The following is a 57,671-nucleotide window of genomic DNA, read 5'->3' on the forward strand; positions in this document are numbered from 1 at the left end:
TAAAGCCTATTTCAATGCACTTACGTTCTATTTCCGAATGGATTTTTGGCTTATCAAGAATATTGGTATCGTTCATGATGCAGTTTGGATAGAGCTATCGGTTTGAAAACTTAAAATCCCCATTACTTCAATCGAATATCGGATACCGATGCGCCTGATGGTATCATAGGAAACACATTATCTTCCTTTTCCACCCTAACCTCCAAGAAATATGGATTTTTTGAAGCCATCATTTCCTGGACGGCCGCTTTTAAATCCTTACGCTCCGTAACACGTTTGGCTTCTATGTGATATCCTTCCGCAATCTTTACAAAATCCGGATTGGTCATTACGGTAGAAGCATATCTGCTTTCAAAAAATAACTCCTGCCATTGCCGAACCATACCCAAATGGTCATTGTTGAGTACTACGATCTTAACAGGAATGTTATGCTGAAAGATGACTCCTAACTCTTGAATCGTCATTTGATATCCCCCATCACCGATAATGGCTACTACCTCTCTGTCCATGGCACCCATTTTGGCACCTATGGCAGCAGGCAATGCAAAGCCCATAGTTCCTAATCCACCTGAGGTAATATTGCTCTTGCTATGCTTAAATTTAGCATATCTGCAAGCCACCATCTGATGTTGGCCTACATCCGTAACCATTACGGCCTCATGTCCTGAGGCCAAATTGATTTCCTCAATCACCTCTCCCATGGTAAGACCAGGTTTGGTCGGATGTAAATCCTTTTCGATTACCTGAGCGAATTCCTCCTCATATTTCTTATCAAATTCCTTGTGCCATTTCTCGTGGGAGTTCTCATTGATAAGGGGAAGTATGAGTTCCAAGGTTGTCTTGGCATCTCCAAGTACTGCTACATCCACAGGGACATTCTTATTGATTTCAGCGGGATCTATCTCAAAATGGATGATCTTTGCTTGTTTGGCATAGGTATCCAAGCTACCCGTTACCCGATCATCAAACCGCATTCCAATGGCAATGAGAAGGTCGCATTCATTGGTCAATACATTGGGACCATAATTGCCGTGCATTCCAACCATTCCCACATTCAAGGGATGATCGGTGGGTATAGCGGATTCGCCCATAATGGTCCATGCAGCAGGAATCCCAGCTTTTTCAATAAATGCCTTTAAGGCTTTCTCGGCCTTTCCCAAGATTACACCTTGACCCCAAACTATATAAGGTTTTTTTGCCCCATTGACCAATTCTGCTGCCGCCTCAATGGCCTTTGTACTTGGTTGGGGTACGGGTTTATAACTGCGTACTCCCGTGCATTTTTCATACGTAAACTCAAATTCCTCAAATTGGGCATTCTTCGTAATATCGATAAGTACCGGGCCAGGACGACCTGACTTGGCGATATAAAATGCCTTGGCCATCACTTCAGGAATCTCCGCGGCCTTTGTAATCTGATGGTTCCATTTAGTGACAGGTGTTGAAATTCCTATGATATCTGTTTCCTGAAAGGCATCCGATCCCAATAGGTGTCTTGGCACTTGCCCCGTAATACATACTATGGGTGTTGAGTCTATTTGTGCATCGGCCAGGCCGGTAACCAAATTTGTCGCTCCCGGACCGGACGTGGCCATAGCCACCCCTACTTTTCCAGTAACCCTAGCATATCCTTGGGCAGCGTGGGTAGCACCCTGTTCATGCCTCGTTAAAATATGAGTCAACTTGTCCTGAAACTTGTACAACTCATCATAAACGGGCATGATGGCCCCTCCTGGATAACCATAAATCAAATCTACACCTTCGGCCAACAAACAATGGATAATGGCCTCGGCACCGGTAATCTTTATACCCGTTTTTTTCGCGGATCGGTCCTTTTTTAATTTTACTGTTTCCATACAACTATATCTCATCGGTAACACAGCCCTGGGAGGCGGATGATACCGTTTTTGCATATTTATATAAACTACCTCTTTTTACTTTTAGTTCGGGTTGCTTCCAATGGGCACGTCTTTGCTGCAGTTCTTCATCGGATAGGTCTACTGAAATTATGTTCTTCTCGGCATCTATAGTCACCATATCGCCATCTTTCAACAAGGCTATGTTTCCACCCTCCTGTGCCTCAGGGGAAACATGGCCCACCACAAATCCGTGGGTTCCTCCGGAAAAACGCCCATCGGTAATCAAAGCCACTTCTTTTCCTAATCCCGATCCCATAATGGCGGCGGTCGGCTTTAGCATTTCCGGCATTCCAGGACCCCCTTTTGGACCTTCGTACCGAATAACAACAACATCGCCCTTTGTAACGCGACCAGCACCTATACCGGCATTGGCATCGAACTCGCTTTCAAAAACTCTGGCCGGACCCGTAAAGTGCAATCCCTCCTTGCCCGTTATCTTGGCCACGGCACCGTCCTTCGCCAGGTTTCCATATAAAATCCTTAAATGCCCCGTTTCCTTTATAGGACTATCCAAAGGTTTTACGATTTGCTGCCCTTCTGTTAAGCTAGGGACATTGGCCAAGTTTTCGGCCACAGTTTTTCCGGTTATGGTCATACAATCGCCATGTAACATTCCATTTTCCAACATAAACTTCATAACCGCCGGGGTCCCTCCTACACGATGTACGTCTTCCATAAGATAGCGCCCACTGGGTTTTAAATCGGCCAAAAAAGGTGTACTGTCACTGATGCGTTGAAAATCTTCTAGGGTGAAATCTACATTGGCCGCCTTTGCAATTGCCAGAAAATGCAAAACCGCATTTGTAGAACCTCCCAGCACAGTAACCAAACGAATGGCATTTTCGAAAGATTTTTTAGTGATGATATCACTAGGTTTAATATCATTTTCTAATAGGTTCTGTATAGCTCTACCCGATTCAAAACTGTCCTTTTTCTTCATATCTCCCGTGGCAGGGTTCGATGAGTTGTAAGGCATAGCCATACCCAAAGCTTCAATTCCCGATGCCATGGTATTGGCAGTATACATGCCACCGCAAGCACCGGCTCCTGGACAGGCATTTTGGATTACTCCTTTATAATCTTCTTCATTTACCGTGCCCGCCACTTTTTCGCCCCATGCCTCAAAGGCGGATACAATGTCCAGCTTTTTATCTTTAAAACAACCGGATGCAATGGTACCCCCATAAACCAATACGGAAGGTCTATTTAACCTGATCATGGCCATAAGTGCTCCGGGCATATTCTTGTCACAACCCACAACAGTAACCAACCCATCATAGTTCATGGCCTGTACCACGGTTTCCATCGAATCTGCTATGATATCCCTTGAGGGTAGGGAATATCGCATGCCGGAAGTACCCATTGAGATTCCATCACTTACACCAATGGTATTGAAGATAAGGCCTATTGAACCGCCTTCCTGAATACCTTCCTTGGCGTCCTGTGCCAAATCGTTAAGATGCATATTGCATGGATTGCCCTCATATCCCGTACTTGCTACCCCGATAAATGGTTTCTTTAAATCTTCCTCGGTAAGCCCAATGGCATAGAGCATAGCCTGTGCTCCTGGTTGGGTATCATTTTGAGTAATGGTCTTACTGTATTTATTTAATTCCATTGGACTATTGCGATTTATTCGGTTTGGTATTTTTTGACAATCAAAGATAAATCTTTCCTCTGCCGTATTTTTTTAACAAAAAAGAATGATCTAAATCCAATTGCTATAATATTAATTTATAACACTAATAATCAGATGAATAGCTGCTTAATCTATATCATATTCAATAGAAAGAATACGGTTTGCCATCCACAACTAAAAGTTCCTAATCAAAGAAAAAGCCTGTATCAAATTATATTCGATACAGGCTTTCCATTAAACAATGTAAATCCGTATCATCCACCTAAGCAGACGACAAGTAGTACGTTGTTTATATTAGGATTTTTATCCATGCCTCAATATTACATAAAAAATAGATTGTGACAAAACTTGCCTTTAGTTTTCTAGAATAGGAAACAAAACTTTTAAACTAATCTAAATGAGATAATGTCGCCAAATTTCTTTTGGGCCAAAATGGAAATGGCCTTGTCGGAAAGTTGAAATATTCTAGGGTATCCCCCCGTGGTCTGGCCATCTTTCATCAATATCATAATCTTGCCGGACGGAGTAAGCTGAACCGTTCCAGGTAAGGTCGCTGACGTTAACATACTAACCTTATGTCCTACAATATGTTCCACTAGCTGATAGGCCATACGATCATTTTCGTTGGCAATAGTAAAATTTTGAAAAAACAAGACTTCCAATCGCCTATCGTCCAAAAGTCCATACTCAGGGCCCTTGGAAACAGTTAGCACCTTGCTATCTAAAAAGGAATCAACCTTTAATTCATCGATCTTAGGAGAAAACACTTCACAGCTTTCGTAAGCAATGGTCTGGTTATCCTCCAAATGGCTCCTAGGGGTTACTGGTGCATACATAGAACGACTTCCTAATATTACATCCGTCTTAAAACCATTTTTTATGGCCAGATAACTTCGGAAGCCCTTTTCCAATTTACCAAAGGACAAGATGTCGCCAGGAGAAACTTTATATACTTTAAAGTTTTCAATATAATCATTATTCAAGGCAACGGAATGTTTCGCACCACCGATACATATAAAAGTAGGGTTATCAAATTCCAAGATAGGGCCGGTCATTGTAATTTCCATTACGGCGGAATCAATAGTGTTCTCCAAAAGCTGGTTGACCTTATGGGCGGAAGCTGTATCCATAAAACCGGCAACGGGCACCCCCTTGTTCAAGTATCCAAATCGACCCGCATCTTGAATTGTGGTAAACAAACCGGATTTTAATACCTTAAGCATTCCACATGGTTTTTTCCAATTTATAAATGCCCACTTCAGCCTCAATTTTGTGCAAATCGTATTCCGCCCTGGTAATGGAGTAAAACTGTACCTTATCCCCTACGCTGACAAAGCACGGGTCTTCCTTTTTAGGGTCGAACATTGGCACGGAACAACTTCCAATTATGTTCCAACCCCCTGGGGACTCCTGCGGATAAATTCCCGTTTGTTTCCCGGCTAGACCAACCGAACCTTTCCTTACCCTTAATCGAGGTTCTGCCCTTCTGGGCAGCTCCAAAGACGGGGGCAATCCACCTAAATACATAAATCCGGGCAAAAACCCTATTCCATATACCGTGTAGATATGATTTGTGTGCAGGTTTACGACTTCCTCTACGCTCTTTTCCAATCTTTCAGAAACACTTTTTAAATCTATGCCCAATTCCAAATCATAACAGACAGGTAGTCTCCAAATAAACCTTTGAGGCAAGGAAGCTTCTTCCAATTGAGTGTACCAGGCCTTTAGTTGTTCACTAAATTCCGTAAAGTTAATCGGTGCTTTTCTGTAAATTAGGGTCAACGAGTTGTACGCCGGTATCATCTCCCAGTCGTCTTCGCCAAGATGGTTTGTTCTAAGGTAGTTTTCAAATTGTAGGATATTTTCCAGTACGGCCTCGTTCACTTCATTGGGCCATTCGATTAATAGGGCATGTACGCCAAAAGGTCGTATGGAGATTGAGTAGTGGGTCACTTTTTTAGTTGGATATTCTGGTTTGGTAATTCCTCGGAAAGATACGATACTATTTGTAAAGCAAAAGGGTTGTCGCCATGAATACATACGGTATCTGCCAAAATATTGACCGAATTTCCATTAGCGGTTTTTACTTTTTTGTTCTTTACAACTGAAATCACTTGTTGCAGTACCTCTTTGGGATCTTTGATAACGGCTCTGGGTGAATCTCGGGAAACCAAACTTAAGTCTTTATGGTATCTCCGATCTCCAAAAGCTTCATACATTACTGAAAACCCTTGATTTATAGCTTCTTTGGCCATGACTGAAGCATAGGGCACATATATGGGTGTTTTAGATTTGTATATTTCCAATGATGCCAACACGGTTTGGGCCAGGTTGCTATTCTTTGCCACATCATTATATAGTGCACCATGTAGCTTTACATGGTGTAAATCCAATTTTTCCATTTTTAAGATAGCCGTCAAACTTTTTATCTGTTCTTGGATACTTTCAATCAATAGATTATTAGAAATATCCATAGAAATCCTTCCAAAATTCTTTTTATCCGGATAAGAAGGATGCGCTCCGATTTTCACTTCAAACTGCCTAGCCAACCGGACGATTTCTGCCATAGTTTGCCTATTTCCCGCATGTCCGCCACAGGCAATATTGCAAGAGGAGATAAAAGGGAACAATTCTTCCTCGTTTCCCATGCTCTCTCCAACATCACAATTAATATCAATTTTATCCATCTAAAAAATATCAAAGACTTTTAAAATGCTTTTCACTCCTAGAAGAATTGCGAGGAAAATGATGAATACTCCTAAAACGTTCTGTAGTGTTTTGTTCCGGTACCTTCCCATTAGGGCGGACCTGTTCACCGCCCATAACAGGAAAACAGCTGTAAACGGCAATAAAATACCATTGGCTATCTGTGCGAACTTAATGATTTCAATAGGTCTTATGCCAAAAGACATGAACAATACGCCCAGAATCAAAATGATCACCCAAACCGATCTGAATCTATAATCCTTCATTCCGGCCTTCCATCCAAAACAACTATCCGCCACATAAGCAGCTGCCAAAGGAGCAGTCATAGCAGAAGTAATCCCGGCGGCGAATAATCCAACACCCATGCAATACCGCGCTGCATTCCCATACAGGGGCTCCAGACCTTTGGCCAGATCTAAGACCCCGGAAACCGACTTTTCAGGGATAGCCGCAGCGCCAATAATTATAGCCATGGATACAAGTCCACCCAGTACTAGGGAAAAAAAAGTATCCCACCGGGCCCATTTTAGATCTTCCTTTGTTTTCCATTTTTCACCGACCAAGGAAGCATGAAGAAAAAGATTGTAGGGTACCACGGTAGTTCCCACAAGCGCAACAACGGTAAGAATACTATCTTGGGGCAAAGCGGGAATAAAGATTCCCTGCAATATCGCTTTGAAATCGGGCTTGGTAATCAAAGTAGTAATCAGGAAGGAAAAGCTCATGATAAGAACCAATGAAACAAATACTTTCTCCAAAGCCTTGTAATTACCCAGATACAATAAAAGGAATACGAACAACCCAACAATGAAAGGATAATATTCCATGTCTTTGGAGCCAAAAATGGCTTCAAGCCCTAAAGCGCCACCACCTATATTACCCCCTTCGTATGCTGCATTGCCCACAACTATGGCCATAAGTATAATCCCGATAATCAAATTCCGCAAAAAGGGAGACTTGATCTGTGAGCGTATCACTTCAGCAAGGCCCTTTTGGGTTATGATTCCAAGGCGCGCGGACATTTCCTGTAGGATTATAGTAGCTATAATGGATAACACCATAGCCCATAGCAAGGCATAGCCAAATTCCACTCCGGCCAAAGTACTCGCTGTAATTGTGCCTGGCCCTATAAAAGCCGCCGCAATCAAAACCCCGGGACCTACTTTTTTAAACATATTTCAGCAATACCATGGTTTTATAAATATAAGGGGTAATGGTTTAACCCAATTGAGACAAAGGAAAGAATTTCACAACAGTTTTAACATTTTTTAATGCCGTTCATCTAAAAAAACGCAGTTCGTCTAAAAACGAGGTGTCATACATCGATGTTATATACTATTCCCAAAAATAGGCGGTTATTAATATCACAAATCGAATTGTTCCGATTGTTATCGGTACAGAAAATTGACCTACTTAAATGACATGTTTAGAATGTAATAAGGATCTGGGCTATCTGGACCACAGAAATTCCATGGAGTCTTTAGGCGTGGAACTGTGCTCCCAGCACAAGGCTCGTATGGAAGATCTGATGAAAAAGAAAGGAACACCATTGGAGGCCATTCAACTGTATTATGGCCTTAAGAAAGCAGGTGTTGCAGCTATGTTGGAATGGTGGGACGGTAAAAAATCAATAGATATTGCCATTTCAAGGGTCAAGTTGAATATTGAGATAGATGCGGAATACCACATGATGACCCATGAACAGGCCATAAATGATCTGGAAGAAACCATGCACTCCTTTAGAAACGGTTTTACCACAATCCGTATACCTCATGTCCTGGTCCGACATTATTTGAAAGAGACCGTAAACAACATCATTGGAATTATGGAGGGTTTAAAAGCAAATGTTAAAGTAATATAATTTAAAGCCAAATTTCATGTCAGTATCCCACAAAGTTTTGAAAATGCCCATAAGGGTGTCCATTGCCATCCTACTTATAGGTATGTTGGCCCAAGTATTACAGTGGCCCTATGCATCTGAAATTATGCTTATTGCTTTTGGGGCACTCGGTATTTTATATATGATACGTTTTTGGAAAAAAACAGAAAAAAGGTTCATTGATTACGTTAAATTGATATTAGTAGTTTTTTGGACAACTAACGGAATTTTTAGAATATTAGACTTTTCATACACTATAGTATTCCAGGTAATCATAGCGGTTTCCTTTCTTACTTGGTTTGTTATGGAGGGGACTGCCTACTTCCTGGATGAGGATAGAAAAGCGAAAAACAGTTTATCCCAAATCCTGTGGAACTGCGCCATGGTTTTGGGCACCTTGGCCATTATATGCGGTAGCCTATTGAAAATACTGAATTGGGATTATGCTATACCCCTATTTGCGGGTGGCATTGCTATTGTCGGCGCCTATATCCTTAAAGATATATTTCCCTTGAAGTCCTTAAAAAATGAGGACGGGAACCACGAGGAGTTTCAATTGTAAATAGGTATTTTTAATCATATACCTTCTTTCCTTTTCAAAAGGTTTTCCGATCTTGTCGGGCTCTACCTTTGATGCCCAAATCTTCATTTATTATTTGTATCTTATTTCTCATAAGAACAGTTTATGAGAAATCTCGACCGAAGAAACTGGTTGAAAACTATTGGATTATCCGGCGGCTTTGCATTGTTTAGCGGATTGGAAAGCTGGGCCGTTGATTTTCCCAATAGGCCTTTTCCAGTGGATGGTCCAATACGTCTCAATGCCAACGAAAACCCTTATGGGCCATCCAATCGGGTACGTGAAACGATTACCTCGTCACTGGGTGAAGCCTGCCGTTATCCTTTTAGGGCGTTGTCCGGTCTTGTAAATGGTATAGCAAAAAAAGAAGGGGTTACCAGAGACCATGTTGTGGTGACAGGTGGTTCCACAGAAGGTTTAAGGGCGGCTGGGCTTACCTATGGCATTGGTAATGGAGAAATTATAGCGGCCGACCCTACTTTTCATGTTATGATGCAATATGCGGAGACTTTTGGTGCTCGCATACATCGTGTTCCCGTAAATGACAAAATGGTCCATGATCTGGATACCATGGCCGAAAAGGTGAACCAAAAAACCAAATTGATTTTTATCTGCAATCCCAACAATCCAACAGGCACCATTGTCGAAAGAAATAAACTTGTGGATTTTTGTACTTCGTTCGATACGAGGATAACACTGTTCGTAGATGAGGCCTATTACGATTTTATTACCCAAGCCGACTATCCTTCTATGATCGATTTGGTTAAAAAAGGGCGAAATGTAATTGTATCCAAGACTTTTTCCAAGGCCTATGGCCTTGCCGGGCTTAGGGTGGGTTACCTTATTGCCAGACCGGATATTGCCACTAAATTAAAAGCAAGTATAATGGCCAATACCAATATTTTGGCCATAGAAGCTGCCAAGGAGGCGTTAAAGGATGATGATTTTTATAAGTTTAGCTTGCTTAAAACAGAGGAGGCCAAAAGACATATCTATGACACATTGAATGATTTGGAGCTTCGATATATTCCCTCCCATACCAATTTTGTCTTTTTTAGAACGGGTCGTCCAATTCAAAGTCTTATTTCTGCAATGCAAAAAGAAAATGTATTGATCGGCAGGCCATTCCCGCCTTTTCTGGAATGGGCTCGCATAAGTACCGGAACTTTAGCAGAAACGGAGTCCTTTGGTAGGGCCCTAAAAAAGGTTATGATCTAGCAAGCACCTCAATCGTACGCATTTCAACGATGTTTTCCTACCATTTATCCGAATAAGTTTGTTTTGGGTTCGTGGCAAAATAGGTCATTCATCGATATTACGGCCTTTTACCGAATATTCCTTCTTTACATGGAGCTCATTGTGCATTTCACTTTTACTATTGTTTCTTTACTCAAATCCCAAATCCAATGGACAAGAAAACTGCTTCAACGTATTTAGTCTATGCTTTTTGTACTTTCTGCATCCTTTGGGCATTCTTTGTACTTTTCTTAAAGCTATCCTAACCCTGCTTATTCCAGCTTAATTGCATATAGGTTTTCAGAACTACCTAAAGGTTTTCCCATTTCAACTAGTGATTGCTAAAAAACTTCTTACAATTCTGATTTTTTAAGTATCCTTTTGTCAGCAATTGATTTTTTCAAATTCTTGTCGTACTTTTTAGTCCAAATCAAGAAAAATGGAAAAGCAACGACGGGAATTTCTACAAAAAACAGGTATGCTGGCCGCTGCAACGGCACTAGCTCCCAATATACTGGTATCTTCCACAAGGTCACAAAACAAAAAACTAGGTGTAGCCTTGGTAGGTCTAGGGTATTATAGTACCGATATTCTTGCACCTGCACTGCAATTGACCCAACATTGTGAACTTAAAGGGATTGTTACCGGAAGTCCGGAAAAAATTCCGGTATGGCAAGAGAAATATGGCATCCACGATAAAAATGTCTATTCCTATGAGAACTTTGATGACATCGCCAATAATTCGGATATAGATATCATTTATGTAGTACTGCCCCCTTCTATGCACGCGGAATACACGATACGAGCCGCAAATGCCGGTAAACAGGTTTGGTGTGAAAAACCCATGGCACCCTCCGTTGCCGAATGTGAGGCTATGATCAAGGCCTGTAAAGACAATAGAGTAAAGTTATCTATAGGATATAGGTGCCAGCATGATCCGAACATTCAGGCTTATATGAAGGCGGCCAAGGAAAAACCCTTTGGGCCTGTAAAAATGGTTACTTCTGCAGCAGGATACTTTGATGGACGGTCTAATCACTGGAAGCAAAAAAAGGCTATGGGCGGGGGTGTAATGGGTGATATGGGGGTGTACGCTATTCAAGGAGCTCGACTCGCGACGGGAGAAGAACCTGTTTCCGTTCTGGCCCAGACCTTTACCACACGACCCGAAATATACCATGAAGTGGAGGAAACTGCTATGTTCCAGTTGGAGTTTCCCAGTGGGGCGCGAGCTGCGTGTCATACCAGCTACGGTATCCGCATGAATCACTTGAACATTACCTATGACAAAGGGTGGGTTAAAATGGAGCCTCATTCCTCTTATAGTGGAAACAAAGGTTCAATGTCCAACGGAACTCAAATAAATTTTCCTTTGGAAAATCAGCAAGCCAAACAAATGGACGACGATGCCCTTGCCATTAGGAACAATTCGGCCTTGATTGTTCCTGGCGAAGAGGGACTACGTGATATTCGTGTTGTTGAAGCAGTCTATAAATCGGCGGCAAAAGATTGTCTGGTAAAGATGTAAAGATTAGGATTATACTATCATTTAGGGCGATTTTTGAGTTCAAAGCATTGTTTGAACGAATGAATTTTTGGCGTTTTAATGAGATTATTGTCTACAAGCTTTTCGTTTTTACAATACAAAGATTTTTTTTTCGTTAATTCTATAGTAAAAAAACCCAATTTTAAGGAATTGTACTTGTGAATTCTTCCCATAAATACTTCAGCGTTACTTGGAACACATGGACTCTGGTGTTCGGCCTTAGCCTACTACTTATGTTAAACGCCTTTGCAAATGATGGTTTTCCGGCTTCCCATAAACTAGATTGGCCTAATATGGCGAAAACCGCCATAAAAATCACCTATCCCAATAGCAATACGATTTGGACCACAGCGGACACCGTAAAATTGAAATGGAATACAAGGAACATTCCCGGAAATAAAACCATAAAATTCTATTTGTCCAAGGACGACATGGTAGTACAAGAACTTGGTATTTTCGAAAATTTGCAGTACGCCGATGGAATTCCACTGCATAGGGGCTTGCCCGCAGGAGACAACTATCGGGTTATCGGTATTGAACTTTTTCCTGATGACAAATATAGTATCGCCAAATATGCCACGCCATTTTTCACCATTAACAAGGCTTCTCGACCTGCAAAAAAGGTAGCCCAAAAACCAGCTGAAAAACCAGTTGTCCGTAATACTTTTGAGGGTCGAAAGCTTACCTATGTAAAAGAATTGACCGTAAAGGGGAAAGAGATACGAATCAATCTATGGGACCATGGACGAAAGGATGGTGACATTGTTTCCATCTACCTCAACGGGGTTGCGGTAGTTTCTGAATATTATCTGGAATACCGAAAGAAAACCTTTGAGGTGCAATTGGATGCCAGCAAGCCCAACGATCTCTTTCTTTATGCTCATAATTTGGGTAAATTCCCACCTAATACGGTTTCTATTGAAATAGTGGATGGAGCGGATTCCGAAAATATTGTTCTCAATTCGGATTTAAAAAGTTGTGAAGCCGTTTTGATCAATGTGGAAAAGTAGGCCAGTTATTCAAAATATGACTTGATTTTAGGTCCGCATTTTCATAGGTTCTTCAAAATAATAGCACAAATCATTGATAAAGTATTGATTTACAGATATTTTAATCAAAATTAAACGTATTGCCAGTAGAGCATTTAGGGTTCGATTTTAACAAAATAGGGGTTAAAATAGCACAAAACCTATGAATTTTTGTTAAGTAAGGGGTCGAGACAATTTGTGAACTTTGTCGGAGATTATTAACCCTTTATCGATCCACTATGAAAAATTCTACAACCCACAGCCGCATCTTAGGATGCATTTTACTCTTCTTATGTTGTTCATTATCCGCTCAACATTCCAACAAATCCAATTCTAACGTTCTAGACCTTTATAGTACCTATAAGCAGCTGGACAGCTATCTAGAAATGAAAAAAATGGGATATGATGACCAAGCGATTTTTGAAGACTTGGGAAACGCCAATTTTTTGGCCGAGAACTATGAGAATGCCGTTTTTTGGTACACCAAACTAAAGGATGTTAGTAAAAATGGCGCACTTAAAACGAGTTATCAGAAAAGGTACGAGCATGCACTCGTGAAGACCTCTGGAATTGCAACATCAGATCAGTCGGATAATGACGACTGGGTAGCTGATGTTAAGGCAGACTATCAATTGGAGGACGAATCGACCAACAAATATTGGGATTTTGAATTCGGTCCGAACGGAGAGCTTATTACAAGTGCAGAAAAGCCTATGGATCATAGCCTTGAGGCCTTGTTGGACAATGCAACAAGCGATTCAAATACCTACAAAGCGCCCGTGGCCTTAACGGCCAATGGCACCGTCGCTTATTTCACCAAAGCCGTTTTAATAAAGCCGGAGTATGGTATTTTCTCCAAAAAAGAAAGTGTACAGAAAATATTTAAGGCAGAGAAAATAAATGGTCAATGGAAAAACATAAAGGAAGTCGCTTTATGTCCCAAGCATTATTCCGCGACGCATCCCACTATTTCAGAGGATGGCAAACGTTTATTTTTTGCCTCAAATATGCCAGGAACCTATGGGAAATATGATATTTACGTTTCCACCATACGCGAAGACGGCACATTCGGAGTTGCCAAAAACCTAGGGGAAAAAGTAAATTCCAAAAAGAACGACCTGTATCCTAGCTTGGCAGCCGACAACACCTTGTTCTTTGCCTCCGATGGACGAAACGGTTATGGTGGCCTAGATTTACATATGGCCCAAGTAGGTAGCAAAAAAGTCGATTGGTCCGTGAACCTGGGTAGCGATATCAATAGTAAGGAAGATGATTTTTCCCTGGTTCTTCCAACTCGGGACCGACAAGGCTATGTAGTATCCAATCGCGGAAGGGACAAGGACAATGTACAACGAATCGCTTTTACGTTGGATAGTAAAAAATACAGATCGCATCTAAAAAGTGAGAATGATATTCTTGAGGCACTGTATAGCGAAAACAACATCGACTACTCCTCCACTGTTTTTGAAGACGAGTAAGAAACAAATTTTAACCTCTGCTATCCCCTATTGTATATCGCGTTCAACGAGAATACCAATACCAGGACAAATCTATAAGATATATAGGGGATAGTAATTAAGCAATTGGATTTCAAGGGTCCACTACCCAAACTCCAACTGTAGTAATCAAAGAAGGTATATCGGAACCTTATCCGATAGCACAACCATAATATTAGTCAAGATGAGCCGTATAATTAATTTGACAAATAAAATAGGTCTTCTGATTCTATTTTCCACAGTAATACAAATTCAAGCTGCCTACGGCCAGGAGGAAGAATCCACTTTGAGCTCCAGCAGCACTTATCATAACCAATTGTTTTTTAATAGATTTCTAATCAATCCTACATTTTCATTGGTGAGGGAAAACAAATCCTATATAAACTTGTTACATAGAAATCAATACGCCACTTTTGAGGATAACAGCCAAAACTACTTTCTTGGTTTTAGCAACAAGTTGAATGAGAATACCGCTTTGGGCATCAGTGCATATACCCAATGGCTAGGTGTGGTACAAGAGTTCGGTTTTAATGCCAACTATGCTACCTCGGTACGATTGAGCCCTTCGAGTAGACTTAGTTTTGGTACTAATATTACGTATTTTAACAAAGGTCTAGATCAGAATCGCATTGTTGCAACGGAATCGGATGAAAGGATCAACGGGTCCAGAAAAGAGAGTAATCTGGCCATTCAGCCTGGAATCACACTCTCCTTAGGTAAGTTCGATTTTGGTCTGTATGCCACAGATTTATTACGCTACAATCAGACTACCAATACTTTTTTAACTAGTCTTAACGATAAGAGTCTTAAGGCTTCCCTACAATACACACATTCATTTGATGCAACACGTGGACTGTTTGAGGATGCCCGTTTAATGCCACTGGCACAATTGGGCAAAAACCCCGATGGTAGCTTGGCCTACGTGGGTTCCATATTACTTGATCTGCCGAACTATGGCTGGTTGCAGACCAACTATGATAACACCTACGGATTGGCAATGGGGTTCGGGGTAAATCTGAACAAAAAAATGTCCATAGGCTATTTGGTGGAAAAAGATATTACCACGCAAGACACGGATTTGGGCTGGAATCATGAAGTATCCTTGGCTTACACCTTTCAAGATCGTACCACCAGTCTTGGCGGTTTGGTAGATGCTTCCGAAGACCATAAGATAGACGGCATTGTTAGAAACTATGAAGAGCAGATCTTAAAATTGATCGAGGAGAACAAAAAATTGGCTCAAAGGAATACCCAGGATTTAACGAATCAGGTTTCAAAGAGAAATAAGTTAGCCAAGAAAGATAAGATCAAGTCACAAACCAAGGAAGAGGGAAACACAGATTCCGAAGAGGAGTATACGGGCTCCTTGGCCTACGAAAACCGATTGATCTTGGATGAACTCATCCTTAGGCAAGATTCCATTGAGAACGCACGTACCGCGGCATTCGAGAAACGGTTCGAGACTATGGTGCGCTTGTTACGAAATGATGTAAAAAATAGTATAAAGGCCCTTTCACCGGAACCTAACAGTCCAGTACATACACAACTGGCTTCGACAACAAAGACTGAGAATCCGGTCAAGAAGAGTTTGAAAAACAAGGAAATAGTACGTCCTGTTAAAAACAAGATTACAAGAAATTACAATGATCCCATTGCCGTATTGGAAAATACAAAACGTAAGGATTTTGAAGAGCTGCCCATCAAGGTATTGGATCAATCCGATGTAGTAGGCGTAAAATCCGGTTATTATGTAATAGCCAATGTTTATAAGAACAAAAAATACTTAAACGCTTTTATGAAACGTTTAAAAGACCAAGGCTTGGACGCTAGGCATTTTTACAATAAGGAAAATGGACTGCATTATGTGTATTTGGCCGATTTCAATTTCAAGGATGAGGCAAGAACGGCCTTTGTATCCGATCTAGATGGAAAATACCAGGATGAGAAATGGATAATGGAGGTAGCCGATAACAATTCTGCCATAGTTTACAATTCATATTCGGAGTGAAATAAAGAGATTCAAAAAAATTATGATTAGTGGGTCCTAGTTTTTGTGGTTGGAAACTGGGTAAAAAAATAGCGGGGACATGCCCCGCTATTTTCTATTTGGGCCCACCAAATTTTTATCTCCTTTAGCACAATATATAGATCAAACCTACCGTTTGCATTATATAACAATACGTAACCCCCGAATTATGATTTCCTTACCCAATTTTATGATCTTGCCCAGAGGCTGGTCCCAGCCAAATGCAATAGGATCGTTTTTAATGTAACTACTCTACATTTACAAACCAATCGGTCGGTTCCTCGACGAACTGCACGAAAAAGCCCATAAAGTGTGTATTTGAACGAAAATACGCACATCATGTATGTTTTTTTTAATTTTTTTATCTAGGTTTAGAATCAGATAAAAGCATAAAAAACTATTGTCTAACCCAAATCCCACTAAATGAAAACACCACTACATTTTAGGTTCAACCAAAAAAGTAGCGTTGGCCATGACCCAAAATCAAGGGCATATCCTAAAGTCTTTATAAAGGATGGACCGGCGCCGATTTGTAATCCCATTTGGATGTTTTAAGTACAGCTTAACTCACAAAGCACATTGATTCTTTTAGTGCAAAAGGGAAACTATTTCATTTAGGCTTCGTGCCTTAAAAAAGTAAAAGTCCGCACCACAAGGTTCTATAGCATGCCTTGTTCATGGACGTTACCCATAATTCGTATGGATTATAGGGTCATATCTACTTGTGCTATAGTATTATACCATTAAATATGATGTTACCAAGATTTTCAACCACAATTTCCCCACAACCACGGCTGCCCATAGCTTTAACAAAATTCACGGGTACGCCACAAAACCCAAATCAGTATGAACCAGGACCCACTAAAAATTGTTATTATAGACCATGAACGATTATTTCACAACACCTATGAAACCTACTTTGACTCGTTTCTGGAATATGCGTTAAAGGGCGTCTACCCCACCATAAAAGATGCCCTATGCGCATATGATCACGTATTTCCAGATGTTATTTTTTCAGAAATAGCATTACCGGACCGTTGTGGAATTGAAAGTATTCCGCTATTTAGGGAAAAGGACCCCGATGTCAAAATTATCATGTTGAGTTCCAGTAATGATTTTGAGCTTATCAAAAAAGCATTTAAGTTTGGGGCCAATGGCTATGTTACCAAACCATTAAATGAAAGAAGTCTATTTAATTCCCTGGACGCCGTAGAGCGTGAAGGTGCAACTTTAAGCAGTGACATTGCCAAAATGATTATTTCTATTTTCCAAAGAAAATCAAGGCAGTATTTCTCGGAACGGGAAAACCAGGTCATCGATTACCTTTGCCAAGGTGCCACATACAAGACCATTGCGGAAAAACTATTCGTTACGACCAGTGCGGTAAATTTCCACATACAGAACATCTACCTAAAACTGGATGTCAATTCCAAATCGGAAGCGCTTTCCAAATTGCAGGAGTTGGAGTATGCATAAAAAAGACAAGTGAAAATGCAAATCTCAATATTCAAATTTAAATTGGGGTAAATTGTAGCTACCTCCTTGGAATATGAATTCTGAAATTTGGGCTTTGGCGTCTTCGTTATATTTACCGGGGGCCTTTAAGTTTATGGTACTTCCTTGAAGCTGTGGTTTTGGATTCGTTTTAGTTTATCAAAGCCTTTACCTTCTGTACGGTTCCCAGACTAACATCGCATAACCTGCTTGTATTTCTCATGGTATGGCCTTCCCTTAATCGCCTAATGACATGACTGTACTTGGCTAAAATCTCTTCTTTGGATTTCTTGGAACCTTTGGTTCTACCTTTATAGACGCCCTTGGCCCTTGCCAGTTCAATACCTGCCCTTTGGCGTTCCTGTAGGTTCCTACGCTCCATTTCCGCAATGTTGGTCAATACTTTGATTATAAGTTTAAAGGTGGGATTGGGCTTTCCAACAACTAGGGATTCCAGGCCAAGGTCATCCACTTTTAGGATAATCCCGTTGTTGTCAAAATGCCGTAAGGTAGATAGGATATCCATTAGGTTGCGCCCTAACCTATCGATAGCACGGACGCTGACATAGGTAATGTTTTTGTCCTCCAAGAGTTCCTTTCCCCTGGGTCGCTTATGAAATGGAACCGAACCGCTACAGATGTCTAGATACAGCTTTTCATGGCAGTACTTATTGTGCAACCCATGTTCCATTTGCTGGTCCGGGGCATCGATACGGATATACCTTGCATTCATAGAAATTGCTTTTCCAATCCCCAAATATCGTTATAAAAATAGAGGGGGTACTTCTAATACAGTTCTATGGCCCATATTTTCGATTTACGGAAAGCTATACTGTAGGAAGCGGGAAGTAAAATATTTATTTTCTCGTACTTCGTATTTCTACTCTCGTATTTTATGGGAATTCAAAAATCAAATTCCACGTATATGGTTCAAGTTTCGGGTTTCGGGTTTCGGGTTTCGGGTTTCGGGTTTCGGGTTTCGGGTTTCGGGTTTCGGGTTTAAGTTGTTTTATTTTTTACTACTTCATATTTTTAGTTTCGCATTTCCCAATGATGTTTATTTGTAGGAAGTTACTCCAAAATCCACTCTATTAAATCATCCGTATCTACAATCGACCAACTATGTGGATGTCTCTTGCCATTTGCACGAAAGCCTTTATTTTCGGTTTGAACCAATTGAACATTATTCCAATTTTCACTCTTTAATATCTCAAAAGTTTTTTGAAGCATATAAGCATTAGTGCTTTCAAAATCGGTTTGTCTATTTTCTTTCCACCATAAAGTATCAGGTTCTGTATAAAATCGTAATTTCTTGTTTTTCAGATTTTTAATGTTTGTAGTATTTCTTGTCTGCAACGTTATGGGGGAAACTTTCTGAATATTTGTAAGTAAGGTGTCACTTCTGCCAAACTCTTCTTCAAAATACCGAATTATGAATTTTGGTTCCGAGAGTCGTTCTTCCGAAAAATCCTTTCTTAAAATATCTTTTTGAGAGCTTTGATAGAGGGCGTAGAGATCAATAGGTGAATCAACGACAAAAACCCCATTGGGTTCGATTGAAGAATTCGATTTGGACAAATAGTTAGCTATTGTAATTGCAACAGTTCCGCCAATAGATATTCCTCCAATGAAAATCTTCTCTGTATTTAGATCATTCTGCTCTATTATTGTCTTGATGTCCGCACTAAGTTTTTCTGAATCCTCCTCGTTTATCCATAAGTGGCGATTAAAGTTCATCAAAAGCACAGAAAAACTGTTGCCCGTGGCGTTTTCAACAATATTAAAATTTTCCTTGGTCTCTTTTGAGGTGGCTCCTCCTCCTGGAAAAACGATTAACAACACCCTAGAGTCATTGGACTTTATAAGTTCATAAGTGTCCGCAATAATCGTTTTATTATGTCCTTTTTCTGTATTGAAATCCTTATTTTTTTCTTTACAGCCAAAGAATAAAACAATAGCTAAAATGTAGGTTCTTTTCATTAGTACAACGGATGTTTCAAAATGTGACAAGAGTTTGACCAATTTTAGTGCGGGAGTGAGTAAATCGACAATTTTAAAACCACTCACTTTAAATTGAGCCCATGTTATTTGCTTTTTTCCCATTCTTCTTTGAGAATACTGTAAATGTAAGTTCCTTTACTTTCTCCATAAGATTGAATGTTGTAATTTCTTAAAAGCCCCTCTTTAATGGCACCAATCTTTTTTATTGCTTTTTGCGATTTAAGATTGTTTATATCTATTTTAAACTCTACTCTTCTTAAATTAAGAACATCAAAACAATAATCTAGAAGAAGTCCTTTGCAAATTGCATTGATACCTGTTCCCTGAAATTTTTCACCAATCCACGTCCATCCTATTTCTAACCTTTTGTTGGGAAAACTAATATTTCCCAACATAGTTAATCCTATTGGATTATGGTTTTCCTTGCCAAGAATGATTAAAGGGTATAGGTCTTTTTCTTTTTTTGAATTTAGACAGAAGTTAAAATAATCTATTAAATCATTTCTGTTTTTTATTCTTGCCCCAAATTCGCCTAATTCTTTATTATAGCTTATAGATTCTATTTTGTCAATATCATTAATGGATAAAGGACGTAGTAAAATCGAATCGTTTTCAAGGATCAATTCAGAGGAGAAAAATTTTTCTATGTTCATTTTCACAATTGTATATAAACCTGGTCATGTATATGTAAAATACATCTTTATATCTCCGAATTGACATGAAACCGATGAAAGTTGCAATTTTCATTTTCAGTTGAGTGACCAAATCAATATAACTGATACCCTTTCTTCACGGGCCAGCCAGATTTCCATTGCCTTTACATAACGCTTCATTGTAAACTGTCTTTATTTTTATGATCACATTATGAAATTTACTATTGTCTAAATGTAGGAAATTTAGTAGATTGGAAATCCAAAAAAATTACCCATGTCACTTGACTTTGCGCCCAAACAGGAAAGGAAGAACAGACTACATAAACTTGTGCTCTTGGGACTGGTGCAACCAGACGGGAAAGGAGATTGGGAACTTACTGATGAAGGGCATGAAATTATTGGTGGAAAGATCCGGTAACCATAAAACTCCATGGAATAAACTTATAGCTTTCCCCTATAAGATTTCAATAATCTAAGAAACTTAGCATTTACGAAATTAATAGTTCGCATAACCTCCATATCCCTGCAGATGAGTGAAGTTCAAGTATGTTGACCAACCCATCTTAATTCACGGTGATATGGTATCTGCCTTCCGAATCTGAATTTCTGATTTTCGTAGAAAGGGTAATTTGAGCATCACTTCCATTCTTGGGGTTAAAGCTCATACCTTGACCCCCTACACCTGTTTCTGAATTTGCCAAGAAGAATTGACCATTGCTTTCAAGTGGGATTCCAACTCTCATTTTATATGTCCCACTACTAAAATTAGCGACGCCAAGTAATTTTGTGTTAGCCGATTCTTCGAAACCAGTAACATGTAGGTCGCCTGTTTCTATAATTATTTCATCCGCTCCAAAGCGCAAAGGGGTAGAACTGTCACCATCCGCCTCAAACAATGAAAATCCAAAAAATGTTGCATCGGCTCTCGTCATTTTATAAATATCAACACCCCTTTCAAAAAAGGCATCAGTCTGCATTGTCGGAACGTTAATATTGAACCATAAATAATCTCCTTGCCCAAAAACGGATCGATCGTCATCAACAAAAACCACATTTTCATTTCTAATCTCGAACAAATTAAGTTCATCGGAATCTTCACAACTTATTGAGTTAAAACATAAAATCACTAATAATAATCGAATAGGTTTCATAGCAGTGTATTTATTAATTCCCAAAATGAAATGGCCACAATTATTGTATCGTATTACTAAAGACAGTAAGTCTAGTATAAATGTAAAGTGGGTGATATAGAACTACTATGACTTTTGTCACTTGGGACAGAATGGGGGGTATGATTTAAAATAATTCTCTGTTGTTCCCCCTTCTCTTGTACTTAGGTACCTTATGATCATTGATTTAGCCTCAAGTTCCCATCAGTTAGCAACCTACAATGAGAGGTTGTGGACTTAGGAATACGTTAGAATCAAATGCAAACTCAATTACAAGTTCAAGTACCAAGTTCGAATGTTAATAGGTAAATGGGAAGCGGCGAACTGTAAATATTCTTATTTTTCGTATTTCGTACCTCACATCTCGTTTTTCACACTTCTGACTCTGTATTTCGCACTTCTAATTCCATGTTTAGTACTTCTAACTTTGTATGTTCATATTTTTAAGGAATTTCTACAATATTCCAAAAAACAGCTTTAACCTTAAGAGTATCAGATAGGTTTGAAGTTGCTCAATAACCATGAAACCTTTCCATATGGCTATAATTTCTACTTTCATGACCAGAATCTTGTATATTTTGCTTCTATTTAGAACATCCTTATTGAATAATAAGTCATCAATTTTCATTTCGACCCCCGAGAACTGGAAGTAAAAAATAGAGAATTTCCTTTCTATAGCACTAAACGTTTTAAAGTTTTGACACCAAGTTAATCGTTTAAAAAATTACGGAGTCGTATGTCTGAAAATTTGATAATTAATTTTACACCTACAGGAATGATTCCTACCAAGGAGATGACGGAACATGTTCCAGTAAGTGTTTCTGAAATTGTAGAAGATGTCCATAGTGCCAATGAAATGGGCATTACAATGGTTCATTTGCATGCTAGGGAACCTAAGACCGGAGTGCCTACTTATAAGAAAGAATTATATGCTCAAATTATTGAAGGTATCCGTCGTTATGCTCCTGAGTTGGTAATCTGTGTCTCACTAAGTGGCAGAACATTCAGCAAACTGGAACAGCGTGCCGACCCCTTGTTCTTAAAGGATTCGTTAAAACCGGATATGGGGAGTTTAACCTTAAGCTCTTTAAATTTCAATACCATAGCCAGTACCAACTCGCCAAAAATGATTCAAGACCTGGCCTACACCATGAGAGAAAATGGAATTGTGCCCGAACTTGAAGTATTTGATGTCGGAATGGTCAATTATGCCAAATATCTTGAGAAAAAGGAATTGATAAAGCCACCGTATTATTTTAATCTATTATTGGGAAATATTGCGTGCGCCCAAGCTGATTTATTACATGCCGGACTCATGATAAAGGACCTGCCGCAGAATTCTTTATGGAGCCTAGCCGGAATAGGAAACGCCCAACTAGTGATGAATTCGTTGTCCATTGCCATTGAAGGTGGTGTAAGAGTGGGGTTGGAAGATAATATTTGGTATGATAATAACAGGACAAAATTAGCTACAAATTCCGATTTATTAAAAAGAATACATACCATTGCCAAAGCGCATTCCAGAAAGATTATGACCTCATTGGAATTTAGAAAAAAAATGAACTTGAACGAAGGTAATGGTGTCTATGGCCTCAAAGTTTAAATCTCACGTATTGTGTCATGCCCATAACTAAAAACTCAAACTCCTCCAGTATATATAGGTTTTGGAATGTTATTCGCCACGGGCTATTCCTTCACGGAATAACAAATCGGTTGGCGCGCATCGGTATTGAAATTGTCCCGTATTATTGGGTAAGGGAAGGAGTATCTGGATACAATGCCCCAAAGATAAAAGGTGATTCGTCCGGTTATAGCGTCAAATATTTGGATTTAGAAGAGGTTGAGCAAATATGTCGTAATATGCCTGGTCTTGATAAACAGGAAATGTTAAATGGTATGGCAAAAGGGCAGCTATGTATGGGGTTAATGCACCATAAAAAATGTGCGGCCTTTATGTTTGTTGAATTGAACGACTTTGTTTTTAAGAAGAAGGCGTTTAAACTCGCGAATAATGAAGCCTACCTCCTAAACATGTGGACCTTTAATACTTTTCGTGGAAGGAATTTGGCCCCTTATTTAAGATATCAATGCTACTTGTTATTGGCAGAAATGGGTCGTAGCTCTACGTTTAGCATTACTGCATATTTTAACAAATCCTCAATAAGGTTTAAGGAAAAACTTCATGCGCAAAACCTTTGGTTATGTCTGCACATTGGGTTTTTCAAAAAGTTACATTGGAATTTCATGCTTAAAAGGTATTCCAAGTAGGAATCTCATGGTATTAGCAAATTACATCCCGATTGATTTGAAGTCAAAGTTTAAGTGTAAACTCAAGTACAAGTGTCAAGTTCAAATGTTAAGTGGTAAGAAGTGTCGATTGTTAGGTGCTTGGTCTTCGGGTTTCGGGTTTCGGGTCAAAGTTGTTTTATTTTCCCCTACTTCATACTTCTAATCCCGTATTCCGTACTTCTAGTTTTGTACTTCCGATTTCGAGTTTGTCATTTGAGATTTCTTTACGACCTAGACCTTACATTCCTATCGGTAATGTAGTTCATGTTCCAGCTGATCCGGAGGGTTGGGAACTGACCACTGACTGCTTCGGAGGTGTTTCGCCCGTGTGGGTCCGAATGACCTCTCGAACGATACTGTAAAGGTCAGTAATCACGCGCTGAGCTATTCTGGATTGGTTATTCAGCAGTACGCAAATACCCAAATCTTCCTCAGGAAAGACCGCTATTTCATTACGGAAGCGGTTAACACTTCCCCCGTGGTGCCAGATAGTATTTTCGACCTCTGGGTTACCGGATCGATAGGTGTGGATTCTCCAGCCAAAACCATAGTACGAGGCCATATGTCCAGGCCAGCGTTGATAGTACTTCTGTCTCCCGGGTATCTCAACAAATGGCGTAAAGGCTTCTTGTAGGGCTTGGCGTTTCATTACATCGGGACGGTGACCGAGCAAAAACTGCATCCATTTGGCCATATCCTCAGCGTTTGAATTGATGCCCCCGGCAGCAACGGCATTAAAGTAGGAGTCGGTTAACTTGCCGGATTTCCACCCACGCCTTGCTTTAACATGTGGTTTGGCTTTATTCTCTATCTTCTTGAGCGCATCAAAGTCCATGGTGGTCGCGCACATTTCAAGTGGTTTGAAAAAACGTTCTTCCAAGGACGTGGTAATCTCCTGCCCGGTAACTTTCTTCATCATTTCCCCGGAAAGCGCAAATAACGCATTTTGATAACTATACATTTCCCCAGGCTTGCTTATGGGCTGTACATCGGCAAATCGACCTGCGATTTTCTCCATAGATAGCCCGGCCTCCACCAGATTTGTGTAGCTGTGATAAGGTGCCCCCGAGGTATGCGATAATAAATGGGCCAGGGTGATACTTTCCGTATTCTCGCGATCTCCCAGCTCAAATTCAGGAATGTAATCCCTGACCTTATCTTCCCAGGTCAATTTTCCTTCATCTTTTAGATATGAAGCAAGCACTCCTGTAAATCCCTTTGAAAGCGAACCCAATCGGAAGACCGTTTGGCCGTCTACCTTTTGGCCTGTAAGGCTATTTTTTATTCCGAACCCATCCGCCAACAGCACCTGTTTCCCTTGCACAATACTGACACCGGCACCCACAACTTCCTCGGAGGCTATGGCCTTGCTAAAATAGGAGTCAACAGCTTGCTGCAGGGCAATTTGTAGTTCTTTATCCAAAACGTTACTGTTCTGTCTTAGTGATGTATAGGTGACTTCATCGAAGGTTTCTATTGAAGAATGTGTGGCTGAAATGGAATCATTGCTGCATAAAGTCAGCACAAATAGGAAAAGTAATAAAATCACCAAACCGGCGAAGACTTTAAATCGATACATATACAAAAATGGTATTCGTCCGGATTCGGAATGACACAGGACGTTTGAATAGTAAACCCATTAATTCGTTGATTATTATATATTCCGGTACTTTTATCAAGAACAACCTAAAATTAAAGAAAATCTATTTAAGTAATACACATATATTTTTTCCAACTCCAGACAAAATGGGTTTATGAAATGTGTAAACCTGCTAATTAGGTGATTTTAATCTAATATCATAAAGGTTAATGGATAAAATCTTAGCCCCTTAAAACCTGAATTTCTGGGTCGAATAAAAGAGACCACAAACAGGACGCACATAGTCTAGGTCTATTAATACATTAAAAGTATGTCTTAAAATGGCCGTTTTTAGGACTTACCGAATTTCCCACTGGGATAGTTTCAATGCAGTATTCATTGATTGGCTCTTATTGAAGATTCCCGTATATTCAAACTACCATTTAATATAATGGTATTTGACGACATAGTTTCCTTTTTAATCACTTTCATCAACATTTCAGCAGCAGATTTGCCCATTTCATAGGTGGGTTGTTTCACGCTACTCAATTTTGGAGAGACCAAATCCGCTATTTTGGTCTCTGTGAATCCTACTACACCTATGTCATTCGGAACCTCAATTTGGTTTTGCCTCAAAACGGAAATTGTGCTCAGGGCGACAAGGTCATTAACACACATGAATGCTTCAGGCAAATCCTTATTATCTATAAGTTCTTGAACCCTTGCCATGGCGTTCTCAGGTAATATACCTGTTTCTATGACTTTGTAATCGTCTTTTGAAAAACCATGTTTTGCTAAAGCCTTAATGAATCCTTGGGTGCGGTCTTTTGTTATTCCTAAATCATTGCTTCCTGATAAATGGTATATTTTTTTATACCCCTGATAAATAAGATGTTCCGTTGCAAAAAAACCCCATTTTGTATTGTTGAAGAGCACTTTATTGGCAGGAAAACTTTGTTCAATACGATTTAAAAATACAATGGGATACCCCTTGTTTATCTCATCAAGATAGTAATCCATGTTTTTACTTTTGACAGACGGGCATATGATTAATCCATCCATCATATTATGAATTAAAGTTTTGACGTTTTTTAACTCTCTTTCATGCTTGTTGTCAGACTGCATTATCAAAACTTGATAACCGAGTGAAGTCAAAATATCTTGGATACCTCGAATCACTTCAGAGTAGTATTCATTTATAAATTCCGGCACTACAACTCCAATATTGAAAGTCTTTTTTTGGGTTAATTTCTGAGCAATGGGATTCGGATAATAACCCATTTCCTGTGCTGTTCTTAAGATACGCTCCCTTGTTTCTTTTTTAATATCATATGAATTATTAAAGGCTCGTGAAACGGATGAAATAGAGACGTTTAATCTTTTAGCAACATCTTTTATAGTAACACTTTTCATTTATCAGCCTTTGAATTAAAAATAGTGAATTATTAATAAGGTTTGAAAGTAGGATACATGAGTTTTCGGAAACGTTTCCGTTGATTTATAGCCACTTCAAAGGCAATTATGCTAGTATAAGTTACTCGTTGGGAATGAGAATATTTACATTTATCGGAAATCGCCTCTTTGTAGAACAACGCCTAGAGGGTGTGGAGAAGTCAATGCAAATACCTCATTAATACTTCTCGCAAAATGTTTGGTTGCCACCATTCGCTCTAAAAGAAGAAGCAGCCATTTTTAAAATATAAACAACAATGAGTTCAATTGATTACATCGTTATTGTAGTATTTTCATTGGTAATCGTAATGGCCGGTTTGGCTTTTCGTAAGCGAGGGGGCGACATGAAATCTTATTTCGCCGCAGGTGGTGCCGTACCTTGGCCCATAAACGGTTTGTCTCTCTTTATGAGTTTTTTCTCTGCTGGTACTTTTGTAGTGTGGGGCTCTATCGCGTATGAATTAGGTTGGGTAACAATTACAATTCAAGTAGGAATGTGTGTCGGTGGTTTTCTCGTAGCCTATTTTATTGCTCCAGCATGGTGGAAAACCAACAGCCTTACGGCCGCCGAGTTTGTAAGAAATAGATTGGGTGCAAAACCTCAGCAGGTTTACACATATTTAATTCTTATAGTTTCACTAGGTAATACAGGTGCATTTTTATACCCTGTTGCAAAAATTGTTAATGTATCAACAGGGTTTCCTATTAACGCTTGTATCATTGCACTTGGTGCTTTAATACTTTTATATACCGTAGTTGGTGGTCTATGGGCCGTTATTGTTACAGATGTATTACAATTTGTTATTCTTACCGCTGTTGTATTTGTTGTTGTTTATTTATCACTTGACTCTGTGGGAGGAATTACTGAGTTTGTAACTAAAGCGCCTGAAAACTTTTTTGATTGGACAAGTGGCGAATATACTTGGGGGTTTGTTATTGCCTTTGCTATTACAAATACCGTATTCATTGGTGGAAATTGGGCTTACGTCCAAAGGTTTACCAGTGTGAAAGATGCCAAGTCTGCAAGAAAAGTTGGTCTGACATTTAGTTGGTTGTATTTAATAAGCCCATTTATATGGATGTTGCCCCCAATGATTTATCGTGTATTAAATCCCTCACTAGGCGGTTTGGAAAATGAGGGAGCTTACCTGTTAATTAGTAAAGAAGTGCTACCGTTAGGTATGTTAGGCCTTATGTTAGGGGCTATGATTTTTGCTACAGCTAGTTCTGTAAATACCACCTTAAATCTTGCGGCGTCTGTAATAACGAATGACCTTTTTAAAGTAATTAAGCCAAAGGCCTCGATTAAAGCAACTATGAGAGTGGCAAAATTATCAACATTGTTTTTTGGGGTCGCAACCATAATTGTAGCTCTTTTAGTCCCTGCTGCAGGTGGAATTGTAAATGTTGTTATAAGTATTGGGGCCTTAACGGCCGCATCGTTATACGCCCCTCCGATTTGGGCATTGTTTTCGAAAAGGCTTTCAGGAAAATCTATTCTTCAAGTAACTATTATCAGCTTGGTCATTAACCTTGCAGTCAAACTTTTTGCGACCGAATTATTTGGTGCATCGCTATCTACATCCAATGAAATGATATTAGGCACAGGGCTTCCTTTTGCACTATTACTTATTTATGAAATAGCTGCTGCATTTAGAAATACTACGAGCCAAGACTATTTAAATTACCTAGAGCTAAAGGTATCCGATGATATTGCAGAAGAAGGTTCAAGATCACAAAATACATTTGGATTCAAAGTACTCGCTATAACCCTATTTGTAGTCGGTGTTTTAATACTTATCCTCAGCCTTTTGGCCGACGAATCTAGAGGGATTATTCTTGTTGTTGGGGGAATAATAATACTAATATCGAGTTTTATCCATCCTAAACTTGGACAGAAAATGACATTGAAAAATAATTAATATGAAAATCGAAGAAACAAAATTCCACTTTTTAATATTTATATAAAAGAATGATTATAGAAGGTTTTGAAAAGTCGATACGAGAGAATAAACTGCTATTGTTAAGGACTGAATTAGTAGTTGTTGGTGGTGGTTTAGCAGGAGTTTGCACGGCTGTGGTTGCTGCCAGAGAAGGCGTTCAAGTAATTCTAGTTCAAGATAGGCCGGTACTTGGGGGCAACGCATCAAGCGAAGTCAGGCTTTGGGCTTTAGGCGCTACCTCATCAATGGGCAACAACAACAGATGGGCAAGAGAGGGTGGTTTGATCAATGAAATCTTGTTGGATAATCTTAAACGAAATAAAGACGGAAACCCGCTTCTTTTTGATACTATTCTTTTGGAAAAAGTGTACGAAGAAAAGAACATTACCCTATTATTGAATACCGCTGTTTACGAGGTGCAAAAATCAAACGACAAAACAATTAAAAGCGTAAAGGCCTTTTGTAGTCAAAACGCAACGACTTATCAATTGGAAGCTCCATTTTTCTGCGATTCCTCAGGTGATGGTATTGTAGCATTTCAAGCTGGTGCTTCATTTAGAATGGGAGCCGAAACACCCGAGGAATTCGACGAAGGTTTCGCTCCAAATGTCGAAGACTATGGCAACCTACTGGGACATTCCTTATATTTTTACACTAAAGACCTTTGCAAACCGGTTGAGTATATAGCGCCTTCATTTGCTATCAATAATGCTGCAGAATTGCCGCGTATTCGCAATTACAGATTAAATGAACATGGTTGTAATCTGTGGTGGGTTGAATACGGTGGAAGGCTTGACACCATCCATCAGTCTGAAGAAATCAAGTTTGAATTATGGAAAGTAGTTTACGGCATTTGGGATTATGTAAAAAACAGCGGGAAATATCCAGAATCTGAAAACCTGACCTTGGAATGGGTAGGAACCATTCCCGGTAAAAGAGAAAGTAGAAGGTTTGAGGGCGATTATATGCTTGTTCAAAAAGATATTGTAGATCAAAAAGACTATTATGACCGAGTAGCTTTTGGGGGCTGGGCGATGGATTTACATCCTGCAGATGGTATTTATAGTGAACACAATTCTTGTACGCAATGGCACACCAAAGGGGTCTATTCAATACCATACCGCTGCTACTACAGCAAAGACATTGACAATCTTTTTTTAGCCGGCAGAATAATTAGCGCTTCACATGTTGCATTTGGCTCTTCACGGGTCATGTTGACCTGTTCACATGGTGGACAAGCAGTTGGTAAGGCAGTCGCACTATGCCTAAAAAATAAATGGACGCCGAGAACACTAGCAGAAGAAGATAAAATCGGGATGCTACAATTGGCTCTGAACAGAGAAGGTCAGAGCATTCCGAGATTGAACCTCGAAGATACTAGTGATTTAATTCAAAGTGCCACTATTTCATCTACTTCAGAATTAAAAATTGGTGAAATAAAATCGTGTGGGGAATGGAAGAAACTAAAATTCAATATGGCTCAGATTCTTCCTCTGGCAGCAAATAACACCTACATTTTCAAGGTGAAATTACAGGCTTCAGAAGAGACATCAATTACCTTAATATTGAAAAGGAGTTCTAAGAAAACCCACTTTACACCAGATATCGATTTAGAATCGAAAACATTTCAGTTAAAAAAAGGCATACAAGAAATTACATTTTCCAGTGACAAGAACATTGATGAGAACTTTTATGCCTATGTATGTTTTATGCAGAATGAAGCAGTTGATATTATGCTGTCGGACGAGCGTTTTATAGGAGTCATGACGGTTCTACAAAAGGAAACCCCTGCAGTTTCAAACTATGGAAAACAAGAGCCCCCGGAAAATATAGGAATTGATGCTTTTGATTTTTGGACACCCGAAAAAATGCCCGGCGGCAAGAATATTGCTATGACTATCGAGCCGCCAGTTGAGAATTTTTCTTCCCAAAATATTTTGAATAACAATGTAAGACCCACCGCTGACGGATATTCAAATGTTTGGCAGGCCGAATTGAATGATAAAAATTCAGAGCTTAAAATAAGCTGGTGGGAGAAACAAAAAATAAGCATGCTTCGTTTATTTTTTGATTGTGATTTTGACAATGCGCTTCCATCCGTATTTGTTACACATCCAAATGCTGAAATTCCGTTTACGGTCAAAAAATATAAAATCTATGACGACAAAAAGAACATGATTTATGAAAAGTCGGACAATTATCAAGCCATTAATACAGTAGTATTTGATGAACCCATAAATACCAATGAGCTAACTATTATTTTGGCCAAAAAAGACGAGAATATTCCCGTCGGTCTCTATAAAATTTCAGCATATTCCGAAAATTATCTTTGAACGTTTCCTCTTAAGGGCAAAAGTCGCACAAAACGAATGTATTTTGAGACTCCCACCATAAAGTCAACAGCGCAGACTGAACTACAAAAATCTACATCCTACCATGGCCAGTTGCAACTGGTGGCCACGCATGTGACCCAAAACCTACCCCAACCAACCTTCTCGATCTAAGCTCCGATACTGAATCGCTTCAGCAATGTGGTTTCCATTAACTTCTGTTGCGTCTTCTAAATCGGCTATCGTGCGGGCGACCTTTAAGATACGGTCGTAAGCCCGTGCCGAAAGATTCAAACGTTCCATGGCATTTTTGAGCAGTTCCTTTGAGGCATCGTCCAACCTACAGAATTCTCGAATCTGTTTGGTATTCATCTGGGCATTGTAATGTACATTGTCCAATTCCTCAAAACGCCGGGTCTGTATTTCCCGCGCTGCCGTGACCCGTTTTCGGATTTCCACACTACCCTCCCCTTTGCAATCTTCCGACAACTTTTCGAAGGGAACAGGTGTCACTTCAATATGGATATCGATACGGTCCAGAAGCGGCCCCGAAATCTTACCCAGATAGCGTTGCATCTCAGCCGGGGAAGAGGTTACGGGAGCGTCCGGGTCATTAAAATAGCCTCCGGGGCTCGGATTCATGCTGGCGACCAACATAAAACTACTGGGATAAGTTACCGTAAACTTGGCCCGAGAGATGGTTACTTCCCGATCTTCCAGAGGTTGCCGCAACACCTCCAAAACCCCTCTTTTAAACTCGGGCAATTCGTCCAGGAACAATACGCCATTGTGTGATAACGATATTTCTCCAGGCTGTGGATAGGCCCCACCGCCGACCAAGGCTACATCTGTGATAGTGTCTAATGTGGGGGGCTTAAAATAATTTATAATATATACCTGGGTTAAAGGTTTGAGTACTTCAATAAGTCGGACCTTTGTTACTCAATAATCAATCGACCTTCTAGAGTTTGATCCGTAAAATTTACTTTGTAAAAATAAATTCCTGAAGATTGATCACTAACATCCAAAATATAACTTTTGTCGAACATAATTCTATCTATGACTAACCTTCCACTAAGGTCAAAGACTTTTATACTCAGTGGAATGTCTTTAAATTCGAATTGAACCTGTTCACTTGTAGGGTTCGGATATACTCGAATTAATTCTTGTTCTTCTTTATGGGTATTAGGTTCCATTCTAGCCATTAAATTAGCCGTTCCATCGGGGAAATAAGAAAAATCAGTTAGCCAAGGATACCCTAAGGAATGATTGATTCGAGTGAAACTACTAGTGCCACTAGAATGCCATACATTACTTCGAATACTACCTAAAGCACCGGAGTAATCATAAAAAGCAGAAATATCATACTTTCCATCGTTGTTGAAATCTCCCGAAACTACTCTTCCCGTAATGTTTTGAACATTATAGCCATTTGTATTTTCTTTCCACCAACCATTACTACCTTGATAAGTTATGTGAGTACCTGAAGATAACCAAGTATGAATTCTTGCATTACTGTTTGCATAATCATAAAATGTAGCAATATCGTCGATTCCGTTACCATCAAAATCTCCAGATACGACACGACCCGTTATCATATTTGCATTGTAACCGGATACATTCCACCAAGTTTCCTTCTCGAAAAAATCTATTTTGTCAAACGTCCAAACATTTAGTAAAGTACTATTGTTGCCATTGTCATAAAAAGCGGCAATGTCATCCGAATAGCCATCATTATCAAAATCTCCAGAAACTAAACGGTCGGTTATTGCCGATGCAGAATAGTTCGACCCAGTCCATTGTGTCGTACTTCCCATATAATCAAATCCATCAACGCCATTTGAACGCCAAACATGAATTCTAGTAAGATTATTTCCATAATCATAGAAAGTGGCAATATCATCTTCCCAACCATCTTCATCAAAGTCACCAGAAACCACTCTGCCAGTAACTTTATCAGCATGATACCACGTTCGATATCCCCACCAAACTTCAGCTGCAGGGAACTTAGAACCATCGGATATCCAAGCTAAAATACCAGTGCCCGTAGTTCCTTTATGTATTGCGGCAATATCATCTTTGTACCCATCATGGTCAAAATCACCGACAACTACCCTTTTGGTTATCGTCGAAGGTGTCAATGACGTTCCATGCCACCAACCGTTGGAAGATGAATACTCAAAGGCTTTATGACCATTTTTAGATTGCCAAACATGAATTTTGGTTTGACCTCCTAAATCATAAAATGCAGCAACATCGTCGACCGAGCCATCTTCATCGAAATCACCAGTGACTATTCGATCTGTAATTTTATCTGCGGTATAGCCTAACCAATAAGGGTCGCTGGGATACAAATTGGTGTAATGTTTGTTACTAGATTTGGTATTGTTAAATTGAAGAAGTGCATCATTAATAGACACGCCGAAATTATGTTCCAAATCGTTAACGTAGTTATTTGCACACAAGTTTCCAGTAATAGAGTTCGGAGCGCCATTATCTACATTTGGCTTAGAGTTCAATTCAAGGGAAAGATATAATCCTGTTGTAAAATTGGTATAATTACCATTTGTTTTGGTAATCATATTTGCAGAAATATAATTATTTTTATAATCTCCGTGATTCGCAAAAATGCCTATGCCCGGAGCATAATTTATATTATTAAAGGTAATTGTATTATTATGGGCACCTTGTGAAACATATATAGCATGATGATAACTCGCAAAGGAATTATCGGAATTCACCTTGATGTTGTAAAAAAGATTGTGTTTAATGGTATTGTCGGAGGAAGTTTCAGAATTTTGCCCTATGTAATTTTGGTTAATACCTATCCAAATAACTCCTGATTTTACTGCTGCGACACCATTTCCATCCCCATGAAAAGAACAAAAGGATATTTCATTATTATCCCCGTTATCAATTAAAATTGCTCCGCTTGCCACCTTATTAAAATCTATATTTTTAATTTTTAAGTAATTCGCTTTCTCTATATATAACATGTGGCCTGAATCTCCATTTCTTGTAAGTGTAGATCTACTGGAGTTCCCATATGATGTTAAGGTTATTTGACAAGATGAAGTACCTGATATATCCCACACTAGTTGATTAGTACCATTAGAAATTTTAACATCGCCTCCATTATTCATGAGATATACATTTATTGGGGTAATAGCCTGATTATTGGAATTAGAAAGGTTATTTTTTATATAATAATAGGCGTTTTCCAATGTTCCAGCTGGGTTGTTAATGGTAGGTAAACTAGTGCCAGTATTAATGCCGTTATTGGAAACGTAGATGTTCGTTTGTGCGGTAAGTGAGCATGTGGCAATACCAAAAAAAAGGATAAATAGTGACGATTTCATAAACGAGTTTTTAGAAGCTTAAAAACATAAAAGTAAGTATTTACTTTCGTTAGTCATATGTTTAATTACCCAAAAATTAAACAAATTTTTGCCTTTGATTTTGGTATTGAAAAATGCTCATCATCATAGAAGAACAAACTTAAAGAGAGGGTGATAATCCGATTTTGTTGATGAATTCCGGCCTTAAATTTGATAGATTGGATTAAAGAAATCCTCTAAAACGAAACTTTATTGAGACCCTCAACATCAAGTAGACAACTATCTAATTAGATTGAATTTCGTCTAATTTCAACTTTGAAAAATCCTTTAATTAATAATAATTGTCCTCATAATTATAAAACATCAGAAATGGTATGATAGGGTGACGGAAAAGGACGTTGGTTCATCACCCCCCGCTACCACGAGTTTGCAACTGGCGGTTACACAAGTAGAAAATAGTTTCACCCCAACCACCCTTCACGATCCAAACTCCTGTATTGAATAGCCTCACCAATATGATTGCCATTGACTTCTTTTGCATCTTCTAAATCAGCAATAGTCCGAGCGACCTTTAAAATTCGGTCATAAGCCCTTGCCGAAAGGTTCAGGCGTTCCATCGCATTCTTTAACAGTTCTTTCGAGGCATCATCCAGTTTACAAAATTCTCGAATTTGTTTGGTGTTCATTTGGGCATTATAATGCACATTGTCCAATTCAGAAAATCGTTGGGTCTGGATTTCCCGTGCTGCCATGACCCGTTTCCGGATTTCCACACTACCCTCCCCTTTTCGATCCTCGGACAGTTTTTCAAAAGGAACGGGCGTCACTTCAATATGGATATCAATACGGTCCAGCAACGGCCCTGAAATCTTACCCAAATACCGTTGCATCTCAGCCGGGGAAGAAGTTACGGGAGCATCCGGGTCGTTAAAATAGCCTCCTGGACTTGGGTTCATGCTGGCGACCAACATAAAACTACTGGGATAAGTTACCGTAAACTTGGCCCGAGAGATGGTTACTTCCCGATCTTCCAGAGGTTGCCGCAACACCTCCAAAACCCCTCTTTTAAACTCGGGCAATTCGTCCAGGAACAACACGCCATTGTGCGATAACGATATTTCTCCAGGCTGTGGATAGGCCCCACCGCCGACCAAGGCTACATCCGAAATGGTGTGGTGGGGACTCCGGAAAGGACGTTGGCTCATAAGCCCCATATTCTTAATCTTGCCCACCACACTATGGATTTTGGTGGTCTCCAAGGCCTCGTGTAGGGTCATAGGCGGAAGAATGGAAGGCAAACGTTTGGCCAGCATGGTCTTACCGGCACCCGGCGGACCGATTAATATAATGTTATGACCTCCAGCCGCTGCAATTTCCATACAGCGCTTTATACTTTCCTGACCTTTGACATCCGAAAAATCAAATTCGGGAAAATCGAGGTTTTTATAAAACTCCTCCCGGGTATCCACAATTACCTGTTCTAAGGGTTCCCCTGTGTCAAAAAAATCAATGACCGCTTTGATATTATCCACCCCATAGACCTTTAGATCGGATACTATAGCTGCTTCCTTTGCATTTTCCTTGGGTAGGATAAATCCGGTAAACCCTTCTTCCCGGGCCTTTATGGCAATGGGAAGAGCGCCTTTTATAGGTTGAAGGCTGCCATCCAAAGACAGTTCGCCCATGATGATATACTTCTCCAAGTTGTCGGACTGAATCTGCCCGGATGCGGTCAATATGCCAACAGCCAGCGTAAGATCGTAGGCCGAGCCCTCTTTTCGTAAGTCGGCCGGAGCCATATTGATGGTAATCTTTTTGCCCGGAATCTTGTAGCCGTTATTGAGCAAGGCAGCTGCGATTCGGTAATTGCTTTCCTTAATGGCATTGTCCGGAAGGCCTACCAAGTGATACCCCACTCCCCTATCTACATTAACTTCCACTGTTATGGTCGTGGCCTCAACCCCAAAAACGGCACTCCCATAAACCTTTGTAAGCATATATGTTAATCTTGTGTAGGCTTAAATGTAAGTAAAGATTTTGAAGTTGCTTCTATTTCTTCCCTATTCATCATCATTTTTCGGAATTCGCCATTGACGTACATTTGGGCCTGATCCTCGTAATAGGGACTAAATGGATTCCCGGACTGACCGGTAGGTAGGATACTGATGCTATTCTCTATATCGGAAAAATCGATTATCCTACGAGTGGAAGGTCCGGTACTTACATTGTAAAGTCCGGTGTCATCAAAGTCGAAATACATATTGTTTATGACCTCCCTTGTGCCGTTTACCGGAAAAGGGCCCACATTGAAGAAAGAACGAAAAACTGCTAGCTGACCGATGGGGTGACCATGTTCTACTGTATGTACCTTATTCCAGGTCCAATTGTTCCTATCGCTACCAAAGTCTTTTTCCAAGGATTCCAATGCCTGTGCGAAGGATTTTTGTACGATTTCCCTTTTTGTCTCTACTACCTCGGGTGTTCCGATGTCATCCCACCAGATCGAATTTGATTTTGCTGCCATGGGGGCAATCAATCTTTTGTGGAAATGGGTCTCTAAAACTTGTGCGAATAATTCCTCCCCTAACTCATCGGCAAATGTATTTTTAAGGAAATGATAGATCCATCTGGTAAAAACAGTGGCCTCAACACTTTTCAAGGGATAGTCGCCTTGCCAGTCCACCAATGCGTCCAACTCCTTAGTTTGCAAGTTATTTAGCTGTTTTAAATCCAAAGATTTCACCAAATCATCTACAACCTCGGGATGTACCGGGGATGTGACATCGGTAATCATTTCGACGACTGCTTCCCTGTCCCAATCATCTTTTTGTTCCAACAATTGGACAATTCTCCGAGCACGATTCTCGGGTAGGTAATATCCAGGGTACAACATCCCAGCAATGGAATCCGGCTGATTATTGGCCGAGTACACATAGTTCCATGGCGGATTTATTGCTTGTGGGTTTTGCGAAAAATCCAAATATTCCCTTTCCAGCGGCAGCCCGGCAAGGGGTTCATAAATCAATTTGGTCTGAAGGCCGTCCGGAATTTGGTACAACTTGGCGGTAGCCCACCAAGCCACATTCCCTTTTGCATCGCCATACATCATATTGAGACCGGGCGCATGGATATTGTTTAGGGCAGACTGAAACTCCTGAATATTGGAGGCGTGTATCATATCATAAAGCGCATGCATTACTTTATTCTCTTCTTTTGTGTAAATCCAATACATGCTTATGGGGCGTTCACCGGTTACTTGGTCAGCTATTCCGTTGAGTATTGGGCCATGGACCGTTTTTTTAAAATGAAAGGAAACATCAGCAGAATCCTTCACTTTTATGGTTTTGGAAACCATTTCATAATCGGACCATCCATCGAGCGTTTTGTATTTTGAGCTATCGGAGGGATGTGGTTCCTCAAAATAAAAATCCACATCATCATTTTCGAACATGGTCATCCCATAGGCCAACTGACGGTTATGCCCCAGTATCGGGAAGGGAATGCCGGCCATATGATACCCATACTTTTCGTAAGTAGGGGTTATCACATGGGCCTCATACCATACGGCAGGTTGAGAGAAACCGATATGGGGATCGTTGGCAAAAATGACTTTCCCATTCTTGGTCTTTGTGGGTGAAATTACCCAGCTGTTGCTGCCTTCAAAAAACGGAAGCGCTATTTGTCCCAGAGCATCCGAAACCATAGCAGCAATGGTATTTTGCACAGAATCATTAGGAAATCCTTTGTGATTTTTAATCCAAATACTACTGGTATCCACGTTAATTTCCAAATCTTTGAGGTATTCCGGACCTAGCTGGTTTTTTATATTGGTCAATAAGGGATCTGTCTTGTGCGCCATGGCAAAGCTAAAAGCCATATACCCAACTGTATTATAAATGTCCCTCAATGTAAAAGGTTCTTTTTTAAGCCCGGTAAGATAAAACTCCAAGGGTGTGGGTCCGCTTAAAACAAATTGGTTTACGCCTTCCAAATAAGCTTGGGCAAGCTGAACCATTTCATGATCCATATCAAGCGAAGCCACAGTTTCCAAAGAGGCATCATCAATTCCCAGGGACAAAAAAAATTGATCGGTTGTTACCAAATCCCTTCCAAAGATTTCCGAAAGACCTCCCCTGCCTACCCTTCGTAATAATTCCATTTGCCATAATCGGTCTTGAGCATGTACATAACCCATTACTTTGAAGGCATCCTTTTTGGTTTTGCCGTAGATATGTGGAATGCCATAGGTATCGAAGTATACGTTTACTTCTTCAGAAAGACCAGAAAGTTGCTGCTCTCCTTCGTAGGTAGGGGTAAGTGAATTAATGAATATCCCTCCGCATAAAATGAAAATACCCAGGATTGCCAAAAGAATCCATCCGAGTATTTTAAATTTTCCCATCTGTACCATTTTTACAGTTAAGATAGGGGTATTACTAACAATAAAAAACACCTTTGGAGGTGCATTTTGTTGTATCCATCAAAAGCTAGAATGATTTTAGAGCTGTGGAACTTTGGCAATAGCTCCCCTTGTTTGTTCAAAATTTCTCAACCCTTGCTGTAGCCAATTACGATAGGTATCCTTATCGGTATATTGTACTGCCGAATTGAGCACTTCCAAATCCGAAGTCATAAGTACGTAATATGGCTGGGAGGCAGCGTTGAAGTTTATTGTCTGAAACGTTCCCCATTTCTGACCTATGGTCTTAATGGATTTCACCCGACCTGAATCGAATTTAAAATTGAACTGTTCCGATACCGGAAGCTCCTTACGATCATCTACGTACAAGGAAATAAGAACGTAGTCCTCCTTTAATACCGAATAAATATTTGGTTCGCTCCATACCTTTTCTTCCATCCTACGGCAGTTTACACAGGCCCAACCCGTAAAATCCAATAGTATAGGCTTATTGACCCGTTTGGCATGGGAAAGACCTTCCTCAAAATCCTTAAAACAATCAATGCCCAAGGGACAATCGCTCTCGATGGACTTTACACTATAAAAATCCGGAGGTGGAAAACCACTAAGCAATTTTAAACTGGAGGCATTAAACAAGCCTAAAATAAGATACAAGGAAAATCCCACGCTTACCACTCCTGTGCCTATTCGTATAGGCGATAATTTCTGCCTCGGTCCGTCATGGGGAAAGCGAAAAATTCCAAAAAGATAAAGCGTTAAGAGCAGGAACAATACAATCCAAATGCTCAAGAAAATCTCTCTTTTAAAGATTCCCCAATTCCCTACCAAATCGGCATTGGAAAGGAATTTAAAGGCTAGGGCCAACTCCAAAAAGCCCAATACCACTTTCACCGTGGTCATCCATCCCCCGGATTTGGGCAACGAATGCAGCCATGCCGGAAAAAGGGCAAAAAGGGCAAAGGGCAAGGCCAGGGCCATTCCAAAGCCCAACATTCCCGCTGATAGATTGGTGGCCACATCCCCTTCGGCCAAAGTGGTACTTCCCAGTAACCCACCTAAAATGGGGCCTGTACAGGAAAAAGAGACAATAGCCAAAGTAACCGCCATAAAGAAAATACCCAATCCACCACCCACCTTGTTGGAAGCGGAATCCATGGCATTGGCCCATGAACTTGGTAAGGTAAGTTCATAATAACCAAAAAATGAAAAGGCGAAGAACACAAATACCAAAAAGAGAAAGAGGTTGAGCCAAATATTGGTGGCTATGGTATTCAATATTTGCGAATCGATGGAATCAAAAAGATGAAAAGGTACGCTCAACAAAAAGTAAATCAATATGATAAAAAAACCATACAATAATGCATTGACCACTCCTTTGGATTTCTTTTGCGACTGTTTTGTAAAAAATGAGACCGTAAGCGGTATCATGGGAAAAACGCAAGGGGTCAATAGCGCAATTAGTCCACCCAAGAAACCGAGACCAAAAATAGTCCATATGCCGGATTCGGATTCCGAAGTTCCAATCTCGACATCTCGCAAAAGCTCTTTGTTCTTTAAATTCAATCTTAGCGAAGCACTCAAGGCCTCACTTTTTTCGTCAATCACCTTATCTTCAGTAATGATGGCACCTCCATCCAAAGAAAACGAAAAGTTCTCTTCAGCAGGAATACAAACTTCCTTGCAGACTTGATACCAGAGGTTTACATCAACTTGCCGAACATCGGGATTTAACAATCGAATTCTTTGGGTAAATACAACTTTCTCCTTAAAAAAGGTTTCATCGACCTCAAAAATATCGCTGTACTCAGTAATTGTTTTACTTTCCTTGGTCTTCCCCAGAAGTTCATACGCTATACCAGACCCTTCATATTTGAATTCGCTGGGGAATGCTCCCCCTTCAGCCGTATGTTGGGAATACACATGCCAGCCCTCATGGATTTTTCCCGTAAAAACAAGTTCATATTCGGTATCCGAGATTTTGTTGGCTTTATGGGACCAAAGCACGGGATTTTCGTCATCCTGTGCAAAGGACAATAAACCGTTAAAAACCAATACTATAAAAAGTACTATGTTTTTCATGTATTCAATTCGAATTTTACAATCTCACAGGTATTATCCACAACCTTAAAACGTTCGTCAGCTCTTTTTCCTACCACCCAGACAATAGCGTCACCAGAACATAGCAACCACTGTTTTTCTTTGGAAATACTATCCATTTTCTCATCCTTAAAGAATTTGGAGACTTTTTTTTTGCCCTTCATTCCCAAAGGATAAAAATAGTCGCCTTTTTGCCATTTCCTTAAGGTCAGTGGATACTTTAACGTTTCCTTGGCCACATATAGTACATTCTTTGAGGTTTCCTTAACATGCAATACTTGGCTTATCCTTAAGTGGATCGGGGTATGGATTTCCCCTACATCATTAGAAATGTAATAATCCTTTGTATTCTCTTCCTTGATTTCAGCCAACAAAAGAAAATCCCGGTCCTTTACCATTCTATGCGTCTTAGAGCGCACTTCTTTTCCACTCATGGCCGTAAGCAAAGATTTTACATCGTTCCATTCCGTAAAACCATATCCTTTGAAGAGGGCAAACAAATGGGCATCCAAAGGCTCCAATTTTAATACGGAGGCCACACTAATCCGTATTATCCCATCTTCACGCTGAAAAACAGTCTTCCTGATTTGATCTATATATAACACGGCCAATTTGGAGGTCCCCGTAATATACTGTTGGGTGTTTTTGAAGTTTTCCAAAAAAGTTGGATGGAGCTCTTTTAGTTTAGGTACAATTTCATGCCGGATTTTATTCCGTAAATATTTGGTGTCCGAATTGCTATTATCTTCACGCCATGCCAAGTTTTCAACTTTAGCATACTCTAGAATTTGGGATCTGGTAAAAGGCAATAAAGGTCGTGCCACTGTATCCGTCTTTTCGGGGATACCGGTAAGACCATCAATTCCCGTACCTCTGGAAAGGTTGATCATAAAGGTTTCCAAATTATCATCCGCTTGATGGGCCGTCATCAAAATTTCAATATGGTTTTCCTGCATTACCTCAGCAAACCATTGATACCGAAGTTCACGTGCAGCTAATTGAACCGATACTTTATTTTTAGCAATATAATCCATTGTTTCAAAACGTGTTGAAAAAAAAGATTTAGATAATTCAAAAGCCAAATCCTTTACAAATATTTCATCGATATCACTTTCCTCACCCCTTAGCTGAAAATTGCAGTGGCCTATGGCAAAATCCAATTCGGTATGGTGACAGAGATGGGCCAATACGATACTATCCACTCCCCCGCTACAGGCCAGAAGAAATGGTTTCCCTACCAACTCAGGAAATTTTCTTTTGATATGTTTCTTGAATTTTGCTAACACAAAACAAAGGTAGCGGAAAAGTTTATAGTTGAGATTTATCGGAAACAAAGACAATTGTTCCCCTTTGCCAAATCTTTTTGCACGGCTTGGTCTAATCCTCTAATACTTCCCGCATGGCTTTGGCCTTAACAAGACACTCCTCATATTCTTTTTCAGGATTCGCCATGGCCGTAATGGCACTGCCTACGGAAAAAGACACATATTGCTTCGAAGCATTGTACAAAATACTACGTATGACTACATTAAAATCAAAATCTCCTTCCGGCGTAAAATAACCCACCGCACCGCTGTAGAGACCTCTTTTAAAGGACTCCAGCTCCTCTATAATTTTCATGGCCGAAATTTTAGGCGCCCCGGTCATACTACCCATCGGAAAGGTTTCCTTAATGATTTCCACCGCATTTTTAATAGATTCCACCCTTGCTGTTATTGTTGAAATCATTTGATGTACTTGACTAAAAGTGTATACTTTACCAAGTTCTTCTACGGTAACACTGCTTTTTTTTGCACTCTTGGACATGTCGTTCCGGACCAAGTCTACGATCATGATATTTTCGGCGCGTTCTTTTTTATCATGAACCAAGGAAACTCTTAGGTTTTCATCTTCGGTTATGTCATCAGAGCGCCTCGCAGTACCTTTAATTGGTTGGGAAATAATTTTGGTTCCCAACTTTTTAAGATAGCGCTCCGGAGAAGCCGAGAGCAAATACTTGTCTTTCAGGTTTAGATATACCGAAAAGGGAGCGTTGGAAATATAGTTTAGCTTTTGATAGGTACGCAAGGGGTCAATTTGTGTGTCCGTTGCATAGAACTCCTGGCAAAAATTGGCTTCATAGATATCACCTCTATGAATATGGCCCAACATCTTTTCCACTCTACTAAAATACTCATCTTTGAAAATGCGCATGCGTATACGGATATTCTCGGTAGTTTGGATAGGCTCCCTATTTGCAAAGTCCCAATCGGATATCGCACTAAAATCTTGCTCAATTTCATCATCCAACATATTCAGGTAGATGAAGTCCGCAATACCTTCATTTAATCGGATAATTTTCTTGGGCTGAAAAAAAAACAATTCCGGAAAATCCAATCCGTCCGGATTATCGGAACTTAGTTGTTCCACATCATTTTTAAGGTCGTAGGCCAGATATCCAAACAGCCAATCCTTTGTTTGGGATTGGTATTCCTGCAGCTCTTGAAATGCATTGTTAAAATCGCTTTGGATACAAGTAAAGGCATCAACCGCGAGGATTGCATCGAAAGATCCATACGCATCAGGATGATCATTACCTTCCAGCCAAACGGCCTCCCTAAACTGCTGAGACCAGTGCAACAGGGAGTTTTTAAATTTTTGGGTGTTGGATATCGCGTAGGAAACCTTTTTTCTCAAGCTTTAATTTTGGATAAGAATTCCGCTATTTTCTCTTGGTGTAATTTTGCAACTCCTTCGTTTACAATGCCTTTGCTTTTGTCAAAATTATCTTTAAAATTGGGCAGGGAAAAGGTCAAAACTTCAGAAGCACCAAACCTGACCAAGGTTTTTTCTGCAATCTCCAAGGCTCCCAGACCTCCCCTTTTACCTCCCGAAGTAGACATGAGCAATACAACCTTGTCCAGCAAAAACTTGCGCTCCAAACGAGACAGCCAATCAAGCAAGTTCTTAAAATAAGCGGACATATTACCATTATGCTCATTTACGGAGATAATAAGTCCGTCCGCTTTGCTGATATCGTTCTTCAGTTCCACCAGGGAATTGGAAAACCCCTTCTCCCTTTCATGGTCAATGCTATACATTGGAAAAGGAAAATACGCCATATTCAATAATTGAACGGCCTGATCGCCCACAACAGAGGCCGTATATTTTACCAATTGAAAGTTAATGGAAGTTGAAGAATTGCTTCCCGCAAATGCCAATATTGTAGCCATTTAAGCGTTTTAATCGTTATTTGGCGAAAATAGGGCAAATGCAATTGAATTGCGAGTATTTTACCTAATTTTGCGTCGCAAAACATCCAAACCCACTGTTGCACAAGTATATAGACTTAGGTATTGGGGGTTCAATGTGCTCAAAGGAGCTATAAATAGATATGGAAAAGAAGTCCGCTAGATTATATTTCATCGACGCTATGAGGGCCTGGGCCATCCTTATGATGCTCCAAGGACATTTTGTAGATGGCCTTTTGGATATGGGGTTCAGGGACAATTCCGTTGAAGGTTATACCATTTGGAAATATTTTAGGGGCATTACTGCTCCCGTATTCTTTACGGTATCGGGATTCATCTTTACGTACCTTTTGGTGCGGGCTCCCCAAAAGGGTTTTGACAACCCAAGGATTAAAAAAGGGGTCAGACGAGGATTGCAATTATTGCTTATAGGTTATCTCCTTCGCGTAAATCTATTTGGGTTATTGCAGGGCGAAATCTATGACTCTTTTTATCTAGTAGACGTATTGCACTGCATCGGTCTTTCAATTTTGGGGATTATAGGCCTATATCTTTTGATGCAAAACCGAAAAAAATGGTTATTCCCTATGGTTCTGGCTTCAATTACTTTTCTATTGTTCCTGCTTGAACCTTTGTACAAAGCATTTTCGTATTCGTTTTTGCCGGATGCCTTGTCCAATTATTTTACCAAAACCAATGGTTCCGTCTTTACCATTTTTCCTTGGTTCGGTTACGCGGCTTTTGGAGGGTTTTTATCCCTATTATTTACCCGATTTAAAGACTTTAAGTATTTATATCCAGTAGCCATTGGAGCAGCTATGGTTTTTGGAATTTCATTCATTTTTTATTCATCCGATTTATTTTTGTTGATATCAAGATTTACTGGAATACAGTTGTTTGCGGATATTTATTTCAATAATTACTTATTTATTCGCTTGGGGGATGTTTTTCTAGTATTTGCTGTATTCATGCTTTTTAGAAGCTTCCTTACCCACAACACTTTAATAAAAATTGGACAAAGTACATTGTCCATTTATGTAATTCATTTCATTATCCTTTATGGGAGCTTTACCGGGCTGGGCCTATACCGATTTTTTCATCACTCTTTAACACCTCAGGTGGTTATTCCCAGTGCTTTGATCTTTATGGTCATTTGTACGTATACCGCTTTGTTATACGAACGGCATAAGGCAACCTTAAAATCGAATCTTCTTTTGGCCACCGGATATGTAAGGACCAAGGTAGAGCCTTCTTATCTTAATGCAAGTAAGATAGTTAGAGTCTCTTTAGGCCGATTACTTCGGCTATTTGGATTGGTTAAAAATTAAGACCTCGCTTTTTCCTCTAATATCCTATTACGTATTTTCGTCTAAAAACAATTGGATATGAGCGATACAAAATATTCCCCTATTCCCGTAAATCTTGAATCTGGAAAGCGCTATTCATGGTGTAGCTGTAGCTTCAGTAGCGAACAACCCTTTTGTGATGGATCCCATAGGGCCAACAAAGCTACCCCTCCTTTGGTCTTTGAAGCCGAGGAGACCAAAGAAGCATGGTTATGCACCTGCAAACAGACCGGCACCCCGCCCTTTTGCGATGGCTCCCACAATGGATAATTCTTTTCCGGATATCCTTAAAGGTACTGTAGATACGGCAAATGACATATAGGTGACACCTAAATGTCGCTATAAAGACCGGATTTGGCAGGTAGTTTTGTAGTGAACAAAAATCAGAATCATGGAAAACAATTCACTGGCCAAAAATCTAACCTATCAACGTAAGCTTAAAGGGTATTCACAAGAGGACTTGTCCGAAAAGACCAATGTAGCCGTACGGACCATACAACGCATTGAGAAAGGCGACACCAATCCGCACTTGCAAACAATAAAGTTGCTGGCCGCAGCTCTCGAAATAGAGGTTGAAGATCTTCTTGAACTTGAAAACCCCAAGACGGAAAATCTACAAAAAAAATGGTTGTTGTTATTGCATGGCACTCCTATTTTAGGCTTAGTGCTTCCTCTGTGCAACATACTGTTTCCCTTATTTCTTTGGATTCATAAACGGGAAGACAATCCCATTTATGAGGTGCATGGTAGAGCGGTCATAAATTTTCAAATTACGATGACCTTTTTATTCATCTTGTCGTTTATTGCCCTTATTACCATAGAAGGTTTGGGATTTTTCTTTTTTGTTGCCGTAATTCCTTTTACCATAATCGTTACAATGTTCAATATTGTACTTGCGATAAACTCACAAAAGTGTTATTATCCATTGGCTATTCCCTTTTTGAAGAATAAACGCAATAGAAATTCCAAAAATTTGGGAATGATATGGGCTTTTGGCCTTATTGGCTTAATGGGTTGTAACTCCAGTATTTCCCAGGACATATCCCGCTTATCCGAAACTACCATCGCAAGGGACTCGCTGAATAGCAAAATTGAACAACTAATGTCCGATGCCCAAGTCCATGGTATGGCAGTATCCATCTTCAATGGTGATACCACCACTTACCAAAAGACTTTTGGCTACAAGGATTTTAAAAATAAATTGCCATTGACGGATTCAACGAATATCTATGGAGCTTCCTTTAGTAAAGCTGTTTTTGCGGTGTTGGTCATGAAGCTGGTCGAGGAAGGTATCATTGATTTGGATACGCCGTTGGAATCCTATCTGCCCAAAAAAATATATGAGTACGAACCTTTGACACGATGGCACGATAATTTTTCAGATTTAGCCTCGGATACTTTATACCATAAAATCACCACTCGAATGTGTCTGGCCCATACTACAGGTTTTCCTAATTGGCGATGGTTTGAGGCCGACAAGAAATTGAAGGTAAAGTTTGAACCCGGCAGTCGTTACCAATATTCGGGAGAAGGAATGGTGTACCTACAAGTGATCTTGGAAAAAATCCTCAATAAAAACTTAGAGTCTTTAGCCCAAGAACACATTTTTAAACCACTTGGTATGAAAAACTCAGGCTACCGGTGGTATGAGCGTTTTGAAAAGGACTTTGCCTATGGGCATTCCGCTTTGGGGGAACTTTACCACAAGGATACTGATAATGAACCAAGGGGACCTAGTACCTTGGAGACTAGTGCAATGGATTACACTAAATTTCTAGAAGCCGTATTACAGGGAAAACTTATTTCCAAGGCATCTTGGGCAGCGTTGTTCACGCCACAGATCGGAATACGCTCCACAAGGCAATTTGGACCGTTATCCAATGAAGAGACCACACGTTATGATGGGATTCAATTAAGCTACGGGTTGGGTTGGGGCCTGTTTAAGACTCCATATGGTTTTGGGGCCTTTAAAGAAGGGCATGGCGATGGCTTTCAGCATTATTCGGTTGTCTTCCCGAAAGTAGGAAAGGGAATCATGATTATGACCAATAGTGACAATGGGGAAGGCATTTTTAAAGAATTATTGGAAGTTGCACTTGGTGACACCTATACTCCATGGGAATGGGAAAACTACATTCCGTACGATCAAAAGTGACGATGCTCTCAAATCGATTTCGATTATTGAATTTTCAAACCACAATTCAATTCTTTTATTATATTTTCGTCCATAAGGTCGAATAGAATGAGAATTGGAATACTGCTTATTTACATTCTTTTTTTATCAAACTTTTTCCTCAGGGCCCAGTCTAAGGTAGAAAATTGGGATGTTTTCGAGCTGCAGTTGAAAGGTAAGAGGAAGGGTAATCCGTTTGTTGAAGTTGATTTGAGCGCCAAGTTTTACCAAGGTGGGGATACCTTAAAGGTATCCGGATTCTATGATGGGGACGGTATTTACAAGCTACGTTTTATGCCCCATAAAAAAGGAATCTGGCAGTATTTAACCGCAAGTAACGACTCCAAACTTCACCAGAAAAAAGGTACATTTGAATGCATTCCGGCCAAGTACGAAAATCATGGGCCTGTAAGGGTAAAGGATACTTTTTATTTTGCCTACTCGGACGGGAAACCTTTTTACCCCTTAGGCACCACGGCATATGGATGGATACAACAAAACAAGGAAACCCGGGAACAAACCCTCGAATCACTTAAAAAATCCCCATTCAATAAAATCAGGGTAGCGCTACTCCCCCATGCACCGAGCGGTACCAATTACGATCTATATCCCTTTGAAGGCGCCGGGAAAGACTGGGATTTTACCCGATTCAACGCAGCCTATTTTGCCCGATATGAGCATTACATTAAGGAAATGCAGAAGTTGGGCATTCAGGTAGATTTATTTGTTTTCCATCCCTACGATAAAGGGGTATGGGGATTTGACACCATGAACAAAGAAGAGCAATACCTATTTTTAAAATATGTAAATGCCCGGTTCGGTGCATTCCGTAACATTTGGTGGTCTATGGCCAACGAGTTCGATTTAATGCCCGATAGAACAACCGGGGATTGGGACGGGTATTTTCGTTTTTTCCAAGAGAACGACCCATACAACCGCCTGCGATCTATTCACAATGCTGCAAACTGGTACGACCATAGCAAGCATTGGGTAACCCATGTAAGCGCCCAGAGCGAGGCCTGGTGGAAAAGCAATGCGCTACGGGACACCTTTAAAAAGCCAGTATTATTTGATGAATTCTGCTATGAAGGTGACGGGGACAATCGCACCGTAGCTCTTAATGGGGATATGATTCGACATCGTTTTTGGCTTATGACCATTCTTGGGGCCTATGCCACACATGGCGAAGCATTCAAACAAAAGGATACAGGTTACCAATTTTTCCGTCAGGGCGGCGCTTTTGAAGGCAGTTCGGCAAAAGAACTCCATGTATTAAAAAAAGTACTTGATGGTATCCCGGGTCACTTGAAACCCTTGGGAACAGATTGGCGATTGAATTGGATTCGTGCCGGAGTAGATGAGCAGTATTTTTTATATTACTTTGGCGAATATCAAAATAGTAGTTGGACCTTTACGGAATTGCCCGAAAACCTCAAATATCAAGTCGATATTATTGATACCAAAAACGGTACAATAGTTGGTCAGGAAAACACTTTGGGCAAGGGAGATACGTTAGCTCTTCCCGGAAAACCCTATATGGCCGTGGCACTCCAACTGGTTGCTCAATAAATATTGTTTATGAGGTATCCTAAGACTCTTTTTTACCTATTTACACCCCTTTTGTTTTTGTCGACGATATTCAGTTGTACAGAAAACAAATGGATTCCGATCTATAAGGGAGAGGATAAACTGGTCTTTAAGCATTATTTGGGTATACCAGACTCTTCCGTTCATGTCCAAGGGCTTAAGAAGGACAGCTTGGGTAATTATACGGAGGGCTTGGGATATAATGACCCTTTGGCCGTATTTACCATTGACACCCTTGATCAAGAAAACGTAATTCGGATATCGGGCGAGGTAATCGGCGGATTGATACTCAAGGATAGTTTGGCCAACTATCATCTTAAATTGAAGTTCAAATGGGGCGATTTAAAATGGAAATGGATGGAAGGCCGTCCTAAAGACGGCGGCATCCTCTATCATCAGGGAAAGGTTAGGCACGAGTTACAAATTCATGAAGGTGACGTAGGCAGCTATTGGGCAAAAAATGTGATTTTGGATATTCCGGCTACTTCTACCACGGCTATTCCCAATGCTATCCAAAAAGCCAAACCCTATTTAGAACATTTGGTGAGTACCTTAAAGGACACGATGTTGCTATTTGATGAAAATGGAGGACTGTATCACTTTGAAGGTAAGAACGAATGGCAAATCGTGATAGCAAATCCGTACAACGAAAAACCGCATGGGGAATGGAATACCCTAGAGCTCATCTGTTGGAGAAATCATGCCGTTCACATGATCAATGGGGAAGTAAATTTGGTTGTTCTAAATTCGCTTTACAGAAACGGTACGGAATTGGAGCCTTTAATTTCCGGCAGACTAACACTCCAATCCGAAGGTGCCGTCGTTTATTTTAAGGATATAGTTTATCAGAAATTGGAAAATACTCCAGAGGTTTTATCCAAATATCTGAAATAGGACTTTTTATGCTTTAGAATATACCATAAGAGCAAATACGAATATTAGATGGAAGAAAACAAAAAGAATGCGATAGCCTTTTATAAAATGGCCTATGAAGGAAATCCGCGAAAAGCGGTTGAATTGTATATAGGCAACACCTATATTCAACACAATCCGGATGTAGCTGATGGTACAGAGGGATTTATTACCTACTTTGAAAGAATGCAGGCGGAGTATCCGGACAAGTCCATCGAGTTTGTCCGATGTATCGCCGAAGGTAATCTGGTGGCGCTACATACGCATCAGGTTTGGCCAGGGAACGATGAATATGTCACCATGGATTTTTTTAGATTTGATACTGAAGGAAAAATATGTGAACATTGGGATGCCATACAACAGATTCCAGAGGTTTCTGCCAACCCAAATACGATGTATTGATGGCCAACAGCTCCTATTGAATAGTGTCAGATACATCAAACGTATGTTGCTGAAATCAAATTATTTTAAATAAGTCCCATATTCCAGCAACCCCTTGACAGTAAGGTAAGGCATTAGCAGGTTGTTTACATAGGTAGTATACTTGGTCTTCAGTTCCATATCCGCAAAATTTTCTGGACGAAGGTTAAGAAAAAAGAAAGTCCTCATCGCACCGCTCAAATCCATTAGGTAATTCAAGTCATCAGGTGTCAGTGCCTCTCGCAATATTCCTTGAATTTGTAATTGTTCCAAAATCTTCATGAAATTCCTTTTCCTAAAGGCATTATTTTCTTCGGCTTTTAAGTAAACAGATTTGTAACTCCTCCTGATCTCAACATAATCCACATAGAAGAACAAGTATTTCATTGAAATGTCAAATGTTTTCTGGGGTGCGTCCAAAATACCGTGAAGCAAATTTTGGAACTGAAATGATTTCATGATTTCTGTGGTTTCAATCGTCATGTCCTCGAACAATTCAAGAATAAGGTCATTTTTTGTTTTGTAGTGATAGGTGACATTTCCATAGCTCTTTTCCAGAGCTGAAGCAACCTCTCTCAAAGTAACATTTTTAACGCCCTTCTCATTGAAAAGATCCGTTGCTTTACGCTTTATTCTTTCTCTTGTATCCATACAATTTTCAAAAATAGGCCAAATGGACTAAATATAGGATTTTTATTCTATATTTGATGCACAATTTAACATCATGGGAACCATATACAAGAGCAAGAAGGCCAAAAATGCCTTAATGAAACTCTACGAAGAAAAGTTGGAAAGTTTACACATCGAGTATTTAGAAGTGGATGTCGATACCCAATTTGGAAGAACCCGGGTAATCCAAACCGGTAATCCAAATGGCGAACCAATTGTTTTGTTTCATGGGTTCAACGCAGGGGCACCGCTTACCTTGGAAGCCATTAAGGACTTACGGGACCTATATTCCCTTTTTGCAATTGACACCGTAGGACAGGTCACAAAAAGTGAAGAAACAACAATGAATACAAAGGATAACTCCTACGCCATTTGGGCGGATGAAGTCTTGGAAAAATTGAACATTGGGAAAGGAAATATTATTGGGATTTCATACGGCGCATTCATTGTTCAAAAACTAATTACCCATAAACCCGAAAGAGTAGAAAAGTGCATTTTTGTAGTTCCCAGTGGTATTGTAAATGGTAATATTTGGGATTCGATTATCAAACTTACCATCCCACTTTTACGCTTTAAGATAACCAAAAAAGATAAGCACCTTAGGGCCTTTACAAATGCCTTTGCCCCAGAGGAGGACCAGTTTTTATTTCAGCTGTTAAAGTCCTTAATGTTGGGTGTGAAGCTTGATACAAAAATACCAACTTTGTTAAAAAGAAGGGACATTGCCCATTTTGATCAACCGGTTTATGTAATTGCAGCTTCGGATGATGTTTTCTTTCCAGGTAAAAAGGTGGCGGAAAAAAGCAAGTTGCTCTTTAGCAATTTGAGGGAGGTGCATTTTTTAGACGGTTCAAAGCATATGCCTTCCAAAAATTCATATACCGAAATACAATTGAAAATCAAGGAATGGGTTAATTGAGGCTATTAATACTACTTGTCTTAAATACGAATACCAAAGCAAACACGCCACAGTGTGTTTACCACACAGGCCTTCGGCAAGTACAACAATCACTCAATAACACGCTCTAAATATGCAACGCACGATCCGCCGTGGCCGCCAAAGCGGCCTCCTTAACGGCTTCCGCATAAGTGGGGTGTGCATGGCTCATCCTGGCGATGTCCTCTGCAGAAGCACGGAATTCCATAGCGGTTACAGCCTCTGTTATCAAATCTGCACAACGTGCTCCGATCATGTGTACACCTAATACTTCGTCCGTTTTTGCATCGGCCAAAATCTTTACAAATCCATCGATGTCCATACTGGCCCTGGCACGTCCCAAAGCGCGCATCGGAAATTGACCTGCTTTGTAGTCCACTCCAGCTTCCTTTAACTCTTCTTCGGTCTTCCCTACGGCAGCCACCTCTGGCCATGTGTAGACTACCCCTGGAATAAGGTTGTAATTGATATGCGGTTTTTGACCCGCCAAAATTTCGGCGACCAATGTTCCTTCTTCTTCCGCCTTATGGGCCAACATGGCACCGCGGATAACATCGCCTATGGCATAGATGTTGGCCGCGCTCGTCTGCAAGTGTTCATTTACTTCCACTCTACCCCTATCATCGATTTTAACTCCAGCTGCTTCGGCATTGAGTCCATCCGTGTAGGGTCGCCGGCCAACGGAAACAAGACAGTAATCACCCTTAAATTCAACCTCCTGTCCTTTTTTATCATCTGCCTTTACAATCACTTCATTGCCTTTGCGCTCAACGGCCTTGACCTTATGGGACAAATAAAACTTTGTCTTTTGCTTTTTCATCACCTTCATAAGTTCCTTGGAGAGCGAACCGTCCATTGTAGGAATAATGCGATCCATATATTCTATGACAGAAACCTCGGCCCCCAGACGTTTATAGACCTGGCCTAATTCCAGCCCAATAACGCCCCCACCGATGATAATTAAATGTTTTGGGATTTCCTTTAGTTTTAAGGCTTCGGTAGAGGTGATGATACGCTCCTTATCAATTTCAATAAAAGGTAGGGTAGATGGTTTGGATCCCGTAGCTATAATACTATTCTTGGCTTCTATGGTTTCTGTTTTTCCATCATTCTTCTTGATGGTAATATGGGTCTTGTCCTTAAAGCTACCGAGACCCTCATAAACATCGATCTTGTTCTTGTTCATTAAAAACTCGATGCCCTTGGTGGTCTGGTCTACCACCCCCTGTTTTCGGGCAATCATCTGTTCCAGGTTCACCTTTACTTCCCCTGGAATCTCTATCCCATGTTCCCCAAAATGCTTAACGGCATCCTCGTAGTGATGGCTTGAATCCAATAGGGCCTTTGAAGGTATGCAACCCACATTAAGGCAAGTTCCGCCCAAGGTGGAATATTTTTCAATAATCGCGGTCTTCATTCCTAATTGTGCGCAGCGGATGGCCGCAACATAACCTCCAGGTCCAGAGCCGATAACGGCCACATCATATGAATTCATAAAGTAATCTGCTTTGATTTGAAGTACAAAAATACCACGATTTTTTGGGTTGACCATACCTCGGAAACAGATACTCAAACACATTTGGAATAGGACATCCATGCCCCAACTTGCATAGCCTTTTGTAAAATCGTAATATTACCTGACTACTCAAATATAAAGTATGAAGGACTCGAAATCCGGTAAGCCCAAAAAAGATGCACGAATTCTAGAAAATAAGGAACTTAACATTTGGGAGGCCTTAATTCCAGTTATAGCCTTGGTAGGTATGTTGGCCTACAATGTCTATGTTTTTGGTGACGATGCGCTTAGCGGTTCCAATCAATTTATCCTTTTGCTAGGTGGCGCGGTGGCTGCCATTGTGGGTTTCTTCAATAAAGTCTCCTACAAGACCATGTTGACCGAAGTTGCGGAGAATGTAAAATCCACTACGGGGGCCCTACTCATCCTTTTAATGGTAGGCGCCTTGGCGGGGACCTGGTTGATAAGTGGAATAATCCCCGCTATGATATATTATGGATTACAGATATTGAATCCTACTATATTTTTGGCAGCATGTGTAATTATTTGTGCTATTATCTCCATCGCCACAGGGAGTAGTTGGACAACTGCGGCCACGGTAGGTATAGCCCTTATTGGCATCGGGGATGCTTTAGGTATTTCTCTGGGGATGACAGCCGGCGCCGTACTTTCCGGCGCCTATTTTGGCGACAAGCTTTCACCCTTGAGCGACACCACCAATCTGGCCCCGGCCATGGCGGGTGGCGAACTATTTGACCATATCCGATATATGTTGTTTACAACAGTGCCCACCATAAGCGTCACTTTGATCGTATTTATTATTATCGGGCTAACTTTGGATACCAGTGGAACCGCAGATATCGATTCAATTCTGACCTCCATTGATGCTACATTCAATATCAACGGATGGTTGTTCCTGGTACCCTTGGTGGTCATTTTCCTTATAGTAAAAAAGACCCCGCCCTTGGCAGCCTTATTGATCGGGACACTTTTAGGGGCTCTTTTCGCGCTTTTATTTCAACCTGAAATAGTGGCTGGTATTACAAATGCAAAGAGCTTATCATTTCAATCCGGTTATAAAGGGGTTTTAAAAGCGATTACGGTACAGACTTCAGTACCTACGGATAATCCCGCCCTAAATGATCTCTTTTCGGCCAAAGGGATGTCTGGCATGTTGGGTACAATTTGGCTCATTGTTTGCGCCATGGTCTTTGGGGGTATTATGGATGGTATTGGAGCCCTATCCCGTATCAGTAGTTCGTTATTGGCCATGGCCAAATCTGTCTTTGGGCTTTTCGCCAGTACGGTAGCCAGTTGTTTGGCCTTGAACGTTACGGCTTCCGATCAATACTTGGCAATAGTTGTGCCCGGAAAAATGTTTGCCAAGGCCTATAGAGATCGGGGATTGGCCCCGGAAAATCTAAGTAGGACCCTTGAGGATTCCGGTACTGTGACATCGGTCTTAATTCCTTGGAACACCTGTGGCGCCTATCATAGTGGAGTACTTGGTGTGAGCGTGGGTGAATATTTCTTCTATGCCATATTCAACTGGTTAAGTCCGTTTATGACCTTGCTTTTTGCGCTATTTCGAATTAAAATAAAGCAATTGACTACTTCTTTGGCCCAATAGGCTAATTTTGGAATCATTTTTTGGCTTTAGAAAATTTCGATATTTTCTGTATTTATCGTTTACATTTCATTTCATTTCATAATTTCATAATTTCACACAAAATTAAAATCGATAAATTCATGGCAACAGTAACGCTTAAAGGGAATGAAATACATACTATCGGTAACCTACCTTCCAACGGAAGCAAGGCTCCCGATTTCAACTTGACAAAAACAGACCTATCCGATGCTTCCTTGTCCGACTACTCCGGAAAAAAGTTGGTATTGAATATATTTCCCAGTATTGATACGGGAACATGTGCACAATCCGTACGGCAATTCAACCAGGAAGCAGCGGAATTGGAAAACACCGTAGTGCTATGCATTTCCAAAGATCTTCCTTTTGCTCAAAACCGTTTTTGTGGTGCCGAGGGTATTGAAAATGTTGTGATGTTGTCCGATTTTAGGGATGGAGATTTTGGCAAGGCGTATCAAGTTGAATTCACCGATGGCCCTTTACGTTCACTACACTCCAGATCGGTGGTAGTTCTTGATGAAGGCAGAAATATCCTTTATACGGAACAGGTACCGGAAACTGTGGACGAACCAAACTATAAAGCGGCACTTGAAGCCTTAATGGATGCCTAAGGAGTCCTTTCTGCGCAATCGGCTGAACGGAGTGGGCTATGCCCTAAAAGGGGCTTTGCTTCTAATCCGGACCGAGGCCAGTATCAAAATCCAAATATTTTTAGCCCTAGTGGTGACCGCAGCGGGATTCTACTTTGAGATTTCCGCTACGGAATGGATTTTACAAATTCTGGCCATTGGCTTAGTATTGGGAATTGAAGGTCTCAATACAGCAGTTGAAAAACTTGCGGATTATATACAACCGGAGTTTGATCCTAAAATTGGTTTTATCAAGGATATTTCGGCAGGAGCGGTCATGTTGGTTTCCATAGCAGCTTCCATTGTTGGGCTTATCATTTATGTACCCAAACTTTTTTGACTCCAGAATTGGAAAGCCTTCGCTTCTAAATTTGTATTTTAGCCCCTAGAATTAAAGATTTCATGGCAAAAAAGGGAAGAAAATCCAAGCCCAAATCGGTTAAAAAAAGAATATCCCTAAGGCTCTCCAAGCAAAACAAGATTATCCTGGGTAGTTTGTTGATTCTTCTCAGTATAGCCCTATGTTTTTCATTTATTTCATTCTATTTTACTTGGCAGGACGATCAAAGCCTTTTGACCGAGTTTGCGGACCGTAATGAGCAGGCAAAAAACCTATTGAACAAATTCGGCGCCAGCACAAGTCACTTTTTTATGTATAAAGGTTTCGGAGTCGCCACTTTTGCATTCCCATTCCTTCTGTGTATTACCGGCCTGTATCTATTCTTGGGAATTAGAGGACAAGGACTTTTGAAAAAATGGATCTGGGGGTTCATCTTCCTTATTTGGTTTTCAATAGCATTGGGTTTCTTTGCCAATGAAAAACCTCTTTTGGCAGGTCTTGTAGGGTATGAAATGAATGATTTTTTACAAGATTATACAGGAAAGATCGGTGTGCTTCTTCTCTTACTTTTTGGTCTGGTCTTTATTTTGGTCCGTCTCTTTAATTTCTCTCCTGAGGAGATTGGCATTTTTTTTCGAACAAAGACAGCTTCCATAGCTTCGGAATTTAAGAGCAAAAAGAATGACGATGCGGTAGAGATGCAATTGAGTGTGGAAGATGAGAAACCCATAGTTGTAGACACCTATACCCACAAAGAAAACATTCCCCATTTGGAAAAGGAACTTGTGGACGATTTTGAAGTAGCCATTCCGGTTGAGGAAGATCTAAAGGACAACCTCGCCATGGAAGTGGAAAAAATTGTTGAGGAAAAGGAGGAGAAGAAAAACATAGCTGAAAAATTAGTGGACGATTTCGGAGAATTCGACCCTACCTTGGAATTAGGCAACTATAAATTCCCCACAATTGAGCTTTTGGACCAACACGGGGTTACCGGAGGCATTACCATAAACCAAAAAGAGCTTGAGGAAAACAAAAACAAAATTGTTGAAACGCTAAAGAATTATAAAATTGGCATTGCTCAAATAAAAGCGACCATTGGCCCCACGGTTACCCTTTATGAGATTGTACCGGAGGCGGGAGTTCGAATTTCCAAAATAAAGAATTTGGAGGACGATATTGCCCTTTCGTTGGCAGCCTTGGGTATTCGGATCATTGCCCCTATTCCGGGCAAGGGCACTATTGGAATTGAGGTCCCCAATAAAAATGCGACCATAGTCTCCATGCGTTCCGTAATCGCATCCAGTAAATTTCAGAAGGCGGAGATGCAACTTCCCATCGCTTTTGGCAAGACCATTAGTAATGAGACCTTTGTGGTAGATTTGGCGAAGATGCCTCACTTGCTTATGGCCGGTGCCACGGGGCAAGGTAAGTCGGTTGGGCTCAATGC

At 40.3% G+C, this 57,671-nt stretch carries 46 protein-coding genes and 1 pseudogene (2 of these 47 cut by a window edge); 24 read left to right on the forward strand and 23 right to left on the reverse strand.

Annotated elements, in window-relative coordinates; all coding sequences use genetic code 11:
* The 7 genes from D7Z94_RS10200 to D7Z94_RS10230 form a co-directional block, all read right to left on the reverse strand.
* Nucleotides 1–76, reverse strand: partial view of an O-methyltransferase gene (locus D7Z94_RS10200; RefSeq protein WP_120711456.1) — the 5' end (the start) only. Its footprint begins 506 nt before the window's first position; 76 of the gene's 582 nt are visible here — the first part of the coding sequence; its start codon is at nucleotides 74–76; its stop codon lies off the left edge, out of view.
* A gap of 46 nt (nucleotides 77–122) precedes the next feature.
* Complete coding sequence (gene ilvB / locus D7Z94_RS10205) at nucleotides 123–1,856, reverse strand: biosynthetic-type acetolactate synthase large subunit (RefSeq protein ID WP_120711457.1); 1,734 nt, start codon at nucleotides 1,854–1,856, stop codon at nucleotides 123–125.
* Between the two features lie 4 nt (nucleotides 1,857–1,860).
* A complete protein-coding gene (gene ilvD, locus D7Z94_RS10210; protein WP_120711458.1) occupies nucleotides 1,861–3,537 on the reverse strand; it encodes a dihydroxy-acid dehydratase in 1,677 nt (558 codons plus the stop codon).
* 404 nt (nucleotides 3,538–3,941) lie between these two features.
* Nucleotides 3,942–4,781, reverse strand: coding sequence for a 5-oxoprolinase subunit C family protein (locus D7Z94_RS10215; RefSeq protein ID WP_120711459.1), 840 nt, complete (start codon nucleotides 4,779–4,781; stop codon nucleotides 3,942–3,944).
* Nucleotides 4,774–5,511, reverse strand: coding sequence for a 5-oxoprolinase subunit PxpB (pxpB, locus tag D7Z94_RS10220; protein WP_120711460.1), 738 nt, complete (start codon nucleotides 5,509–5,511; stop codon nucleotides 4,774–4,776). The genes D7Z94_RS10215 and pxpB overlap by 8 nt, the downstream gene beginning before the upstream one ends.
* Nucleotides 5,508–6,245 carry a 5-oxoprolinase subunit PxpA gene (gene pxpA, locus D7Z94_RS10225; RefSeq protein ID WP_120711461.1) on the reverse strand — a complete coding sequence of 246 codons (738 nt, stop codon included), beginning with the start codon at nucleotides 6,243–6,245 and terminating at the stop codon, nucleotides 5,508–5,510. The genes pxpB and pxpA overlap by 4 nt, the downstream gene beginning before the upstream one ends.
* The gene (locus D7Z94_RS10230; protein ID WP_120711462.1) at nucleotides 6,246–7,439 is read right to left on the reverse strand and encodes an Nramp family divalent metal transporter; all 1,194 of its coding nucleotides are present in this window, start codon (nucleotides 7,437–7,439) and stop codon (nucleotides 6,246–6,248) included.
* A 242-nt stretch (nucleotides 7,440–7,681) separates the two neighbouring features.
* Between D7Z94_RS10230 and D7Z94_RS10235 the strand changes: the two genes are divergently transcribed.
* From D7Z94_RS10235 to D7Z94_RS10275, 8 genes are all read left to right on the forward strand, one after another.
* On the forward strand, nucleotides 7,682–8,125 hold the full coding sequence (locus D7Z94_RS10235; RefSeq protein ID WP_120711463.1) for a hypothetical protein: 444 nt from the start codon (nucleotides 7,682–7,684) through the stop codon (nucleotides 8,123–8,125).
* A 16-nt stretch (nucleotides 8,126–8,141) separates the two neighbouring features.
* On the forward strand, nucleotides 8,142–8,705 hold the full coding sequence (locus D7Z94_RS10240) for a hypothetical protein (protein WP_120711464.1): 564 nt from the start codon (nucleotides 8,142–8,144) through the stop codon (nucleotides 8,703–8,705).
* Nucleotides 8,706–8,828: 123 nt separating this feature from the next.
* Nucleotides 8,829–9,941, forward strand: coding sequence for a pyridoxal phosphate-dependent aminotransferase (locus D7Z94_RS10245; RefSeq protein WP_120711465.1), 1,113 nt, complete (start codon nucleotides 8,829–8,831; stop codon nucleotides 9,939–9,941).
* A 457-nt stretch (nucleotides 9,942–10,398) separates the two neighbouring features.
* The gene (locus tag D7Z94_RS10250; protein ID WP_120711466.1) at nucleotides 10,399–11,487 is read left to right on the forward strand and encodes a Gfo/Idh/MocA family protein; all 1,089 of its coding nucleotides are present in this window, start codon (nucleotides 10,399–10,401) and stop codon (nucleotides 11,485–11,487) included.
* A gap of 251 nt (nucleotides 11,488–11,738) precedes the next feature.
* Nucleotides 11,739–12,515 carry a hypothetical protein gene (locus tag D7Z94_RS10255; protein ID WP_120711467.1) on the forward strand — a complete coding sequence of 259 codons (777 nt, stop codon included), beginning with the start codon at nucleotides 11,739–11,741 and terminating at the stop codon, nucleotides 12,513–12,515.
* A 404-nt stretch (nucleotides 12,516–12,919) separates the two neighbouring features.
* Nucleotides 12,920–14,011 (forward strand): TolB-like translocation protein, encoded by a 1,092-nt coding sequence (locus D7Z94_RS10260; RefSeq protein ID WP_245967177.1) that lies wholly within the window; start codon nucleotides 12,920–12,922, stop codon nucleotides 14,009–14,011.
* A 202-nt stretch (nucleotides 14,012–14,213) separates the two neighbouring features.
* Nucleotides 14,214–16,037 (forward strand): PorP/SprF family type IX secretion system membrane protein, encoded by a 1,824-nt coding sequence (locus D7Z94_RS10265; RefSeq protein ID WP_120711469.1) that lies wholly within the window; start codon nucleotides 14,214–14,216, stop codon nucleotides 16,035–16,037.
* Nucleotides 16,038–16,901: 864 nt separating this feature from the next.
* Nucleotides 16,902–17,531 (forward strand): response regulator transcription factor, encoded by a 630-nt coding sequence (locus D7Z94_RS10275; protein WP_120711471.1) that lies wholly within the window; start codon nucleotides 16,902–16,904, stop codon nucleotides 17,529–17,531.
* Nucleotides 17,532–17,700: 169 nt separating this feature from the next.
* On the opposite strand, the gene D7Z94_RS10280 is transcribed toward D7Z94_RS10275, so the two are convergent.
* The 3 genes from D7Z94_RS10280 to D7Z94_RS10290 form a co-directional block, all read right to left on the reverse strand.
* Entirely contained in the window at nucleotides 17,701–18,282 is a 582-nt protein-coding gene (locus D7Z94_RS10280) for a recombinase family protein (protein WP_120711472.1), read from the reverse strand.
* 338 nt (nucleotides 18,283–18,620) lie between these two features.
* Nucleotides 18,621–19,652 (reverse strand): hypothetical protein, encoded by a 1,032-nt coding sequence (locus tag D7Z94_RS10285; protein WP_120711473.1) that lies wholly within the window; start codon nucleotides 19,650–19,652, stop codon nucleotides 18,621–18,623.
* Entirely contained in the window at nucleotides 19,634–20,203 is a 570-nt protein-coding gene (locus tag D7Z94_RS10290) for a GNAT family N-acetyltransferase (protein WP_120711474.1), read from the reverse strand. Before D7Z94_RS10290 ends, D7Z94_RS10285 begins: the two co-directional genes overlap by 19 nt.
* Before the next feature lie 274 nt (nucleotides 20,204–20,477).
* On the opposite strand from D7Z94_RS10290, the gene D7Z94_RS25640 reads away from it, so the two are divergent.
* Nucleotides 20,478–20,621, forward strand: a complete 144-nt coding sequence (locus D7Z94_RS25640; protein ID WP_158594620.1) for a hypothetical protein — start codon at nucleotides 20,478–20,480, stop codon at nucleotides 20,619–20,621.
* 145 nt (nucleotides 20,622–20,766) lie between these two features.
* Here the strand turns inward: D7Z94_RS25640 and D7Z94_RS10295 are convergent, their stop codons facing one another.
* Nucleotides 20,767–21,354, reverse strand: a complete 588-nt coding sequence (locus D7Z94_RS10295) for a hypothetical protein (RefSeq protein ID WP_120711475.1) — start codon at nucleotides 21,352–21,354, stop codon at nucleotides 20,767–20,769.
* Nucleotides 21,355–22,108: 754 nt separating this feature from the next.
* Here D7Z94_RS10295 and D7Z94_RS10300 point away from each other — a divergent pair.
* Together D7Z94_RS10300 and D7Z94_RS10305 are read left to right on the forward strand one after the other, a co-directional pair.
* Complete coding sequence (locus D7Z94_RS10300; RefSeq protein WP_120711476.1) at nucleotides 22,109–22,975, forward strand: BKACE family enzyme; 867 nt, start codon at nucleotides 22,109–22,111, stop codon at nucleotides 22,973–22,975.
* 17 nt (nucleotides 22,976–22,992) lie between these two features.
* Complete coding sequence (locus D7Z94_RS10305; RefSeq protein WP_120711477.1) at nucleotides 22,993–23,640, forward strand: hypothetical protein; 648 nt, start codon at nucleotides 22,993–22,995, stop codon at nucleotides 23,638–23,640.
* 283 nt (nucleotides 23,641–23,923) lie between these two features.
* Here the strand turns inward: D7Z94_RS10305 and D7Z94_RS10310 are convergent, their stop codons facing one another.
* Entirely contained in the window at nucleotides 23,924–25,240 is a 1,317-nt protein-coding gene (locus D7Z94_RS10310; RefSeq protein WP_120711478.1) for a serine hydrolase domain-containing protein, read from the reverse strand.
* A gap of 396 nt (nucleotides 25,241–25,636) precedes the next feature.
* Nucleotides 25,637–26,653, reverse strand: coding sequence for a LacI family DNA-binding transcriptional regulator (locus D7Z94_RS10315; protein ID WP_120711479.1), 1,017 nt, complete (start codon nucleotides 26,651–26,653; stop codon nucleotides 25,637–25,639).
* Between the two features lie 296 nt (nucleotides 26,654–26,949).
* On the opposite strand from D7Z94_RS10315, the gene D7Z94_RS10320 reads away from it, so the two are divergent.
* Together D7Z94_RS10320 and D7Z94_RS10325 are read left to right on the forward strand one after the other, a co-directional pair.
* Complete coding sequence (locus D7Z94_RS10320) at nucleotides 26,950–28,614, forward strand: sodium:solute symporter family protein (protein WP_120711480.1); 1,665 nt, start codon at nucleotides 26,950–26,952, stop codon at nucleotides 28,612–28,614.
* Nucleotides 28,615–28,664: 50 nt separating this feature from the next.
* The gene (locus D7Z94_RS10325; RefSeq protein ID WP_120711481.1) at nucleotides 28,665–30,968 is read left to right on the forward strand and encodes an FAD-dependent oxidoreductase; all 2,304 of its coding nucleotides are present in this window, start codon (nucleotides 28,665–28,667) and stop codon (nucleotides 30,966–30,968) included.
* Between the two features lie 144 nt (nucleotides 30,969–31,112).
* Here the strand turns inward: D7Z94_RS10325 and D7Z94_RS10330 are convergent.
* The 8 genes and pseudogenes from D7Z94_RS10330 to D7Z94_RS10365 form a co-directional block, all read right to left on the reverse strand.
* A pseudogene (locus tag D7Z94_RS10330) lies at nucleotides 31,113–31,856 on the reverse strand (YifB family Mg chelatase-like AAA ATPase); the annotation flags it as partial.
* Between the two features lie 47 nt (nucleotides 31,857–31,903).
* Nucleotides 31,904–34,324: a T9SS type A sorting domain-containing protein gene (locus D7Z94_RS10335; protein WP_120711482.1), complete on the reverse strand. Its 2,421-nt coding sequence runs from the start codon at nucleotides 34,322–34,324 to the stop codon at nucleotides 31,904–31,906.
* Between the two features lie 440 nt (nucleotides 34,325–34,764).
* Complete coding sequence (locus tag D7Z94_RS10340) at nucleotides 34,765–36,300, reverse strand: YifB family Mg chelatase-like AAA ATPase (RefSeq protein WP_120711483.1); 1,536 nt, start codon at nucleotides 36,298–36,300, stop codon at nucleotides 34,765–34,767.
* Between the two features lie 5 nt (nucleotides 36,301–36,305).
* Entirely contained in the window at nucleotides 36,306–38,705 is a 2,400-nt protein-coding gene (locus D7Z94_RS10345; RefSeq protein WP_120712014.1) for a penicillin acylase family protein, read from the reverse strand.
* A 96-nt stretch (nucleotides 38,706–38,801) separates the two neighbouring features.
* On the reverse strand, nucleotides 38,802–40,802 hold the full coding sequence (locus D7Z94_RS10350) for a protein-disulfide reductase DsbD family protein (protein ID WP_120711484.1): 2,001 nt from the start codon (nucleotides 40,800–40,802) through the stop codon (nucleotides 38,802–38,804).
* A complete protein-coding gene (tilS, locus tag D7Z94_RS10355; protein WP_120711485.1) occupies nucleotides 40,799–42,106 on the reverse strand; it encodes a tRNA lysidine(34) synthetase TilS in 1,308 nt (435 codons plus the stop codon). Before tilS ends, D7Z94_RS10350 begins: the two co-directional genes overlap by 4 nt.
* A gap of 91 nt (nucleotides 42,107–42,197) precedes the next feature.
* Nucleotides 42,198–43,496, reverse strand: a complete 1,299-nt coding sequence (locus D7Z94_RS10360; protein WP_120711486.1) for an anthranilate synthase component I family protein — start codon at nucleotides 43,494–43,496, stop codon at nucleotides 42,198–42,200.
* Entirely contained in the window at nucleotides 43,493–44,032 is a 540-nt protein-coding gene (locus D7Z94_RS10365; RefSeq protein ID WP_120711487.1) for an NADPH-dependent FMN reductase, read from the reverse strand. The genes D7Z94_RS10360 and D7Z94_RS10365 overlap by 4 nt, the downstream gene beginning before the upstream one ends.
* Nucleotides 44,033–44,193: 161 nt before the next feature.
* On the opposite strand from D7Z94_RS10365, the gene D7Z94_RS10370 reads away from it, so the two are divergent.
* The 6 genes from D7Z94_RS10370 (at nucleotide 44,194) to D7Z94_RS10395 (ending at nucleotide 50,470) form a co-directional block, all read left to right on the forward strand.
* The gene (locus D7Z94_RS10370; RefSeq protein WP_120711488.1) at nucleotides 44,194–45,378 is read left to right on the forward strand and encodes a heparan-alpha-glucosaminide N-acetyltransferase domain-containing protein; all 1,185 of its coding nucleotides are present in this window, start codon (nucleotides 44,194–44,196) and stop codon (nucleotides 45,376–45,378) included.
* Nucleotides 45,379–45,435: 57 nt separating this feature from the next.
* Complete coding sequence (locus D7Z94_RS10375) at nucleotides 45,436–45,666, forward strand: CDGSH iron-sulfur domain-containing protein (RefSeq protein ID WP_120711489.1); 231 nt, start codon at nucleotides 45,436–45,438, stop codon at nucleotides 45,664–45,666.
* Between the two features lie 121 nt (nucleotides 45,667–45,787).
* The gene (locus D7Z94_RS10380; protein WP_120711490.1) at nucleotides 45,788–47,551 is read left to right on the forward strand and encodes a serine hydrolase; all 1,764 of its coding nucleotides are present in this window, start codon (nucleotides 45,788–45,790) and stop codon (nucleotides 47,549–47,551) included.
* Between the two features lie 87 nt (nucleotides 47,552–47,638).
* Nucleotides 47,639–49,138, forward strand: a complete 1,500-nt coding sequence (locus D7Z94_RS10385; RefSeq protein ID WP_120711491.1) for a DUF5060 domain-containing protein — start codon at nucleotides 47,639–47,641, stop codon at nucleotides 49,136–49,138.
* Nucleotides 49,139–49,147: 9 nt separating this feature from the next.
* Nucleotides 49,148–50,050, forward strand: coding sequence for a 3-keto-disaccharide hydrolase (locus D7Z94_RS10390; RefSeq protein WP_120711492.1), 903 nt, complete (start codon nucleotides 49,148–49,150; stop codon nucleotides 50,048–50,050).
* 48 nt (nucleotides 50,051–50,098) lie between these two features.
* Complete coding sequence (locus tag D7Z94_RS10395) at nucleotides 50,099–50,470, forward strand: nuclear transport factor 2 family protein (protein WP_120711493.1); 372 nt, start codon at nucleotides 50,099–50,101, stop codon at nucleotides 50,468–50,470.
* 60 nt (nucleotides 50,471–50,530) lie between these two features.
* On the opposite strand, the gene D7Z94_RS10400 is transcribed toward D7Z94_RS10395, so the two are convergent.
* Nucleotides 50,531–51,139, reverse strand: a complete 609-nt coding sequence (locus tag D7Z94_RS10400) for a TetR/AcrR family transcriptional regulator (RefSeq protein ID WP_120711494.1) — start codon at nucleotides 51,137–51,139, stop codon at nucleotides 50,531–50,533.
* 73 nt (nucleotides 51,140–51,212) lie between these two features.
* Here D7Z94_RS10400 and D7Z94_RS10405 point away from each other — a divergent pair, with 73 nt between their 5' ends.
* Nucleotides 51,213–52,076: an alpha/beta fold hydrolase gene (locus D7Z94_RS10405; protein WP_120711495.1), complete on the forward strand. Its 864-nt coding sequence runs from the start codon at nucleotides 51,213–51,215 to the stop codon at nucleotides 52,074–52,076.
* A 106-nt stretch (nucleotides 52,077–52,182) separates the two neighbouring features.
* On the opposite strand, the gene lpdA is transcribed toward D7Z94_RS10405, so the two are convergent.
* Entirely contained in the window at nucleotides 52,183–53,589 is a 1,407-nt protein-coding gene (gene lpdA / locus D7Z94_RS10410) for a dihydrolipoyl dehydrogenase (protein WP_120712015.1), read from the reverse strand.
* Nucleotides 53,590–53,752: 163 nt separating this feature from the next.
* Here lpdA and nhaC point away from each other — a divergent pair, with 163 nt between their 5' ends.
* The 4 genes from nhaC to D7Z94_RS10430 all read left to right on the forward strand — a co-directional run.
* Complete coding sequence (gene nhaC, locus D7Z94_RS10415; RefSeq protein ID WP_120711496.1) at nucleotides 53,753–55,240, forward strand: Na+/H+ antiporter NhaC; 1,488 nt, start codon at nucleotides 53,753–53,755, stop codon at nucleotides 55,238–55,240.
* 119 nt (nucleotides 55,241–55,359) lie between these two features.
* Nucleotides 55,360–55,866, forward strand: coding sequence for a thiol peroxidase (tpx, locus tag D7Z94_RS10420; RefSeq protein WP_120712016.1), 507 nt, complete (start codon nucleotides 55,360–55,362; stop codon nucleotides 55,864–55,866).
* A complete protein-coding gene (locus D7Z94_RS10425) occupies nucleotides 55,859–56,224 on the forward strand; it encodes a diacylglycerol kinase (RefSeq protein ID WP_120711497.1) in 366 nt (121 codons plus the stop codon). Before tpx ends, D7Z94_RS10425 begins: the two co-directional genes overlap by 8 nt.
* Nucleotides 56,225–56,286: 62 nt before the next feature.
* On the forward strand, nucleotides 56,287–57,671 hold the 5' portion of the coding sequence (locus D7Z94_RS10430) for an FtsK/SpoIIIE family DNA translocase (protein WP_120711498.1). 973 nt of this gene lie beyond the right edge of the window; only the first 1,385 of its 2,358 coding nucleotides appear in the window; the start codon lies at nucleotides 56,287–56,289; its stop codon lies off the right edge, out of view.

It is taken from the genome of Ulvibacterium marinum, assembly GCF_003626755.1.
GTDB lineage: Bacteria > Bacteroidota > Bacteroidia > Flavobacteriales > Flavobacteriaceae > Ulvibacterium > Ulvibacterium marinum.

Excerpts from the sequence above, each read along its gene's own strand:
- ilvB (WP_120711457.1), bottom strand. The coding sequence starts at position 1,856 with ATGGAAACAGTAAAATTAAAAAAGGACCGATCCGCGAAAAAAACGGGT.
- ilvD (WP_120711458.1), bottom strand. The coding sequence starts at position 3,537 with ATGGAATTAAATAAATACAGTAAGACCATTACTCAAAATGATACCCAA.
- D7Z94_RS10215 (WP_120711459.1), bottom strand. The coding sequence starts at position 4,781 with ATGCTTAAGGTATTAAAATCCGGTTTGTTTACCACAATTCAAGATGCG.
- pxpA (WP_120711461.1), bottom strand. The coding sequence starts at position 6,245 with ATGGATAAAATTGATATTAATTGTGATGTTGGAGAGAGCATGGGAAAC.
- D7Z94_RS10230 (WP_120711462.1), bottom strand. The coding sequence starts at position 7,439 with ATGTTTAAAAAAGTAGGTCCCGGGGTTTTGATTGCGGCGGCTTTTATA.
- D7Z94_RS10235 (WP_120711463.1), top strand. The coding sequence starts at position 7,682 with ATGACATGTTTAGAATGTAATAAGGATCTGGGCTATCTGGACCACAGA.
- D7Z94_RS10240 (WP_120711464.1), top strand. The coding sequence starts at position 8,142 with ATGTCAGTATCCCACAAAGTTTTGAAAATGCCCATAAGGGTGTCCATT.
- D7Z94_RS10245 (WP_120711465.1), top strand. The coding sequence starts at position 8,829 with ATGAGAAATCTCGACCGAAGAAACTGGTTGAAAACTATTGGATTATCC.
- D7Z94_RS10250 (WP_120711466.1), top strand. The coding sequence starts at position 10,399 with ATGGAAAAGCAACGACGGGAATTTCTACAAAAAACAGGTATGCTGGCC.
- D7Z94_RS10255 (WP_120711467.1), top strand. The coding sequence starts at position 11,739 with ATGTTAAACGCCTTTGCAAATGATGGTTTTCCGGCTTCCCATAAACTA.
- D7Z94_RS10260 (WP_245967177.1), top strand. The coding sequence starts at position 12,920 with ATGAAAAAAATGGGATATGATGACCAAGCGATTTTTGAAGACTTGGGA.
- D7Z94_RS10265 (WP_120711469.1), top strand. The coding sequence starts at position 14,214 with ATGAGCCGTATAATTAATTTGACAAATAAAATAGGTCTTCTGATTCTA.
- D7Z94_RS10275 (WP_120711471.1), top strand. The coding sequence starts at position 16,902 with ATGAACCAGGACCCACTAAAAATTGTTATTATAGACCATGAACGATTA.
- D7Z94_RS10280 (WP_120711472.1), bottom strand. The coding sequence starts at position 18,282 with ATGAATGCAAGGTATATCCGTATCGATGCCCCGGACCAGCAAATGGAA.
- D7Z94_RS10285 (WP_120711473.1), bottom strand. The coding sequence starts at position 19,652 with ATGGGAAAAAAGCAAATAACATGGGCTCAATTTAAAGTGAGTGGTTTT.
- D7Z94_RS10290 (WP_120711474.1), bottom strand. The coding sequence starts at position 20,203 with ATGAACATAGAAAAATTTTTCTCCTCTGAATTGATCCTTGAAAACGAT.
- D7Z94_RS25640 (WP_158594620.1), top strand. The coding sequence starts at position 20,478 with ATGTCACTTGACTTTGCGCCCAAACAGGAAAGGAAGAACAGACTACAT.
- D7Z94_RS10295 (WP_120711475.1), bottom strand. The coding sequence starts at position 21,354 with ATGAAACCTATTCGATTATTATTAGTGATTTTATGTTTTAACTCAATA.
- D7Z94_RS10300 (WP_120711476.1), top strand. The coding sequence starts at position 22,109 with ATGTCTGAAAATTTGATAATTAATTTTACACCTACAGGAATGATTCCT.
- D7Z94_RS10305 (WP_120711477.1), top strand. The coding sequence starts at position 22,993 with ATGCCCATAACTAAAAACTCAAACTCCTCCAGTATATATAGGTTTTGG.
- D7Z94_RS10310 (WP_120711478.1), bottom strand. The coding sequence starts at position 25,240 with ATGTATCGATTTAAAGTCTTCGCCGGTTTGGTGATTTTATTACTTTTC.
- D7Z94_RS10315 (WP_120711479.1), bottom strand. The coding sequence starts at position 26,653 with ATGAAAAGTGTTACTATAAAAGATGTTGCTAAAAGATTAAACGTCTCT.
- D7Z94_RS10320 (WP_120711480.1), top strand. The coding sequence starts at position 26,950 with ATGAGTTCAATTGATTACATCGTTATTGTAGTATTTTCATTGGTAATC.
- D7Z94_RS10325 (WP_120711481.1), top strand. The coding sequence starts at position 28,665 with ATGATTATAGAAGGTTTTGAAAAGTCGATACGAGAGAATAAACTGCTA.
- D7Z94_RS10335 (WP_120711482.1), bottom strand. The coding sequence starts at position 34,324 with ATGAAATCGTCACTATTTATCCTTTTTTTTGGTATTGCCACATGCTCA.
- D7Z94_RS10340 (WP_120711483.1), bottom strand. The coding sequence starts at position 36,300 with ATGCTTACAAAGGTTTATGGGAGTGCCGTTTTTGGGGTTGAGGCCACG.
- D7Z94_RS10345 (WP_120712014.1), bottom strand. The coding sequence starts at position 38,705 with ATGGGAAAATTTAAAATACTCGGATGGATTCTTTTGGCAATCCTGGGT.
- D7Z94_RS10350 (WP_120711484.1), bottom strand. The coding sequence starts at position 40,802 with ATGAAAAACATAGTACTTTTTATAGTATTGGTTTTTAACGGTTTATTG.
- D7Z94_RS10365 (WP_120711487.1), bottom strand. The coding sequence starts at position 44,032 with ATGGCTACAATATTGGCATTTGCGGGAAGCAATTCTTCAACTTCCATT.
- D7Z94_RS10370 (WP_120711488.1), top strand. The coding sequence starts at position 44,194 with ATGGAAAAGAAGTCCGCTAGATTATATTTCATCGACGCTATGAGGGCC.
- D7Z94_RS10375 (WP_120711489.1), top strand. The coding sequence starts at position 45,436 with ATGAGCGATACAAAATATTCCCCTATTCCCGTAAATCTTGAATCTGGA.
- D7Z94_RS10380 (WP_120711490.1), top strand. The coding sequence starts at position 45,788 with ATGGAAAACAATTCACTGGCCAAAAATCTAACCTATCAACGTAAGCTT.
- D7Z94_RS10385 (WP_120711491.1), top strand. The coding sequence starts at position 47,639 with ATGAGAATTGGAATACTGCTTATTTACATTCTTTTTTTATCAAACTTT.
- D7Z94_RS10390 (WP_120711492.1), top strand. The coding sequence starts at position 49,148 with ATGAGGTATCCTAAGACTCTTTTTTACCTATTTACACCCCTTTTGTTT.
- D7Z94_RS10395 (WP_120711493.1), top strand. The coding sequence starts at position 50,099 with ATGGAAGAAAACAAAAAGAATGCGATAGCCTTTTATAAAATGGCCTAT.
- D7Z94_RS10400 (WP_120711494.1), bottom strand. The coding sequence starts at position 51,139 with ATGGATACAAGAGAAAGAATAAAGCGTAAAGCAACGGATCTTTTCAAT.
- D7Z94_RS10405 (WP_120711495.1), top strand. The coding sequence starts at position 51,213 with ATGGGAACCATATACAAGAGCAAGAAGGCCAAAAATGCCTTAATGAAA.
- lpdA (WP_120712015.1), bottom strand. The coding sequence starts at position 53,589 with ATGAATTCATATGATGTGGCCGTTATCGGCTCTGGACCTGGAGGTTAT.
- nhaC (WP_120711496.1), top strand. The coding sequence starts at position 53,753 with ATGAAGGACTCGAAATCCGGTAAGCCCAAAAAAGATGCACGAATTCTA.
- tpx (WP_120712016.1), top strand. The coding sequence starts at position 55,360 with ATGGCAACAGTAACGCTTAAAGGGAATGAAATACATACTATCGGTAAC.
- D7Z94_RS10425 (WP_120711497.1), top strand. The coding sequence starts at position 55,859 with ATGCCTAAGGAGTCCTTTCTGCGCAATCGGCTGAACGGAGTGGGCTAT.